General features: G+C 72.6%; 52 protein-coding genes and 1 pseudogene (1 of these 53 cut by a window edge). 18 read left to right on the top strand and 35 right to left on the bottom strand.

Translation table 11 applies throughout. The features are described 5' to 3' along the window. Window positions 1-21: 21 nt before the first annotated feature. Window positions 22-1,257, top strand: coding sequence for a MoxR family ATPase (locus tag KBY32_RS26690; RefSeq protein ID WP_210981922.1), 1,236 nt, complete (start codon window positions 22-24; stop codon window positions 1,255-1,257). Window positions 1,258-1,517: 260 nt separating this feature from the next. Then, window positions 1,518-2,723 carry a VWA-like domain-containing protein gene (locus KBY32_RS26685; RefSeq protein ID WP_055622175.1) on the top strand — a complete coding sequence of 402 codons (1,206 nt, stop codon included), beginning with the start codon at window positions 1,518-1,520 and terminating at the stop codon, window positions 2,721-2,723. Between the two features lie 97 nt (window positions 2,724-2,820). Here the strand turns inward: KBY32_RS26685 and acnA are convergent, their stop codons facing one another. Further along, window positions 2,821-5,538, bottom strand: coding sequence for an aconitate hydratase AcnA (gene acnA / locus KBY32_RS26680; protein ID WP_308293800.1), 2,718 nt, complete (start codon window positions 5,536-5,538; stop codon window positions 2,821-2,823). A gap of 270 nt (window positions 5,539-5,808) precedes the next feature. Between acnA and argG the strand changes: the two genes are divergently transcribed. The 3 genes and pseudogenes from argG to KBY32_RS26665 all read left to right on the top strand — a co-directional run bounded on the left by argG (window position 5,809) and on the right by KBY32_RS26665 (window position 9,227). Further along, window positions 5,809-7,263 (top strand): argininosuccinate synthase, encoded by a 1,455-nt coding sequence (argG, locus tag KBY32_RS26675; RefSeq protein ID WP_210981920.1) that lies wholly within the window; start codon window positions 5,809-5,811, stop codon window positions 7,261-7,263. A gap of 173 nt (window positions 7,264-7,436) precedes the next feature. After that, on the top strand, window positions 7,437-7,634 hold the full coding sequence (locus KBY32_RS26670) for a DUF4236 domain-containing protein (RefSeq protein WP_079033636.1): 198 nt from the start codon (window positions 7,437-7,439) through the stop codon (window positions 7,632-7,634). Between the two features lie 65 nt (window positions 7,635-7,699). Further along, a pseudogene (locus KBY32_RS26665) lies at window positions 7,700-9,227 on the top strand (helix-turn-helix domain-containing protein). A 4-nt stretch (window positions 9,228-9,231) separates the two neighbouring features. Here the strand turns inward: KBY32_RS26665 and KBY32_RS26660 are convergent. Both KBY32_RS26660 and KBY32_RS26655 read right to left on the bottom strand, forming a co-directional pair. Then, window positions 9,232-9,426, bottom strand: a complete 195-nt coding sequence (locus KBY32_RS26660) for a hypothetical protein (protein WP_210981919.1) — start codon at window positions 9,424-9,426, stop codon at window positions 9,232-9,234. 5 nt (window positions 9,427-9,431) lie between these two features. Then, entirely contained in the window at window positions 9,432-10,034 is a 603-nt protein-coding gene (locus tag KBY32_RS26655; protein WP_210981918.1) for a DUF4383 domain-containing protein, read from the bottom strand. Window positions 10,035-10,208: 174 nt separating this feature from the next. On the opposite strand from KBY32_RS26655, the gene KBY32_RS26650 reads away from it, so the two are divergent. Together KBY32_RS26650 and KBY32_RS26645 are read left to right on the top strand one after the other, a co-directional pair. Continuing rightward, window positions 10,209-11,048 (top strand): DUF4397 domain-containing protein, encoded by an 840-nt coding sequence (locus KBY32_RS26650; protein WP_210981917.1) that lies wholly within the window; start codon window positions 10,209-10,211, stop codon window positions 11,046-11,048. A 145-nt stretch (window positions 11,049-11,193) separates the two neighbouring features. After that, window positions 11,194-11,682 (top strand): class F sortase, encoded by a 489-nt coding sequence (locus tag KBY32_RS26645; protein WP_210981916.1) that lies wholly within the window; start codon window positions 11,194-11,196, stop codon window positions 11,680-11,682. 209 nt (window positions 11,683-11,891) lie between these two features. Here KBY32_RS26645 and KBY32_RS26640 read toward each other — a convergent pair whose 3' ends face one another. Together KBY32_RS26640 and KBY32_RS26635 are read right to left on the bottom strand one after the other, a co-directional pair. Then, on the bottom strand, window positions 11,892-14,021 hold the full coding sequence (locus KBY32_RS26640; protein WP_210981915.1) for a SpoIIE family protein phosphatase: 2,130 nt from the start codon (window positions 14,019-14,021) through the stop codon (window positions 11,892-11,894). A 259-nt stretch (window positions 14,022-14,280) separates the two neighbouring features. Further along, window positions 14,281-14,736 carry a DUF6299 family protein gene (locus KBY32_RS26635; RefSeq protein WP_055622011.1) on the bottom strand — a complete coding sequence of 152 codons (456 nt, stop codon included), beginning with the start codon at window positions 14,734-14,736 and terminating at the stop codon, window positions 14,281-14,283. A 237-nt stretch (window positions 14,737-14,973) separates the two neighbouring features. Between KBY32_RS26635 and KBY32_RS26630 the strand changes: the two genes are divergently transcribed. After that, on the top strand, window positions 14,974-15,198 hold the full coding sequence (locus KBY32_RS26630; RefSeq protein WP_210981914.1) for a DUF5999 family protein: 225 nt from the start codon (window positions 14,974-14,976) through the stop codon (window positions 15,196-15,198). A 220-nt stretch (window positions 15,199-15,418) separates the two neighbouring features. On the opposite strand, the gene KBY32_RS26625 is transcribed toward KBY32_RS26630, so the two are convergent. Next, window positions 15,419-15,817: a RidA family protein gene (locus KBY32_RS26625; RefSeq protein ID WP_210981913.1), complete on the bottom strand. Its 399-nt coding sequence runs from the start codon at window positions 15,815-15,817 to the stop codon at window positions 15,419-15,421. Further along, entirely contained in the window at window positions 15,814-17,100 is a 1,287-nt protein-coding gene (locus tag KBY32_RS26620) for an acyl-CoA dehydrogenase family protein (protein WP_210981912.1), read from the bottom strand. Before KBY32_RS26620 ends, KBY32_RS26625 begins: the two co-directional genes overlap by 4 nt. A gap of 167 nt (window positions 17,101-17,267) precedes the next feature. On the opposite strand from KBY32_RS26620, the gene KBY32_RS26615 reads away from it, so the two are divergent. Continuing rightward, window positions 17,268-18,881 (top strand): AMP-binding protein, encoded by a 1,614-nt coding sequence (locus KBY32_RS26615; protein WP_210981911.1) that lies wholly within the window; start codon window positions 17,268-17,270, stop codon window positions 18,879-18,881. Window positions 18,882-18,896: 15 nt separating this feature from the next. Further along, window positions 18,897-19,709 carry a PaaX family transcriptional regulator C-terminal domain-containing protein gene (locus KBY32_RS26610; protein ID WP_115504783.1) on the top strand — a complete coding sequence of 271 codons (813 nt, stop codon included), beginning with the start codon at window positions 18,897-18,899 and terminating at the stop codon, window positions 19,707-19,709. 13 nt (window positions 19,710-19,722) lie between these two features. Here KBY32_RS26610 and KBY32_RS26605 read toward each other — a convergent pair whose 3' ends face one another. Then, the gene (locus tag KBY32_RS26605; RefSeq protein ID WP_210981910.1) at window positions 19,723-22,077 is read right to left on the bottom strand and encodes a bifunctional salicylyl-CoA 5-hydroxylase/oxidoreductase; all 2,355 of its coding nucleotides are present in this window, start codon (window positions 22,075-22,077) and stop codon (window positions 19,723-19,725) included. Continuing rightward, window positions 22,062-22,889 carry an enoyl-CoA hydratase family protein gene (locus tag KBY32_RS26600; protein ID WP_210981909.1) on the bottom strand — a complete coding sequence of 276 codons (828 nt, stop codon included), beginning with the start codon at window positions 22,887-22,889 and terminating at the stop codon, window positions 22,062-22,064. Before KBY32_RS26600 ends, KBY32_RS26605 begins: the two co-directional genes overlap by 16 nt. A 336-nt stretch (window positions 22,890-23,225) precedes the next feature. On the opposite strand from KBY32_RS26600, the gene KBY32_RS26595 reads away from it, so the two are divergent. Further along, window positions 23,226-23,678 carry an ATP-binding protein gene (locus KBY32_RS26595; protein ID WP_210981908.1) on the top strand — a complete coding sequence of 151 codons (453 nt, stop codon included), beginning with the start codon at window positions 23,226-23,228 and terminating at the stop codon, window positions 23,676-23,678. 28 nt (window positions 23,679-23,706) lie between these two features. Here KBY32_RS26595 and argF read toward each other — a convergent pair whose 3' ends face one another. Further along, the gene (gene argF, locus KBY32_RS26590; protein ID WP_210981907.1) at window positions 23,707-24,714 is read right to left on the bottom strand and encodes an ornithine carbamoyltransferase; all 1,008 of its coding nucleotides are present in this window, start codon (window positions 24,712-24,714) and stop codon (window positions 23,707-23,709) included. 109 nt (window positions 24,715-24,823) lie between these two features. Continuing rightward, window positions 24,824-26,047, bottom strand: a complete 1,224-nt coding sequence (locus KBY32_RS26585) for an arginine deiminase (RefSeq protein ID WP_210981906.1) — start codon at window positions 26,045-26,047, stop codon at window positions 24,824-24,826. 125 nt (window positions 26,048-26,172) lie between these two features. Here KBY32_RS26585 and KBY32_RS26580 point away from each other — a divergent pair, with 125 nt between their 5' ends. Both KBY32_RS26580 and KBY32_RS26575 read left to right on the top strand, forming a co-directional pair. After that, complete coding sequence (locus tag KBY32_RS26580) at window positions 26,173-27,204, top strand: SPFH domain-containing protein (protein ID WP_210981905.1); 1,032 nt, start codon at window positions 26,173-26,175, stop codon at window positions 27,202-27,204. After that, window positions 27,201-28,097, top strand: coding sequence for an NAD(+)/NADH kinase (locus KBY32_RS26575; RefSeq protein ID WP_210981904.1), 897 nt, complete (start codon window positions 27,201-27,203; stop codon window positions 28,095-28,097). Before KBY32_RS26580 ends, KBY32_RS26575 begins: the two co-directional genes overlap by 4 nt. A gap of 3 nt (window positions 28,098-28,100) precedes the next feature. Here KBY32_RS26575 and KBY32_RS26570 read toward each other — a convergent pair whose 3' ends face one another. The 3 genes from KBY32_RS26570 to KBY32_RS26560 all read right to left on the bottom strand — a co-directional run bounded on the left by KBY32_RS26570 (window position 28,101) and on the right by KBY32_RS26560 (window position 33,175). After that, on the bottom strand, window positions 28,101-30,641 hold the full coding sequence (locus tag KBY32_RS26570; RefSeq protein ID WP_210981903.1) for a polynucleotide kinase-phosphatase: 2,541 nt from the start codon (window positions 30,639-30,641) through the stop codon (window positions 28,101-28,103). After that, on the bottom strand, window positions 30,638-32,107 hold the full coding sequence (locus KBY32_RS26565; protein WP_210981902.1) for a 3' terminal RNA ribose 2'-O-methyltransferase Hen1: 1,470 nt from the start codon (window positions 32,105-32,107) through the stop codon (window positions 30,638-30,640). The genes KBY32_RS26570 and KBY32_RS26565 overlap by 4 nt, the downstream gene beginning before the upstream one ends. A 144-nt stretch (window positions 32,108-32,251) precedes the next feature. Further along, a complete protein-coding gene (locus KBY32_RS26560; RefSeq protein ID WP_210981901.1) occupies window positions 32,252-33,175 on the bottom strand; it encodes an LLM class F420-dependent oxidoreductase in 924 nt (307 codons plus the stop codon). A 242-nt stretch (window positions 33,176-33,417) separates the two neighbouring features. On the opposite strand from KBY32_RS26560, the gene KBY32_RS26555 reads away from it, so the two are divergent. Beyond that, complete coding sequence (locus tag KBY32_RS26555; RefSeq protein WP_210981900.1) at window positions 33,418-33,600, top strand: hypothetical protein; 183 nt, start codon at window positions 33,418-33,420, stop codon at window positions 33,598-33,600. A gap of 25 nt (window positions 33,601-33,625) precedes the next feature. On the opposite strand, the gene KBY32_RS26550 is transcribed toward KBY32_RS26555, so the two are convergent. The 4 genes from KBY32_RS26550 to KBY32_RS26535 all read right to left on the bottom strand — a co-directional run bounded on the left by KBY32_RS26550 (window position 33,626) and on the right by KBY32_RS26535 (window position 36,453). Further along, complete coding sequence (locus KBY32_RS26550) at window positions 33,626-34,096, bottom strand: DUF6099 family protein (protein ID WP_055622026.1); 471 nt, start codon at window positions 34,094-34,096, stop codon at window positions 33,626-33,628. Between the two features lie 216 nt (window positions 34,097-34,312). Then, window positions 34,313-34,642, bottom strand: a complete 330-nt coding sequence (locus KBY32_RS26545) for a nucleotide pyrophosphohydrolase (protein ID WP_210981899.1) — start codon at window positions 34,640-34,642, stop codon at window positions 34,313-34,315. Next, entirely contained in the window at window positions 34,639-35,925 is a 1,287-nt protein-coding gene (locus KBY32_RS26540) for an ATP-binding protein (RefSeq protein WP_247690022.1), read from the bottom strand. The genes KBY32_RS26545 and KBY32_RS26540 overlap by 4 nt, the downstream gene beginning before the upstream one ends. A gap of 138 nt (window positions 35,926-36,063) precedes the next feature. Next, entirely contained in the window at window positions 36,064-36,453 is a 390-nt protein-coding gene (locus KBY32_RS26535; RefSeq protein ID WP_181890209.1) for a cell division protein SepF, read from the bottom strand. A 389-nt stretch (window positions 36,454-36,842) separates the two neighbouring features. On the opposite strand from KBY32_RS26535, the gene KBY32_RS26530 reads away from it, so the two are divergent. Continuing rightward, a complete protein-coding gene (locus KBY32_RS26530; protein WP_374224994.1) occupies window positions 36,843-37,535 on the top strand; it encodes an SDR family oxidoreductase in 693 nt (230 codons plus the stop codon). 67 nt (window positions 37,536-37,602) lie between these two features. Then, the gene (locus KBY32_RS26525; RefSeq protein WP_210981898.1) at window positions 37,603-38,220 is read left to right on the top strand and encodes a VOC family protein; all 618 of its coding nucleotides are present in this window, start codon (window positions 37,603-37,605) and stop codon (window positions 38,218-38,220) included. Between the two features lie 10 nt (window positions 38,221-38,230). Here KBY32_RS26525 and KBY32_RS26520 read toward each other — a convergent pair whose 3' ends face one another. Both KBY32_RS26520 and KBY32_RS26515 read right to left on the bottom strand, forming a co-directional pair. Continuing rightward, window positions 38,231-39,253, bottom strand: coding sequence for a HEAT repeat domain-containing protein (locus KBY32_RS26520; RefSeq protein ID WP_210981897.1), 1,023 nt, complete (start codon window positions 39,251-39,253; stop codon window positions 38,231-38,233). Continuing rightward, window positions 39,247-39,966 carry a HEAT repeat domain-containing protein gene (locus KBY32_RS26515; protein WP_210981896.1) on the bottom strand — a complete coding sequence of 240 codons (720 nt, stop codon included), beginning with the start codon at window positions 39,964-39,966 and terminating at the stop codon, window positions 39,247-39,249. The genes KBY32_RS26520 and KBY32_RS26515 overlap by 7 nt, the downstream gene beginning before the upstream one ends. Before the next feature lie 260 nt (window positions 39,967-40,226). Between KBY32_RS26515 and KBY32_RS26510 the strand changes: the two genes are divergently transcribed. After that, window positions 40,227-40,502 carry a DUF3253 domain-containing protein gene (locus KBY32_RS26510; protein ID WP_210981895.1) on the top strand — a complete coding sequence of 92 codons (276 nt, stop codon included), beginning with the start codon at window positions 40,227-40,229 and terminating at the stop codon, window positions 40,500-40,502. A gap of 206 nt (window positions 40,503-40,708) precedes the next feature. Next, complete coding sequence (locus KBY32_RS26505; protein ID WP_247690020.1) at window positions 40,709-41,839, top strand: DUF3103 family protein; 1,131 nt, start codon at window positions 40,709-40,711, stop codon at window positions 41,837-41,839. A 116-nt stretch (window positions 41,840-41,955) separates the two neighbouring features. On the opposite strand, the gene KBY32_RS26500 is transcribed toward KBY32_RS26505, so the two are convergent. The 15 genes in view from KBY32_RS26500 to KBY32_RS26430 are tightly spaced (at most 46 nt apart) and all read right to left on the bottom strand, a layout consistent with a single transcriptional unit that may run on beyond the window. Continuing rightward, window positions 41,956-42,705 carry a sulfite exporter TauE/SafE family protein gene (locus tag KBY32_RS26500; protein WP_055622037.1) on the bottom strand — a complete coding sequence of 250 codons (750 nt, stop codon included), beginning with the start codon at window positions 42,703-42,705 and terminating at the stop codon, window positions 41,956-41,958. A 16-nt stretch (window positions 42,706-42,721) separates the two neighbouring features. Beyond that, window positions 42,722-43,261 carry a flavin reductase family protein gene (locus KBY32_RS26495; protein WP_210981893.1) on the bottom strand — a complete coding sequence of 180 codons (540 nt, stop codon included), beginning with the start codon at window positions 43,259-43,261 and terminating at the stop codon, window positions 42,722-42,724. After that, the gene (locus KBY32_RS26490) at window positions 43,258-44,319 is read right to left on the bottom strand and encodes a MupA/Atu3671 family FMN-dependent luciferase-like monooxygenase (protein ID WP_115504801.1); all 1,062 of its coding nucleotides are present in this window, start codon (window positions 44,317-44,319) and stop codon (window positions 43,258-43,260) included. The genes KBY32_RS26495 and KBY32_RS26490 overlap by 4 nt, the downstream gene beginning before the upstream one ends. A 17-nt stretch (window positions 44,320-44,336) precedes the next feature. Next, window positions 44,337-46,190: an asparagine synthase (glutamine-hydrolyzing) gene (gene asnB, locus KBY32_RS26485; RefSeq protein ID WP_055622040.1), complete on the bottom strand. Its 1,854-nt coding sequence runs from the start codon at window positions 46,188-46,190 to the stop codon at window positions 44,337-44,339. Between the two features lie 30 nt (window positions 46,191-46,220). After that, window positions 46,221-46,469, bottom strand: coding sequence for an acyl carrier protein (locus KBY32_RS26480; RefSeq protein WP_115504803.1), 249 nt, complete (start codon window positions 46,467-46,469; stop codon window positions 46,221-46,223). Between the two features lie 25 nt (window positions 46,470-46,494). Beyond that, a complete protein-coding gene (locus KBY32_RS26475) occupies window positions 46,495-47,550 on the bottom strand; it encodes a S9 family peptidase (protein ID WP_210981892.1) in 1,056 nt (351 codons plus the stop codon). Between the two features lie 19 nt (window positions 47,551-47,569). After that, window positions 47,570-48,583, bottom strand: a complete 1,014-nt coding sequence (locus KBY32_RS26470) for a 3-oxoacyl-ACP synthase III family protein (protein WP_055622043.1) — start codon at window positions 48,581-48,583, stop codon at window positions 47,570-47,572. Further along, entirely contained in the window at window positions 48,580-49,974 is a 1,395-nt protein-coding gene (locus KBY32_RS26465) for an MATE family efflux transporter (RefSeq protein ID WP_210981891.1), read from the bottom strand. Before KBY32_RS26465 ends, KBY32_RS26470 begins: the two co-directional genes overlap by 4 nt. Continuing rightward, the gene (gene thiO, locus KBY32_RS26460; protein WP_210981890.1) at window positions 49,971-51,062 is read right to left on the bottom strand and encodes a glycine oxidase ThiO; all 1,092 of its coding nucleotides are present in this window, start codon (window positions 51,060-51,062) and stop codon (window positions 49,971-49,973) included. The genes KBY32_RS26465 and thiO overlap by 4 nt, the downstream gene beginning before the upstream one ends. Beyond that, window positions 51,059-52,105, bottom strand: coding sequence for a 3-deoxy-7-phosphoheptulonate synthase (aroF, locus tag KBY32_RS26455; RefSeq protein ID WP_308293798.1), 1,047 nt, complete (start codon window positions 52,103-52,105; stop codon window positions 51,059-51,061). The genes thiO and aroF overlap by 4 nt, the downstream gene beginning before the upstream one ends. Window positions 52,106-52,151: 46 nt before the next feature. Next, entirely contained in the window at window positions 52,152-52,844 is a 693-nt protein-coding gene (locus KBY32_RS26450) for an SDR family NAD(P)-dependent oxidoreductase (RefSeq protein WP_210981889.1), read from the bottom strand. Further along, on the bottom strand, window positions 52,841-54,175 hold the full coding sequence (locus KBY32_RS26445) for an aldehyde dehydrogenase family protein (protein ID WP_210981888.1): 1,335 nt from the start codon (window positions 54,173-54,175) through the stop codon (window positions 52,841-52,843). The genes KBY32_RS26450 and KBY32_RS26445 overlap by 4 nt, the downstream gene beginning before the upstream one ends. Then, the gene (locus KBY32_RS26440) at window positions 54,176-55,231 is read right to left on the bottom strand and encodes a phenazine biosynthesis protein (RefSeq protein ID WP_055622049.1); all 1,056 of its coding nucleotides are present in this window, start codon (window positions 55,229-55,231) and stop codon (window positions 54,176-54,178) included. Continuing rightward, window positions 55,228-55,809, bottom strand: coding sequence for an aminodeoxychorismate/anthranilate synthase component II (locus tag KBY32_RS26435; protein ID WP_055622050.1), 582 nt, complete (start codon window positions 55,807-55,809; stop codon window positions 55,228-55,230). The genes KBY32_RS26440 and KBY32_RS26435 overlap by 4 nt, the downstream gene beginning before the upstream one ends. Continuing rightward, a protein-coding gene (locus tag KBY32_RS26430; RefSeq protein ID WP_210981887.1) for an anthranilate synthase component I family protein crosses the window boundary here: on the bottom strand, window positions 55,806-56,475 show its 3' end. The gene runs 722 nt beyond the window's last position; the window shows 670 of its 1,392 coding nt (coding positions 723-1,392); its start codon lies off the right edge, out of view; its stop codon occupies window positions 55,806-55,808. The genes KBY32_RS26435 and KBY32_RS26430 overlap by 4 nt, the downstream gene beginning before the upstream one ends.

The following is a 56,475-nucleotide window of genomic DNA, read 5'->3' as shown; positions in this document are numbered from 1 at the left end:
TCGACACCCCTGGTGATGCCCATGACTTCCGCTGCCCTCCTGCCCACCGTCGACTCCCAACTCACCCTCGCCGACGACCTGCTGACGCTCCTCCGCACGACCACCACCGAGCCACGCCCCGACGAGCAGCTCGAAGCGCTCACCCTCGCCGTCGCGGCCGATCTGCCGGTCCTGCTCTGGGGCGAACCCGGCATCGGCAAGACCGCGGCCCTGACCCAGCTCGCCGCCTCCCTCGACCTTCCGCTGACCACCGTGATCGCCAGCGTCCACGAGCCCACCGACTTCTCCGGGCTGCCCATCGTGGGTGACGACCCGGCGGTGCGCGGAGTGCCGATGGCGCCGCCGCAGTGGGCCGTGGAGCTGGTGCGGGCCGGGCGGGGCCTGCTCTTCCTGGACGAGCTGTCCACCGCGACCCCTGCTGTGCAGGCCGCGCTGCTGCGGGTCGTCCTGGAGCGCAAGGTCGGCGCCCTCCAACTGCCGCCCGGCGTACGGATCGTGGCCGCCGCCAACCCGCGCGCCTCGGCGGCCGACGGCTGGGAGCTGAGCCCGCCGCTGGCCAACCGGTTCGTGCATCTGTACTGGGTGCACGACAAGGACGTGGTGGTGCGGGGTCTCGGCGGGGTGTGGCCCCGTGCCGAGCTGCCCCACCTGGACCCCGGGCGGCTGGCGGAGGCGGTGGCCCTCGCCCGGCGTGCGGTCTGCGGTTTCCTGGAGGCCCGGCCGACGCTGATCCACCGGCTGCCGAACAGCGAGACCCGGCGCGGTGGCGCCTGGCCCTCGCCCCGCAGCTGGGAGGCCGCGCTGACCCTGCTGGCCTTCGGCACGGCGGCCGGGGTGTCCCGGGACGTGCTGGCGCTGCTGGTGCGGGGCGCGGTGGGCGACGGTGCGGGGCTCGAACTCCTCGCCCACCTCGACCGCATGGACCTGCCCGACCCGGAGCTGCTGCTCGCCGACCCGGCCAACGCCGAGCTGCCCGAGCGCGGTGACCTCCGTCAGGCCGCGCTGGAGGCGGTGGTGGCCGCCGTCGGGGCCCGTCCGGAGCGCCGGCGCTGGGAGGCGGGCTGGGCGGTGCTGGTCCGCGCCCTGGAGACCGGGGCGCCGGACCTCCTGGTGGCCCCGGCGAAGGCCCTGGCCGCGGTACGACGGGACGGCTGGGAGGTCCCGGAGGCGGTGGAGCGACTGGCGACGATCGTCGGCCTGAACGAGCGGGCGGAACGGTCGGTGGCGGGGGCGCGGGCGCCGCGGGTGGGCCGGTGACGGGGCTTGTGGGCGTCGTAGGGGCGCCGGGGGCGGGGGTTGTGGGCGCCGCAGGCCCGCCGACGACCGGGACCGCCGGCACCGCAAGCATGCCGGGGACGAGGATCGCGGGCGTCGGGCGGGCGCCGAAGGCCGTCGCCCCGGCGCCTGTCCCCCGGCCGATGGCGCCGCCTCCGCCGCCACGCCCCGTACGGGTCACCGTGCCCGCGGTGCCGGCGGGGCGGCGTGCGCCCGACAATCCGCCCGGGCTGCCGCTCGACATGGAGAAGTTGCTGGCCGCGCGGCTGCACGCCGTGGAGGTGCGGCCGTATCTCGCCGTCGCGCTCTTCGCGCTGCACATCGTCGAGGACTCCTCCGTGCCGACGATGGCCGTCGACGCGCACTGGCGCTGCTACGTCTCCCCCGGCTTCGTGGCCCGTACGCCGGTGGAGGAGCTGGCCGGCGTCTGGGTGCACGAGGTCTCGCATCTGCTCCGGGACCACCATGACCGCGGCCTGCGCTACGCGCGCGAGAACGAGGAGTTCGGGCCCGGCGAGCGCCTGCGCCGGAACATCGCCGCCGACTTCGAGATCAACGACGACATCTACGGCGACGGCCTGCCCCAGCCGGCCGGGGTGGTGCTGCCGTCGCTGCTGGGGCTGCCCGACGGGCTGCTGATGGAGGAGTATCTGCGGACGTCCTCGATGACCGGACTCGCCGCGGACCTGGCCTGGCTGGACTGCGGGGGCGGTGCCGGCGGGGAGCGGCGGCCGTGGGAGCTGGGGCCCGAGGGGGCGGACGGGCTGACCCGGCAGCAGCGGGACGCGGTGCGTTTCCGGGTCGCCGAGGGCATCAAGGGCCGGCCCGGCGACGCCCCGGAGGGCTGGCGGCGCTGGGCGGACGAGGCTTTCCATCCGCCGCAGCCGTGGCGGCAGTTGCTGGGCGCCGCCGTGCGGTCGGCGGCCGGGGCGCCGGGGGCGGGCGAGAACCACAGCTACCGGCGGCCGTCGCGGCGCTCGACCGCCGTCCCCGGGGTGGTGTTGCCGAGCCTGCGCCGCACTCCCCCACGGGTGTGCGTGGTGATCGACACCTCGGGTTCGGTGAGCGACGCCGAACTGGGCGGCGCGCTGCTGGAGGTGGCGGCGATCGCGCGGGCCGTGGGCGGGCGGCGCGATCTGGTCTCGGTGATCTCCTGCGACGCGGCGGCCGGGATCGCGGTGCCGATCTGCCGTGCCGAGGCGATGGAGCTGATCGGCGGCGGGGGCACGGATCTGCGCTCCGGTTTCGAGCGGGCGCTGCGCTCCCGGCCCCGGCCGGACGTGATCGTCGCGCTGACCGACGGCCAGACGCCCTGGCCGTCCGCTCAGCCGCCGTGCCGTACGGTCGTCGGGCTGTTCCCACGGCCGGTCCGCGCCGTGGACGAGGACGACCCGCACTATGTGCCGGACGCCCCGCCGTCCTGGGCCCGGGTCGTCACCATCGGCTGACAGCACGTGCGCGGTACGGCGGAGGGCCGCGCCCCCGTCTCCGGGAACGCGGCCCTCGAACTGCCGTGCCGTACCGCTGACTTGCGGAGCTGACCGCTTACTTGCGGATCAGGTTGCGCAGCACGTACTGCATGATGCCGCCGTTGCGGTAGTAGTCCGCCTCACCGGGGGTGTCGATGCGGACGACCGCGTCGAACTCGACACCGGTGTCGGTGGTGACCTTGACCGTGCGCGGCGTGGTGCCGTTGTTCAGCTCCTCGACGCCGGTGAAGGAGAAGGTCTCCTCGCCGGTCAGGCCCAGGGTCGAGGCGGTGTGGCCCTCGGGGAACTGGAGCGGTAGGACGCCCATGCCGATGAGGTTCGAGCGGTGGATGCGCTCGTAGGACTCGGCGATGACGGCCTTGACGCCGAGGAGCGCGGTGCCCTTGGCGGCCCAGTCGCGGGACGAGCCGGAGCCGTACTCCTTGCCGGCCAGGACGACCAGCGGGATGCCCTGCTCGATGTAGTTGCGCGAGGCGTCGTAGATGAACGACACCGGCGCGTCGGGCTGGGTGAAGTCGCGGGTGTAGCCGCCCTCGGTGCCCGGCGCGATCTGGTTGCGCAGGCGGATGTTGGCGAACGTACCGCGGATCATGACCTCGTGGTTGCCGCGGCGGGAGCCGTAGCTGTTGAAGTCGCGGCGCTCGACGCCGTGCTCCGTGAGGTACTTGCCGGCCGGGGTGTCGGCCTTGATGGCGCCGGCCGGGGAGATGTGGTCGGTGGTGACCGAGTCGCCCAGCTTGGCGAGCACGCGGGCACCGGTGATGTCGGTGACCGGGGCGGGCTCCATCTGCATGCCCTCGAAGTAGGGGGGCTTGCGGACGTAGGTGGACTCCGGGTCCCACTCGAAGGTGTCGCCGGTCGGGATCGACAGGGCCTGCCACTGGGCGTCGCCCGCGAAGACGTCGCTGTAGGACTTGGAGAACATGTCCTCGCCGATGGCGTTGGCGACGACGTCGTTGACCTCGGCCTCGGAGGGCCAGATGTCCTTCAGGTAGACCGGGTTGCCGTCCTGGTCGACGCCCAGGGCCTCCTTGGTGATGTCCACCTTCATGGAGCCCGCGAGGGCGTACGCGACGACCAGCGGCGGGGACGCCAGGTAGTTCATCTTGACGTCGGGGTTGATCCGGCCCTCGAAGTTGCGGTTGCCGGAGAGCACCGAGGTCACGGCCAGGTCGTGCTCGTTGACGGCCTTGGAGACCTCCTCCGGCAGCGGGCCGGAGTTGCCGATGCAGGTGGTGCAGCCGTAGCCGACGAGGTTGAAGCCGACCTTGTCGAGGTACGGGGTCAGGCCCGCCTTGTCGAAGTAGTCGGTGACGACCTTCGAGCCCGGGGCGAGGGTGGTCTTGACCCACGGCTTGCGGGTCAGGCCCTTCTCCACGGCCTTCTTCGCGACGAGCGCGGCGGCGACCATGACGTACGGGTTGGAGGTGTTGGTGCAGGAGGTGATGGCCGCGACCGTCACCGCGCCGTGGTCCAGCTCGTAGGTGGTGCCGTCGGGGGCGGTCACCGGGACCGGGTTGGACGGGGCGCCGTTCGGGGTGACGGCCGGGGCGTCGGAGGCCGGGAAGGACTCCTTGCCCGCCTCGTCCACGACGTCGACGTAGTTGAGGACGTCCTGCTTGAACTGCTCGGCGGCGTTCGCGAGGACGATGCGGTCCTGCGGGCGCTTCGGGCCGGCGATGGAGGGGACGACCGTGGAGAGGTCGAGCTCCAGCTTCTCGGAGAAGTCCGGCTCGGCCTTCGGGTCCAGCCAGAGGCCCTGCTCCTTGGCGTAGGCCTCGACGAGCGCGAGCTGCTGCTCGGAGCGGCCGGTCAGCTTCAGGTAGTTGATGGTCTCGGCGTCGATCGGGAAGATCGCGGCGGTGGAGCCGAACTCCGGCGACATGTTGCCGATGGTGGCGCGGTTCGCCAGGGAGGTGGCGGCGACGCCCTCGCCGTAGAACTCGACGAACTTGCCGACCACACCGTGCTTGCGGAGCATCTCGGTGATGGTCAGCACGAGGTCGGTGGCGGTGGTGCCGGGCTGCAGCTCACCGGTCAGCTTGAAGCCGACGACGCGCGGGATCAGCATGGAGACCGGCTGGCCGAGCATGGCGGCCTCGGCCTCGATGCCGCCGACGCCCCAGCCGAGCACACCGAGGCCGTTGACCATGGTGGTGTGCGAGTCGGTGCCGACGAGGGTGTCGGGGTACGCCTGGCCGTTACGGACCATGACCGTACGGGCCAGGTGCTCGATGTTCACCTGGTGGACGATGCCGGTGCCCGGCGGGACGACCTTGAAGTCGTCGAACGCGGTCTGGCCCCAGCGCAGGAACTGGTAGCGCTCCTTGTTGCGGCCGTACTCCAGCTCGACGTTCTGCTTGAAGGCGTCCGACGTGCCGAACTTGTCGGCGATGACGGAGTGGTCGATGACCATCTCGGCCGGCGAGAGCGGGTTGACCTTCGACGGGTCGCCACCGAGGGCCTTGACGGCCTCACGCATGGTCGCGAGGTCCACGACACAGGGCACGCCGGTGAAGTCCTGCATGATCACGCGGGCCGGCGTGAACTGGATCTCCTGCGACGGCTGGGCCTGGGAGTCCCAGCCGCCCAGGGCGCGGATGTGGTCGGCGGTGATGTTCGCGCCGTCCTCGGTGCGGAGGAGGTTCTCCAGCAGCACCTTCAGGCTGTAAGGGAGGCGCGCGGAGCCCTCGACCTTGTCCAGCCGGAAGATCTCGTACGACTCGTCGCCCACCTGCAGCGTGCTGCGGGCGTCGAAGCTGTTCGCCGACACGACAGTCTCCTTCATTGATGTGCGCGTACCACCACGATCCTGCCGCGACGGCCTACCGGCCGATCCGCTAAGGTAAGGCTAAGTTAGGTAACCCTTACCGTGGATCGGTCGCGCCGTACGGCTGCGGTGCACCTCGGCAGATATCTCGATGTCGAGATAACTCTAGTACATGAGGCCGGGATGGTCATGCCCGGGGCGTGGCGAGCCCCCGCGCTCCGGGTCACGCAGGCCCACATTGCATGACCATGCGAGATGATGCATACTCTTCCTATGTCCAAGGTCCTCACCTCCCTGCCCACCGGCGAGCGGGTCGGCATCGCCTTCTCCGGCGGTCTCGACACCTCGGTCGCGGTCGCGTGGATGCGCGACAAGGGCGCCGTCCCGTGCACCTACACCGCCGACATCGGCCAGTACGACGAGCCCGACATCGCGTCGGTGCCCGGCCGCGCCAAGACCTACGGCGCCGAGGTCGCGCGCCTGGTCGACTGCCGCGCCGCCCTCGTCGAGGAGGGGCTGGCCGCGCTCACCTGCGGCGCGTTCCACATCCGCTCCGGCGGGCGCGCGTACTTCAACACGACGCCGCTGGGCCGTGCCGTCACCGGCACCCTGCTGGTCCGGGCGATGCTGGAGGACGACGTCCAGATCTGGGGCGACGGCTCGACCTACAAGGGCAACGACATCGAGCGGTTCTACCGCTACGGCCTGCTGGCCAACCCGCATCTGCGGATCTACAAGCCCTGGCTGGACGCGGACTTCGTGACGGAGCTCGGCGGCCGCAAGGAGATGTCGGAGTGGCTGGTCACCCACGGCCTGCCGTACCGGGACGCCACCGAGAAGGCGTACTCCACCGACGCCAACATCTGGGGCGCCACCCACGAGGCCAAGACCCTGGAGCACCTGGACACCGGCATCGAGACGGTCGAGCCCATCATGGGCGTCCGCTTCTGGGACCCGTCGGTCGAGATCGCCACCGAGGACGTGACGATCGGCTTCGAGCAGGGCCGCCCGGTCACCATCAACGGCAAGGAGTTCGCCTCCGCCGTCGACCTGGTGATGGAGGCCAACGCCATCGGCGGCCGGCACGGCCTGGGCATGTCCGACCAGATCGAGAACCGGATCATCGAGGCCAAGAGCCGCGGCATCTACGAGGCGCCGGGCATGGCCCTGCTGCACGGCGCGTACGAGCGTCTGGTCAACGCGATCCACAACGAGGACACCCTCGCCCAGTACCACACCGAGGGCCGGCGCCTCGGCCGGCTGATGTACGAGGGCCGCTGGCTGGACCCGCAGGCGCTGATGATCCGCGAGTCGCTCCAGCGCTGGGTCGGCGCCGCGATCACCGGCGAGGTGACGCTGCGGCTGCGGCGCGGCGAGGACTACTCGATCCTCGACACCACCGGCCCGGCGTTCTCGTACCACCCGGACAAGCTCTCCATGGAGCGCACCGAGGACTCGGCGTTCGGCCCGGTCGACCGGATCGGCCAGCTCACCATGCGCAACCTCGACATCGCCGACTCCCGCGCCAAGCTGGAGCAGTACGTCGGTCTGGGCCTGATCGGCACCGGCAGCCCCACCCTGGGCGCCTCCCAGGCCGCCGCGACGGGCCTCATCGGCACCATGCCGGAGCTGCCGCAGGGCGGCGCCGAGGCGATCGCCTCGCGCGGCGAGGTGTCCGAGGAGGACGCGCTGCTGGACCGCGCCGCGATGGAGTCCGGCACGGACTGACGGCGGCACCACCGGAGGACGGACCTCGAAGGGGCCCGGTACGACGCAGGACGCGTCGTACCGGGCCCCTTCGCGTGCGCGCCCCGCGGCACTTGGCATGCCTCAGCGCGCGAAGCCGGGGTAAGCGGGTGAACACCTGACCGACTGGAGACCGACTGGAAAGGGAGGCGCGCATGCCCCTCACGTTCCGCAAGAGCTTCCGGATCCTTCCCGGCGTGACGCTCAACATCAACCGCCGCTCCTGGTCCATCACCACGGGTGGCAAGAACGGCCCGCGTCACACCCGCAGCAGCACCGGACGTCGTACGACATCGATGGATTTGCCCGGACCTTTCGGGTGGCGGCGCACCCGTACCACCAGGGGGCGTTGACAGCCCGTCACCCGAATGGACCCCTCTGGGATGTGCCATCTCATATGTGAGATAGCCTCAGCCTCATGGCAGACGACTACCTCGTACGCATCGGCAGGCTCATCCGTGACGCCCGGCAACACCGTGGCTGGACACAGACGCAGCTCGCCGAGGCGCTCGGCACCTCCCAGAGCGCCGTCAATCGCATCGAGCGCGGCAACCAGAACATCAGCCTTGAGATGATCGCCCGTATCGGCGAGGCCCTGGACAGCGAGATCGTGTCTCTGGGATACGCCGGGCCGATGCATCTCCGGGTCGTCGGCGGACGCCGGCTGTCGGGCGCCATCGACGTCAAGACGAGCAAGAACGCGTGTGTGGCGCTGCTGTGCGCCTCTCTGCTCAACAAGGGGCGCACAGTTCTGCGCCGGGTCGCCCGGATCGAGGAGGTCTACCGCCTCCTCGAGGTGCTCAACTCCATCGGCGTGCGCACCCGTTGGATCAACGGCGGGGTCGACCTGGAGATCGTGCCGCCCGCCGAGCTGGACATGGGCGCCATCGACGCCGAGGCCGCGGTGCGCACCCGGTCGATCATCATGTTCCTCGGCCCGCTGCTGCACCGGATGAACCACTTCAAGCTGCCCTACGCGGGCGGCTGCGACCTCGGCACGCGCACCATCGAGCCGCACATGATCGCGCTGCGCCGCTTCGGCCTGGACGTGGCGGCGACCGAGGGCCAGTACCACGCCATGGTCGACCGGTCCGTACGGCCCGACCGCCCGATCGTGCTGACCGAGCGCGGCGACACCGTGACGGAGAACGCGCTGCTGGCCGGCACGGCACGACGGCGTCACCGTCATCCGCAACGCCTCCTCCAACTACATGGTCCAGGACCTCTGTTTCTTCCTGGAGGCGCTCGGGGTCCGGGTCGAGGGCATCGGCACCACGACCCTGACCGTGCACGGCGTCCCCACGATCGACGTCGACGTCGACTACTCCCCCTCCGAGGACCCGGTGGAGGCGATGAGCCTGCTGGCCGCCGCCGTGGTCACCGAGTCCGAACTGACGGTGCGCCGGGTGCCGATCGAGTTCCTGGAGATCGAGCTGGCGGTCCTGGAGGAGATGGGCCTCGACCACGACCGCACCCCCGAGTACTTCGCCGACAACGGCCGTACCCGGCTGATCGACCTGACGGTCCGTCCCTCCAAGCTGGAGGCGCCGATCGACAAGATCCACCCGATGCCGTTCCCCGGCCTGAACATCGACAACGTGCCGTTCTTCGCGGCCATCGCGGCGGTCGCCTCCGGCAAAACCCTGATCCACGACTGGGTCTACGACAACCGCGCCATCTACCTGACCGACCTCAACCGCCTCGGCGGCCGCCTCCAGCTCCTGGACCCGCACCGCGTCCTGGTGGAGGGCCCGACCCGCTGGCGCGCCGCCGAGATGATGTGCCCGCCGGCGCTGCGCCCCGCCGTGGTGGTCCTCCTGGCGATGATGGCGGCGGACGGCACGTCGGTGCTGCGCAACGTGTATGTCATCAACCGCGGTTACGAGGACCTGGCAGAACGGCTGAACTCGATCGGGGCACAGATCGAGATCTTCCGGGACATCTGAGTCCTCAGAACACCGGTACCACCAGATCGAGGAAGCGCAGCAGGAAGAGGCCGGCGATGAGCACGGATCCCGTCACGACGAGGAGCAGCCAGAAGTAGGGATGCTCCCAGACGCCGCCGTCGGGACGCTCTTCGTGCGCTTCGGCGATCGAGCCCTCCACGGGAGGTGTCTCGGTCGGCCTGCTGAGTGGTTCGGTCACGTTGCTCACCGCTTTCCTCTCGTGGGCGGGCGCCATTCGGGCGCCCGCCCATCGCCAGTGCCCTCGGGACTCTGCGTGGCGGGCAGCAGGTGCCGCTGCCGTCCTGTGTCCGGGAGGGCGGCGGCCGCCTCACGTTCGCGTGCCGCCTGCTTCGGGTGCCGGCGCTGCCAGTACGGGTTGTCGTGGGACAGCTTGCTGGACACCCGGCCGTACATCCCGAACGTGGCGATGATCAACCCCATGACGAAGCTGAAGATCACGTTCGTCATGCCGAAGTCGAGGATGTTGGCGGGACGGTCCAGTACGAAGATGTGCGCGAAGCCGCTCAGCACGAAGAGCGCGCCGACCGTCATGTTGAGGGTCGAGGCGAAGTTGCCGCCGATCGCCGCGCCGGCGAGCAGCGCGAGACCGACGACGGCGGAGATGGTGCTGAGGGCGACGTTGGTGGTCATGCCGGCGATCGTGTCGCCGGCCGTGTCGAACGGACTCAGCGCGTCGGCGTAGCCGAGTCCCGCGAAGACCAGCAGGACGAGGCCGCAGAAGCCTGCGCCGTAGCGGTAGACGGTGGCCAGATGGTGATCGACGGGCAGTTCATCCTTGAGCTTCATGCCCGCATTTCGGCTTATATGTCGGCTTTGGATGCGGTGCGGGCGCTGTCCCGATCACCGCGTGCTGAACGCGAGGAGAAAGTGGTCACTCCGGCGCATCCACGGCACCGCCCGGCGGCGAAGCCCTTGTGAGACTCCCCCCGCACACATGAGCCCCACGAAGGGATGATCCTCATGACCTCCCGGACCACCATCGCCGTCGCCGCTTCGGCCGGGGCCTGCGCTCTGGCCTTCGGCGTGACCGCACCCGCCGCCATGGCTGCTCCGCAACAGGGGCAGGACACGGGCATGGTGTCCGTCTTCCACGGCATCCCCGGCATGACGGTCGACGTCTACGCCAACGGCGACAAGCTGCTCAGCGACTTCAAGCCCGGCACGGTGACCGATCCGCGGTCCCTCGAGGCGGGGACCTACGACATCGAGATCTTCGAAGCCGGTCAGGGCCCCGACGGCACCCCCGCACTGGCGGAGCAGGTGAAGGTGTCCGAAGGCGGCAATGCCACGGTCGCGGCACACCTCTCCTCCGACGGCAAGCCACAGTTGACGGCGTTCGCCAACGACGCCTCGAAGGTGGACGCGGGCAAGGCACGCCTGACCGTTCGCCATGTCGCGGCCGCGCCCGCCGTCGACGTACGAGCCGGAGGACAGCCCGTCTTCACCGACCTGACCAACCCGAACCAGGACAGCGCGGCGGTCGACGCGGGCACCGTGAACGCCGACGTCGTTCTGGCCGGCACCGACACGGTGGCCATCGGTCCGGCCGACCTCGACCTCAAGGAGGGAACGAGCAACATCGTCTACGCCTGGGGCAGCGCCGAGGACAAGAACCTGGCGCTGGCCACCCAGACGTTCAGCGGCATGGAGACGATGCCCAACGCGGCGCATGCCGGCGTCAGCGGTGCCGCCGTCACGCCGAACTCCTCCGACCAGTGGCTCGCCTGGGCCGCGGCGGCCGGAGCGATCAGCCTGACGGGCGTCATGGTGGCCCGTCGGGTCGCCGGCCGGCGTGGCTGACACGTCGCGACGGCTGACCGGACTGGCGACGGCGGCTGCCGCTGTGGCAGCCGTCCTCGCCGTTTCGGGCGGGCCGTCGGAGCCCGCACCCGCACCGCCCGACTTCGGCCCCGCGCTCGCGCGGCAGCGAGCGGTGACGGCCCCGATGCCCAGCGGTACCGAGTCACTGCCCGGCACCGCCGCAGCCGAGCCGCCCGAGCGCGTCCGACTTCGCGACGTGGGCCTCGACGCCCGTGTACAGCCGGTCGGCGTGACCGAGCGGGGAGACATGACCGTCCCCGACGACCCCTCCGTGGCCGGGTGGTACCGCTTCGGCCCGGCGCCCGGCAGCCCCGAGGGGTCGGCCGTGCTCGTCGGGCACGTGGACGGCGAGACGGGCGCCCTCGGCGAGTTCGCCGCGCTCTACGACGTACGGCGCGGCGATCGCGTCGAAGTCCGGCGGGCGAAGGCCGCGCCGGTCGTCTACCGCGTCGTCTCGCGCGCCACCGTGCCCAAGGACGAGTTGCCGCCCTCGGCGTTCCGCCGAACGGGCGATCCCGTCCTGACGCTGATCACTTGTGCACCACCCTTCGAGCCCGAGCGCGGAGGCTACCTGGCCAACCTCGTCGTCACGGCGGAGCCGGTGCGCGAGTGACAGCATCGCCTCACGTGCGACAGGCTCGTGCACACAGGGGCGAAGGGGTCCGAGCCGGTGGTAGCCGCCGCGCGGGTGCGCAGGCGTCGGGCCTGGCGGCGCAGATCTCGGTCGCAGGCATCGCCTCGCGGTGGTCGCGGATGACCGTGTCGACCTGGGGTTCGAGCATCCCGAGCCTGATCTGAGCCCGACGGGCGCTGCCGCTCCGACTACAGGACCGGCAGCGGCAGTTCCGCTGTTTCGCTCAGTTGGGCCCAGACCGTCTTGCCGCGGCGGGCGTGGCGGGTGCCCCATTGTTCGGCCAGTTGGGCGACCAGGAGGAGGCCGCGGCCGCCCTCGTCGAAGACACGGGCGCGGCGCAGGTGCGGGGTGGTGCTGCTGGCGTCGGAGACCTCGATGAGCAGGGCGCGGTCGTGGATGAGGCGCAGGCTGATCGGGGGGCGGCCGTACCGGATGGCGTTGGTGACCAGCTCGCTGACGACCAGTTCGGCGATGAAGTCCATGTCGCCGAGGCCCCAGGCGGCGAGTTGGCGTGAGACCTCTCCGCGTACGCGGCCGACCTCCGCGGGGTCGGGCTCCAGGTCCCAGGTGGCGACGCGGTCGGCGCCGAGGGCGCGGGTGCGGGCGAGGAGCAGGGCGATGTCGTCGTCCGGCTTCGTGGAGGGGAGGAGGGCCTCGAGGACCGTGTCGCAGGCGGCGTCAAGGCTGGGGGCCGGGCGGGCCAGGACTTCACGCAGGGCGGCGAGACCGCCCTCCACGTCGTGGGCGCGGGCCTCGATCAGGCCGTCCGTGTAGAGGGCGATGAGGCTGCCCTCCGGCAGGTCGACCTCGACGGTCTCGAACGGCAGGCCGCCGAGGCCCAGCGGTGGGCCGGGCGGCAGGTCGAGCAGGTCGGCTCTGCCCTCGCGCACCACCACCGCCGGGGGCACATGGCCGGCCCGGGCCAGGGTGCAGCGGCACGCGATCGGATCGTAGACCGCGTACAGGCAGGTGGCGCCGATGTCACCGTCGCCCGGGCCGTCCTGGTCGCCGGACTCCTCGGCGGACAGCCGCAGCACGACGTCGTCCAGATGGGTGAGGAGTTCGTCGGGCGGCAGGTCGATGTCGGCCAGAGTGCGTACGGCGGTCCGCAGCCGGCCCATGGTGGCGGCGGCCCGGATCCCGTGGCCGACCACGTCCCCGACCACGAGCGCCACCCGGGCGCCGGACAGCGGGATGACGTCGTACCAGTCGCCGCCCACCCCGGCGTCCGAGCCGGCCGGCAGGTAGCGGTAGGCGACGTCCACCGCCGACTGCAGGGGCGCGTTGCGCGGGAGGAGGCTGCGCTGGAGGGTGAGCGCGGTGGCCCGGGCGTGGGTGTAGCGGCGGGCGTTGTCCACGGCGACGGCGGCCCGGGCGGCGATCTCCGCGGCGAGGAGGAGGTCCTCGTCGTCGTAGCGGGCGGGTGTCTCGCAGCGGTGGAACTCGGCGAGACCCAGCGTGGTGCCCCGGGCGCGCAGCGGCACCACCAGGGTCGAGTGGATGGTGCTCGGGTCCTCGGAGCGGTCGTTCTGGTGCCGGGAGGGCTGCCCGGTGGTCAGGGCCCGCTCGCTGGGCGACCCGTCGTGGCAGTGGTGGATCTCCTGCGGGCGCACGGCCGGCTCCGGTCCGGAGGCGTCCGCCGGGCCCTGGGCCATGCGGCGCAGTACGTACGGCGTCTCGACGGCGACGTCCTCCCCGCGCAGCAGCGGGTCGAGGAGGTCGACGGTGACGAAGTCGGCGAAGCGTTCGGCGGCGAGGTCGGCCAGTTCCTGCGCGGTACGGTCGATGTCGAGGGTGGTGCCGATGCGCATGCTCGCCTCGTTCACCATCCTCGCCCGCCAGCGCAGCCTGCGGTCCCGCTCCTCCTGGAACGCCTCCACACCCTGTTCGCTGACCCGGTCCACATAGATGGTCGACATCGCGGTCAGCGCACGGGCCGCCGCGCTGACCTGCTCGGCGTCGCCGCCCAGCCGGGGCAGCTCTTCCAGCAGGCGGTCGTTGACGATGGCCTGGGCCAGGCGGAACGCGCGCAGGACGGTGCTCAGGGGGGTACCGTGCCGGGCCAGCCCCAGGGAGCGGGCGGTGTCGGCGGCGGGCAGCTCGATCCGGCCCGGTTCGATCTCGGCCTCGAGGCCGTTGAGGGCGGCGGCGATGTGGTCGGTGACGTTCTGGGAGACGACGCGGGCGATGTCGGGGGCGTCGTAGAGGGCCGGCAGTTCGCGCCGCAGGCACTCCTCCACCTCGGCGGAGAGCTCGTCGGCTCGCCGCCTGAGCTCCTGTGCCGCTCGCGCGAGAAGATGGCCGGCCGAGGAATCCACACTGACGACGGTACGCCGCTCGGGCCGCCGTCTCAGACCGGGGGTGGCGCCCGGGTGGTCCGGTCGCCGGACCGGGCGCCGCCCGGTCGGACCCTACGGGCCCCTGAGGAGGGCTGGGCTCCCCCGCGTCCTCGCCCCGCGCCGCCCGCGCCGCGCCCCCCGGGGTCGGCGGGGCGCAGCGCGGTGGGCCCCGGGGGCGTGGGGCGGGGGGCGGGCGTGGCGGGCGGCCGTCGGGCCTCGCTGGAGTCGCGGGCGCCCGTCAGTCCTTCACGAGGGTCGCGTTCTTCTTCAGCTTCGCGTGGAAGTACGGCAGAGGCAGCCCGCCCAGCACGTCCACGGGGCGCAGCTCGACGAGGGTGGCCTCGACGTCCGCCTTGCCGGCTTCGAGCGTGGACGGGGTGGGGGTGCCCTCGTTCACCCAGCGGTGCTTCTTGCCGTCGCACTCGGCAAGGGTGCCGCCGATGGCGTGGCGGGTGTCGGACTTCCGCCGGGCCACGGAGGCGCTGACGAAGACGGGACCCTCGGCGTCGGCGCAGCGGTAGGTGCCGGACACGGTGACGGTGCCGTCGGAGGCCAGGCGGATCTTCTTGTCGACGGTCACGGACTCCTTGACCTCGGTGGTGGAATCGGTGTCGGCGGCGGGGGCCGAGGGCGCGGCGGCCAGCAGGAGCAGGACGGCGCCGACGGTGGCGGCGAGCGCGGGGCGCAGGGGCATGGGATGACCTCCCGGTGGGTGGAGTGGGGCGCTCCACTCGTACCCGGCGGGTGGGTCCGGGGACGTGATCGTCACCCCTTCGGTGGCGAGTCCGCCCGGACCGTCGCGGGGCGGTCAGGGGGTTGTCCGCGGGCTGTCACGGTTCGCGACAGGCCGTTCCGGCGCGGGCGCGACGGGAGCATGGTCGAACCACACGGACGGCCCCCACGGTTCGTCCGGTCCATGTGGAGGTGCGCCATGTGTTCTCACCGGTCCTCGTGCCCGTCCGTCCAAGCCGACACCGCACATGTGGTCGTGGCACACGTGCCTGCCGCACGTGTGGTCGCGGCACACCCCGAGCAGGGCTGGAGCCTGCTGTGCGACGGCTCGATCGTGTTCGACGACAGCGGTGTGCTGCTGCCCGACGGCAGTGTGGTGGCGCCCCGCCGGGTGCCGGCCGGCCGCCTGGAGCAGGCGGCGTGAGCCGACGGAACGGCGCGGTCCGGGGCAACGGCGGTGACGGCGCCTAGGTCGCGTCCGCAAAGTCGCGTCGTCCGCCCGTAGGGCGGGCCGAGCGGCGTCCGGTGCGTGCTCTCGGCGCGCCGGACGGGCTTCCGCGTACTGGTTGTACGCGGGTGGCCGGCCGGTGCGGCGAGAGTGCGTGCCGGGCGTCGAACGGCAGGCGGGACTTTGCGGACACGACCTAGGGCAGTACCGCGAACCCGTCCAGTTCCACCAGCGCCCGCTCGTCCCACAGCCGGACGACCTCGACGACCGCCATGGCCGGGTAGTCGCGTCCGGCCAGGCGCCGCCAGACGCGGCCCAGTTCGGAGGCCCGGTCACGGTAGTCCGCCACGTCGGTCGCGTAGACGGTGACGCGGGCGAGGTCGGTCGGGGTGCCGCCGGCCGCCGCGAGCGCCGTCAGCAGGTTGCCGAGCGCCCGCTCGAACTGCTCGGGCAGGGTCTCCCCGGTCACCTTCCCGTCGGTGTCCAGCGCGGTCTGGCCGGCCAGGAAGACGACCCGTGACCCGGTGGCGACGACCGCGTGCGAGAAGCCCGTGGGCGGGGACAGGTCGGGCGGGTTGACGCGTTCGGCGGTCACTGGGCGGCCTCCCTGGTCGCGTAGAGCTCCTTGGCGATGATGCCGCGCTGCACCTCGCTGGCGCCCTCGTAGATACGCGGGGCGCGCACCTCGCGGTAGAGGTGTTCGAGTAGATGGCCGCGGCGCAGGGCGCGGGCGCCGTGCAGTTGGACGGCCTGGTCGACGACATACTGCGCGGTCTCGGTGGCGAGGAGTTTCGCCATCGCCGCGCGCTTGGGGACGTCCGCGGCGCCCTCGTCGTACGCCGTCGCCGCCGCGTACACCATGAGGCGGGCCGCCTCGGTGCGCAGGGCCATCTCGGCGACCTGGTGGGCGACGCTCTGGAGGTCCTTCAACTTGCCGCCGAACGCGTCCCGTTGAGCGGTGTGGGCGAGCGTGGTGTCGAGGGCGGCCTGGGCCATGCCGACGGCGAAGGCGCCGACGCTGGGCCGGAACAGGTTGAGGGTGCCCATGGCGACCCGGAAGCCGCGGTCGACCTCGCCGAGCACGTCGTCGGCGGTGACGGGCACGGCGTCGAAGCTCAGGGCGCCGATGGGGTGCGGGGACAGCATGTCGAGGCCGGTGCCGGTGAGGCCGGGGCGGTCGGCGGGCACCAGGAAGGCGGTCACGCCGCGCGCGCCCGCGCCGGGGGTGGTGCGGGCGAAGACGGTGTAGAAGTCGGCCTCGGGTGCGTTGGAGATCCAGCACTTCTCACCGGTGAGCCGCCAGCGGGCCCCGCCGTCGGACTCGGCGACCAGAGCGGACTCAGCGGCCGAAGCGGGCTCACCGGCCGAAGCGGGCTCACCGGGCTCAGCGGCCGAAGCGGGCTCAGCTGCCATGGCGGACGCCGCCGACACCGGCAGGCCGCCCTCGGGCTCGGCGACCGGCTCCGACGCCCCCGCGTCCGCCCGGAGTTCCAGTGCCGCAGCGTCGGACCCGGCCGCCGGCTCGCTCAGCGCGAAGGCCGCGATCGCCGTGCCGTCCGCCACCCGGGGCAGCCAGCGATCCCGCTGGGCCGGGGTGCCGTGGGCGTGCACGGGGTGGGCGCCCAGGCCCTGGAGGGCGAGCGCGGTCTCGGCCTCGGTGCAGGCGTAGGCCAGGGACTCCCGCATCAGGCACAGGTCGACGGCTCCCGAGGTGAACAGCCGCTCCAGCAGCCCGAGTTGTCCGAGTTCGGCGACGAGTGCGCGGTTGACGTGCCCGGGTTCGCCCTTCTCCGCGAGGGGGCGCAGTCGTTCGGCGGCGAGGGCGCGCAGCTCGGCGCACCAGGCGGATTGCGGTGGATCGAGTGAGAATGCGGGCATTGCCGACCTCCTGCGGGCCGCCCCGGCGGGCCCTTCTCGACGGGCCCCGGCGATCCCTCTCGACGGGCTCCTCGACGATATCGCGCCCCATTGACTGCCGTCACCAACACGATACGCTCCCAGTGCGAGCCCACACGAAGCCCACGAGGCAAGGGGGCGAAACCGCCATGGCCGGTCTGCACCGCTCCGCGCACGTCGACACCTTCGCGCGGGACCATCTGCCGCCGCCCGACCAGTGGCCGGAGCTGCTGTTCGAGCTGCCGGGCCTGCACTACCCCGAGCGGCTCAACGCCGCCGCCGAACTGCTCGACGGCCCCGACGGCGACCGGCCCGTGTTCCACACCCCGGGCGGCGCGTCCTGGACGTACGACGCGCTGCGGGATCGTGTCGACCGGCTCGCGCATGTGCTCACCGGTGAGCTCGGGGTCGTCCCCGGCAACCGGGTGCTGCTGCGCGGCCCCACCACGCCCTGGCTCGCCGCGTGCTGGCTGGCGGTGCTGAAGGCGGGCGCGGTCGCCGTCACCGTGCTGGCCCAGCAGCGGCCGCACGAGCTGCGGACCATGTGCGAGATCGCCGAGGTCCGGCACGCGCTGTGCGACGTCCGGGCGGTCGACGACCTCGCCAAGGCCGAGGTGCCGGGGCTGCGCATCACGACGTACGGCGGTGACGGCCCGGACGACCTGCTGCACCGGCCGGCGCCGGACACGCCGTACGCGGCCGCCGACACCGCCGCCGACGACGTCGCGCTCATCGCCTTCACCTCGGGGACCACCGGACGGCCCAAGGGCTGTCTGCACTTCCACCGGGATGTGCTGGCGATCGCCGACACCTTCTCGGGGCATGTGCTGCGGCCCCATGAGGACGACGTGTTCGCGGGCAGTCCCCCGCTCGGGTTCACCTTCGGCCTCGGCGGTCTCGTCGTCTTCCCGATGCGGGCCGGCGCCAGCGCCCTGCTGCTGGAACAGGCCGGGCCCAAGCAGCTGTTGCCGGCGATAGCCGAGCACCGGGTGTCGGTGCTGTTCACCGCGCCGACCGCGTACCGGGCGATGCTCGACGCGCTCGACGGGCACGACGTCTCCTCGCTGCGGCGCTGTGTCTCCGCGGGCGAGAACCTGCCCGCCGCCACCTGGCGGGCCTGGCACGAGCGGACCGGGCTGCGCGTCATCAACGGCATCGGCGCCACCGAGCTGCTGCACATCTTCATCTCGGCGGCCGACGAGGCGATCCGGCCCGGGACGACCGGGGTCGCCGTGCCCGGCTGGCGGGCGCGGGTCGTGGACACCGAGGGCCGGGAGGTGCCGGACGGGGAGCCGGGGCTGCTGGCCGTGCGCGGGCCGGTGGGCTGCCGCTATCTCGGCGACCCCCGTCAGCGCGAGTACGTGCGGCACGGCTGGAACATCACGGGCGACACGTATGTCCGCGACGCCGACGGCTACTTCCGGTACGTCGCGCGCGCCGACGACATGATCATCTCGGCCGGTTACAACATCGCGGGGCCCGAGGTCGAGGAGGCCCTGCTGCGCCACCCGGACGTGCTGGAGACGGCCGTCGTGGGGCGCGCCGACGAGGCACGCGGCCAGATCGTGGTGGCGTACGCCGTGCTCCGGGACGGGGCGCGCCGGGACGCGGAGGCGCTGCGCGCGTTCGTCAAGGCCGAGCTGGCGCCGTACAAGTGCCCGCGGGAGATCGTCTTCCTGGACGCGCTGCCGCGCACCGCGACCGGCAAGCTCCAGCGGTTCCGGCTGCGCGATACGGACGACCCGCCCGGCGACCCGCAGTGATCCGCACGACCTAAGATGATCAACGTGTCCGACCAGCATGCACCACGGTCTCTCATCGTCACGCTCTACGGCGCCTACGGCCGCCATATGCCCGGCCCGGTACCGGTGGCCGAGCTGATCAGACTGCTGGCGGCGGTGGGCGTGGACGCCCCCTCGGTCCGCTCGTCGGTGTCCCGGCTGAAGCGGCGCGGCCTGCTGCTCCCGGCCCGTACGGACCGGGGGGCGGCGGGGTACGAACTGTCGCCCGAGGCCCGTCAGTTGCTCGACGACGGCGACCGCCGGATCTACGCCACGGCGCCGCCCGAGGACGAGGGCTGGGTGCTCGCGGTGTTCTCGGTACCGGAGTCGGAGCGGCAGAAGCGGCATGTGCTGCGCTCCCGGCTGGCCGGGCTGGGCTTCGGCACGGCGGCGCCGGGCGTGTGGATCGCGCCGGCCCGGCTGCACGAGGAGGCCCGGCACAGCCTTCAGCGGTTGCGGCTGGACGCGTACGTGGACTTCTTCCGCGGTGAGCACCTCGGTTTCACCCCGACCGCCGAGGCCGTCGGGCGCTGGTGGGACCTGGCCGCGATCGCCAAGGAGCACGAGGCGTTCCTCGACCGGCACGCGCGCGTGCTGCGCGCCTGGGAGCAGCGGGCGGACACCGACCCGGAGGAGGCGTACCGCGACTATCTGCTCGCCCTGGACTCCTGGCGGCATCTGCCGTACACCGATCCGGGGCTGCCCGCGCGGCTGCTGCCGCCGGACTGGCCGGGCGCGCGCTCGGCCGCCGTCTTCCGCGGGCTGCACGAGCGGCTGCGGGACGCCGGGGCCGTGTTCGCCGGTCTGTGAATTCGCCGGGGTATCAACCACCCAGTGTGAGACGGGGCTTCGGGGCGTCGGTGCGGCCGGTCTGGGGGCGGCGGCTGCCCGCGCGGTAGGGAGCCGGCCAGACGGCGCCGGGGCCGTCGTAGCCCTGTTCGGCCGCCGCGTGCAGGGTCCAGTGCGGGTCGTAGAGATGGGGCCGGGCGAGGGCGCACAGGTCGGTGCGGCCCGCGAGGATCAGCGAGTTGACGTCGTCCCAGGAGGAGATGGCGCCGACGGCGATCACCGGGCGGCCGGTGGCGTGCCGGATCCGGTCGGCGTACGGCGTCTGGTACGACCGTCCGAACTCGGGGCGTTCGTCGGCGACGACCTGCCCGGTGGAGACGTCGATGGCGTCGGCGCCGTGCTCGGCGAAGGCGCGGGCGATGTCCACGGCGTCCTCGGCGCTGGTGCCGCCCTCGGCCCAGTCGGTGGCGGAGATCCGGACGGTCATGGGCCGCTCCGCGGGCCAGACGGCGCGTACCGCGTCGAAGACCTCCAGCGGGAAGCGCAGCCGCCGCTCCAGGGAGCCGCCGTAGGCGTCGGTGCGCTGGTTGGTGAGCGGGGAGAGGAAGCCGGAGAGCAGATAGCCGTGCGCGCAGTGCAGTTCGAGCAGGTCGAAGCCGGCGCGGGCGGCCCGCCAGGCGGCGGACGTGAACTGCTCGCGGATGTCGGTGAGCTGGGAGCGGGTGAGCTCGCGCGGGGTCTGGGAGTCCGGGCGGTACGGGATCGGGGAGGCGGCGACGAGCGGCCAGTTCCCCTCCTCCAGCGGCTCGTCCATGCCCTCCCACATCAGCCTGGTCGAGCCCTTGCGGCCGCTGTGGCCGAGCTGGACGCCGATGGCGGTGCCGGGCGCCCGGGTGTGCACGAACCGCACGACGCGCTTCCAGGCCTCGGCCTGTTGCCCGGTGTAGAGGCCCGCGCAGCCGGGGGTGATACGGCCCTCGGGGCTGACGCACACCATCTCGGTCATCACCAGTCCGGCGCCGCCGAGGGCGCGGGCGCCGAGGTGGACGAGGTGGAAGTCGCCGGGGACGCCGTCGGTGGCGGAGTACACGTCCATCGGGGAGACCACGACCCGGTTGCGCAGGGTCAGTCCGCGCAGCCGGAACGGCGTGAACATGGGGGGTGTGCCGGGCGGGCAGCCGAAGTCGCGTTCCACGGCCTCGGTGAAGGAGGCGTCGCGCAGCCGCAGATTGTCGTGGGTGACGCGGCGGCTGCGGGTGAGCAGGTTGAACGCGAACTGGCGGGGCGGCTGGTCGAGATAGAGGCCGATGTTCTCGAACCATTCGAGGCTGGCCCGGGCGGCGCGCTGTGTGGAGGCGACGACGGGCTTGCGCTCGGCCTCGTAGGCGGCGAGCGCGCTCGCCACGTCGGGCTGTTCGGTGAGGCAGGCGGCGAGCGCGAGGGCGTCCTCGACGGCGAGCTTGGTGCCGGAGCCGATGGAGAAGTGGGCGGTGTGGGCGGCGTCCCCGAGGAGGACGACGTTGCCGTGCGACCAGTGCTCGTTGACGACCGTGCGGAAGGTGGTCCAGGCCGACTTGTTGGACCGCAGCGGGCGTCCGCCGAGCGCGTCGGCGAAGATCTTGGCGCAGCGCGCGACGGACTCCTGCTCGTCGAGTTCGTCGAACCCGGCGGCCCGCCACACCTCTTCACGCATCTCGACGATGACGGTGGAGGCGCCGGATTGGTTCTGGGGCCCGGAGGGCCTCGTTGAGTCGTGGTGGTCGGGGGACGGGCGGGAGTACGGGTAGCCGTGCAGCTGCATCACACCGTGTTCGGTCTCGGCGATCTCGAAGCGGAAGGCGTCGAAGGCGAAGTCGGCGGCGAGCCAGATGTAGCGGCAGCGGTGCGTGGCCACATGGGGGCGGAACACATGGCTGTAGGTGTCGCGGGTGGTGCTGTGCACACCGTCGGCGGCGACGACGAGGTCGTGTTCGGCGGCCAGCCGGTCCACGTCCGGGGCCTCGGAGCGGAAGCGGAGGTCCACTCCGAGCTCGCGGCACCGGTCGTGCAGGATCTGCAGCAGCCGCTTCCTGCCGAGCGCGGCGAAGCCGTGCCCGCCGGAGGTCTGCCGGGTGCCGGCGTGCACGATGTCGATGTCGTCCCACCGGACGAAGTGCCGCTGCAGCGCGGCGTACACGACGGGGTCGGCGTGCTCGATGCCGCCGAGGGTCTCGTCGGAGAGGACGACGCCGAAGCCGAAGGTGTCGTCGGGGGCGTTGTGCTCCCAGACGGTCACCGAGCGGGCCGGGTCGAGGCGCTTGAGGAGCGCGGCGGCGTAGAGGCCGCCGGGGCCGCCGCCGACGACGGCGACACGCTGGGCGCTGTCCGGCACGGTCACCGCCCCCGCCACTTGGGGGGCCGCTTCTCGGTGAAGGCGGCGTGGAACTCGGCGTAGTCCTCGCCGTTCATGAGGAGGGCCTGGGTGGAGGCGTCCATCTCGACGGCGGCCGCGAGCGGCATGTCCAGTTCGGCCGTCAGCAGCGCCTTGGTCTGGGCGTACGCCAGGGCGGGGCCGTCGGCCAGGCGGCGGGCCAGGGCCTGGGCGGCCTCGTCTGCGCGCCCCTCCTCGGTCAGCTCGCTGATCAGGCCGATCCGCTCGGCCTCGGGGGCGCGCACGGTGTCGCCGAGCATCAGCAGCCGGGTGGCGTGGCCGAGGCCGACGACGCGGGGCAGCAGATAGGCGGCGCCCATGTCGCCGCCGGAGAGGCCGACCCGGGTGAAGAGGAAGGCGAAGCGGGCGGTGGGGTCGGCGACCCGGAAGTCGGCGGCCAGCGCGAGGACGGCGCCGGCGCCGGCGGCCACCCCGTGCAGGGCCGCGATCACCGGGAACGGGCACTCCCGTACGGCCCGCACGACCTGGCCGGTCATCCGGTTGAAGTCGAGGAGCTGGGCGGTGTCCATGGACAGGGTCGCGCCGATGATGTCGTCGACGTCGCCGCCGGAGCAGAAGCCGCGGCCCTCGCCGGCCAGCACCAGGGCGCGCACGGCCCGCTCCCGGGACAGTTCGGCGAGCAGGTCGCGCAGGTCGGCGTAGGCGCCGAAGGTGAGCGCGTTGAGTTTGTCGGGGCGGGCCAGGGTGACGGTGGCGACTCCGTCGGTGTGCTCGACCCGCAGATGCTCCCAGTCGGGGGTGCGGGCGGCGGAGCCGGTGAAGGGACTCATGACGTGCGGCCTCCCCAGGGGCGGACGGCGGGCACTGCCTCGGTGAGCTCACCCCTTCGAGCTCTCCCCCGAAGTTATCACCCGTCTCTGACCGTCGTCACGACCACGCGATAAGCCGATATGCGCGAGATCGCGAACCGGGCCGTGACCTGCGGCTGTCACATCCGTCACGACTCGTCGACGCGCGTGTAACGAGGGGATGTGCCGGGCGAGGGCGGGCGCCGGGCTGGGTATGCCGCTCCTCAGCCGGGGCCGACCGCCCCGGGCGGTGCCCGCCGGACGCTCGCCGGGGCGGCCCCGTACCATTCATACGGTTGAAAGCAGGACAGCCTGCTCATGAACGGACTCGCCTTGCACGATCGCCCCTCGTCCGCCGCCTCCTGGCGCGTCGCACTGCCGCACACCGCCGCGGCCGTGCCGGTCGCGCGCGCCCTGGTCCGTACGGCGCTGGCCGAGCGGGAGCACACCGCTGACTGCGACACCGCGGAGCTGCTGACGGCGGAGCTGGTCGCGAACGCCATCGAGCACACGGCCGGGGACAGTCCGATAGAGCTGGTGGTGGACCTGCTGCCGTCGGGCTGTCAGGTCGAGGTGCACGACCCGAGCCCGGAGCCGCCCGGCCATCTGACCCGGCCCGTCGTGGAGGCCCCCGACCCGTGGCAGGAGCACGGCCGCGGCCTGCTGCTGATCCGGGCGCTCAGCTCGTCCTGCGGCCACCGCCCGACGGCGTCCGGCAAGGCGGTCTGGTTCCGCCTCCCGGTCGTCCCCGCCCAGCGCCGCCCCCACTAGGGGGTGTCAGACACTCCCTAGGGGGCGCTCAGCCCAGCGTCGCCACCAGGACCGCCTTGATCGTGTGCAGACGGTTCTCCGCCTCGTCGAAGACCACCGAGTGCTCCGACTCGAAGACCTCGTCGGTGACCTCCAGGGACGTGAGGCCGTGCGTCTCGAAGATCTCCTGGCCGACCTTGGTGCCGAGGTCGTGGAAGGCCGGCAGGCAGTGCAGGAACTTCACGTCCGGGTTGCCGGTGGCCCGCAGCACGTCCATGGTCACCGCGTACGGCCCCAGGGCGGCGATGCGCTCGCTCCAGACCTCCTTCGGCTCGCCCATCGACACCCAGACGTCGGTGGCGACGAAGTCGGCGCCGAGGACGCCCTCCTCGATCTTCTCGGTGAGGGTGACGCGGGCGCCGCTGACGGCGGCCAGCTCCTGGGCCTTCTCGACGACGGACGCGGCGGGCCAGTACGCCTGCGGGGCGACGATCCGGACGTCCATGCCCAGCAGGGCGCCGGTGATCAGATAGGAGTTGCCCATGTTGAAGCGGGCGTCGCCCAGGTAGGCGAAGGCGATGCCGGTGACCGGCTTGGCGGAGTGCTCCGTCATGGTGAGCACGTCGGCCAGCATCTGGGTGGGGTGCCAGTCGTCGGTGAGGCCGTTGAAGACGGGCACGCCCGCGAAGGCGGCCAGCTCCTCGACCTTGGCCTGACTGTCCCCCCGGTACTCGATCCCGTCGTACATCCGCCCGAGGACCCGCGCGGTGTCCTTCACGGACTCCTTGTGGCCGATCTGGGAGCCGGTCGGGTCCAGATAGGTCGTGGAGGCGCCCTGGTCGGCGGCCGCGACCTCGAAGGCGCAGCGGGTGCGCGTCGACGTCTTCTCGAAGATCAGCGCGATGTTCCGGCCACGCAGGTGCTGCGTCTCGCCCCCGGCCTTCTTGGCCGCCTTCAGCTCGGCGGCCAGCTCGACGAGCCCGAGGAACTCCGGGCCGGTGAAGTCGAGCTCCTTGAGGAAGTGGCGGCCGGCGAGGGCGGTCGGGACAGTCGCCATGGGGGCGCTCCAGAGATGCGGGAAACAAAGACGGTGGAAGTCTATACGACCTTCAGAATTAATATACAGCCACCCGTGCCGCCCGCCCCGAGGCCACCCGCCGACCGGCTTAGACTGCGTCCCGCTCGATCGGGCAGCTCATACAGCGTGGCCCGCCCCTCCCCCGCCCCAGCTCGCTGCCCGGGATCTCTATGACCTCGACGCCCTGCTTGCGCAGATGGGTGTTGGTGGTCGCGTTGCGTTCGTAGGCGACGACGACGCCCGGCTCGACGGCCAGCACGTTGCAGCCGTCGTCCCACTGCTCCCGCTCGGCCGAGTGGACGTCCTGGGTGGCGGTCAGCACCCGGATCTCGCTGAGGCCGAGGGCGGCGGCGATCGCACGGTGCATGTGCTCGGGCGGATGGTCGGTGACCTTCAGCTCCTTGTCGCCGGCGCCCGGTTCGATCGTGTAGGAGCGCAGCATGCCGAGCCCCGCGTACTGGGTGAAGACGTCGCCGTCGACCATGGTCATCACGGTGTCGAGGTGCATCAGGGCGCGCCGCTTCGGCATGTCGAGGGCGACGATCGTCTGCGCCGACCCGGCGGCGAACAGCTTGTGCGCGAGCATCTCGACGGCCTGCGGGGTGGTGCGCTCGCTCATCCCGATGAGGACCGCGCCGCTGCCGATGACGAGGACGTCCCCGCCCTCGATGGTGGACGGGTAGTCGGCCTGCCCCTCGGACCAGAAGGGGAAGTCCTCGTCGCGGAAGAGCGGGTGGTGCCGGTAGATCGCCTCGAAGTGCACGGTCTCGCGCTGCCGGGCGGGCCAGCGCATCGCGTTGACCGAGACGCCGTCGTAGATCCAGGCGGAGGTGTCACGGGTGAAGAGGTGGTTGGGCAGCGGGGCGAGGAGGAAGTCGTCGAGCTCCATGACGTGGAAGCGCACGGAGATCGGTTCGGAGTGCGCGTCCAGGAACTCGCGCTTGGTCATGCCGCCGACCAGCGCCTCGGCCAGTTCGGGGGCGGGCAGCCCCTCGAAGGCCGCGCGGAGGTGGTCGGTGGCGAGGACCCCGTACTCCTTCTCGTCGAAGACCCGGTCCAGGACGAGCCGCCGGGCCTCCGGGATCTCCAGGGCCTCGGTGAGCAGGTCGCCGAAGAGGTGGACCTCGACCCCGCGGTCGCGCAGCACGTCCGCGAACCCGTCGTGCTCGGCGCGCGCCCGGCGCACCCACAGCACGTCGTCGAAGAGCAGGGCGTCCTTGTTGCTGGGGGTGAGCCTTTTGAGCTCGAGATCAGGCCGGTGGAGGATGACGCGGCGCAGCCGCCCGGCCTCGGAGTCGACATGCAGTCCCATGCCTTCATCCTGACCAAAGGGACCCGCGTTCACCCCCTCCTTGTCGACTACTTCTTTTCGTCCTCTTGACGACAAGTGGCCTCGCTCGTTATCGTCTCTATGACGAGAAAGAGGGGGCAGGCTCCATGGCCGACATCACCCGGCGCCTCGGCTGGCGCCATCTGCGCGGTGCGCCCACCGCGCACATCCGCCACCACCGCGGCGGAAAGCTGCTGCACGACGGCCCGGGCCTGAGCTTCTGGTACCGGGCGCTGACCGCCGCGCTCTCCGAGGTCCCGGTCGACGACCGGGAGCTGGCGATGACGTTCCACGCCCGCACCGCGGACTTCCAGGACGTGGCCGTGCAGGCGACCGTCACCTACCGGATCAGCGACCCGGCGACGGCCGCGGCCCGCCTGGACTTCTCCATCGACCCGGACACGGGCGTCTGGCGGGGCGCCCCGCTGGAGCAGCTCGGCACCCTGCTGACCGAGACGGCCCAGCAGCACGCCCTGGACGTCCTGGCCCGTACGCCGCTGGCGGCGGCCCTCGCCGACGGCGTCACCGCCGTACGGGAGCGGATCGCGGCCGGGCTGGCCGGCGAGCCCCGCCTGCCGGGGACCGGCATCGAGGTGGTCGCCGTACGGGTGGTGGCCCTGCGTCCCGAACCGGAGGTGGAGCGGGCGCTGCGCACCCCGGCGCGTGAGCAGATCCAGCAGGAGGCCGACCGGGCGACGTACGAGCGGCGGGCGGTGGCCGTCGAGCGGGAGCGCGCGATCGCCGAGAACGAACTGGCCAGCCAGATCGAACTCGCCCGCCGCGAGGAGCAGTTGGTCGACCAGCGCGGCACCAACGCGCGCCGTGAGGCCGAGGAGGGCGCCGCCGCGGACGCCGTGCGCGCCGAGGCGGAGGCGGCCCGGACGGTACGGCTCGCGGAGGCGGAGGCCACCCGGTCCGTGCGGCTGGCGCGGGCCGAGGCCGAGGGGGCGCGCGAGATCGGCGAGGCGCGGGCGCAGGCCCAGGCGGCCTGGCTGCGGGTGCACGCCGACGTCGACGTGGCGACGCTGCACGCGCTGACCGGGACCCGGCTGGCGGAGAACCTGCCGCGGATCGACAGCGTGACCGTGACGCCGGATCTGCTGACCGGGCTGCTCAGCCGGCTGGGAGCGCGGGAGTGAGCCTCGCGCCCCGGGTGGTCCTCGTCCACCGCACCACCGAGTACGAGGAGCTGGTGGCCCGGCACGGCACGCACGGCCAGGCCGCCTTCTTCCTCTCCTCGCGCGGCCGGGACATCGAGGAGATCGCGGACCGGCACCACCGCACCCGCCGGGCGCTGGCCGAGGTGGCGGCGGCGATCCCGCTGACCTGGCGGCAGGCCCGGGTGGAACGCGCCGACCTGGACCGCTTCCTGTTCGCGCCGGAGGACGTGGTGGTCGTCGTCGGGCAGGACGGCCTGGTCGCGAACGTCGCCAAGTACCTCGCCGGGCAGCCGGTGGTGGGCATCGACACCGACCCGGGCCGCAACCCCGGTGTGCTGGTGCGGCACCGCCCGAGCGACGCGGCGGCCCTGCTGGCGGCCACGCAGGCCCGCACGGCCCGCTGCGACGAGCTGACCATGGTCGAGGCCGTCACCGACGACACCCAGCGTCTGGTGGCGCTGAACGAGATCTACCTGGGCGCCGCCGGACACCAGACGGCCCGCTACCGCCTGGACCTGGAGGGCGACGGGGGTGTCGTCGAGGCCCAGGCCTCGTCCGGGGTGATCGTCGGGACCGGCACCGGGGCGACCGGCTGGCTGCGGTCGGTGTGGCAGGAGCGGGGAGGGCGGCCGGTGCTGCCCTCCCCCACGGAGGAGCGCCTGCTGTGGTTCGTCCGGGAGGCCTGGCCGTCCCCCGCCACCGGGACGTCCCTGGTGGCGGGGGAACTGGCGGCGGGGCGGCTCTCCCTCACCGTCGAGTCCGAGCGGCTGGTCGCGTTCGGGGACGGCATGGAGTCGGACGCCCTGGAGCTGACGTGGGGCCAGACGGTCCGGGTCGGGGTGTGCCCGGACCGTCTGCGCCTCGCCGGCTGAGGCTCACAGCCTCGGGTCGACCGGCTCCGACTCCAGCGCCAGCACGCCGAACACGGCCTCGTGGACCCGCCACAGCGGCTCGCCCCCGGCCAGCCGGTCCAGGGCCTCCACGCCGAGCGCGAACTCGCGCAGGGCGAGGGAGCGCTTGTGGTTCAGGAACCGCTTGCGCAGCCGCTCCAGGTTCTCCGGGCGCGTGTACTCCGGGCCGTAGATGATCCGCAGGTACTCGCGTCCCCGGCACTTGATGCCGGGCTGCACCAACCGGCCCCGCTCGTCGCGCACGACCGCGCCGAGCGGCTTGACGACCATGCCCTCGCCGCCGCGGCCGGTCATCTCCAGCCACCAGTCGACACCCGCCCGGACCGACTCCGGGTCACCGGTGTCGACGTACAGGCGCCGGGTGGTCCGCAGCAGGCCGCTGCCGTCGTGCTCCACGAGCCGGTCCAGGAGCGCGAGCTGCTCGTCGTGCGGGAGCGCGGCGAGGCTGCGGCCCTGGACCGCGAGGAGCTGGAACGGCGCGAGCCGTACGCCGTCCAGGCCGTCCGTCGTCCAGCAGTAGCGGCGGTACGCCTCGGTGAACGCGGCCGCGTCCGAGGCCCGCTCCCGCTGGCGCGCCAGCAGTCCGGAGACGTCGACGCCCCGCCCGGCGGCGCTCTCCAGTGCCGCGAGGGCACCGGGGAACACCGCGCCGGCCGCGGCGCCGACCGCCGCGTACTGCGAGCGCAGCAGCCCGGCGGCCTTCAGCGACCACGGCATCAGCTCGGCGTCGAGCAGCAGCCAGTCGGTGTCCAGCTCGCTCCACAGGCCCGCCTCGCCGGCGGCCGTGCGGATCCGCTCGAGGATCGTCTCCGTCACCGCCGGGTCGTCGAAGAACGGGCGGCCCGTACGGGTGTAGAGCGAGCCGGTCGGGCCGTCGACACCGAAGTGCCGGCGTGCCGCCTCCACGTCCCGGCAGACCAGGGCCACCGCGCGCGAGCCCATGTGCTTCTCCTCGCACACGACCCGCTCGACGCCGTCCGCCGCGTACTGGGCGAACGCCTCCGCCGGGTGCTCGAGGTAGCCGTCGACCGCAGAGGTCGCCGTGGGCGCCATCGTCGGCGGCAGGTAGGGCAGCAGCCGGGGGTCGACGGCGAAGCGGCTCATGACCTCCAGGGCCGCCGCCGCGTTCTCCTCGCGGATCGCGACCCGCCCGTGGTGACGGGTCTCCACGACCCGGCGCCCGTGCACGTCCGCCAGGTCCAGCGGCCGGCCGTCCTGGCCGCCGGGGGCCTCCGTGCGCAGCGGCCGGGCCGGCTCGTACCAGACCTGCTCGGCGGGTACGTCGACCAGTTCCCGCTCGGGCCAGCGCAGCGCGGTCAGCTTGCCGCCGAAGACGGCACCGGTGTCGAGGCAGATGGTGTTGTTCAGCCAGGTGGCCTCGGGGACCGGGGTGTGGCCGTACACGACGGCCGCGCGGCCCCGGTAGTCCTCCGCCCACGGGTAGCGCACCGGCAGCCCGAACTCGTCCGTCTCGCCGGTGGTGTCGCCGTACAGCGCGTGCGAGCGGACCCGGCCCGACGTACGGCCGTGGTACTTCTCCGGCAGGCCGGCGTGGCAGACGACCAGCCGGCCGCCGTCGAGGACGTAGTGGCTGACGAGTCCGTCGATGAACTCCCGCACCTCGGCGCGGAACTCCTCGCTCTCGCCCTCCATCTGCTCGATGGTCTCGGCGAGTCCGTGCGTGTGCTGGACCTTGCGGCCCTTGAGGTGGCGCCCGTACTTGTTCTCGTGGTTGCCGGGCACACAGAGCGCGTCGCCCGACTTGACCATGGCCATCACGCGCCGCAGCACACCCGGGCTGTCCGGGCCGCGGTCGACGAGGTCGCCGACGAAGACGGCGGTACGGCCCTCGGGGTGCACGCCGTCGACGTAGCCCAGCTTGCCGAGCAGCGCCTCCAGTTCGGACGCGCAGCCGTGGACGTCGCCGATGATGTCGAACGGGCCGGTGAGATGCGTGAGGTCGTTGAAGCGCTTCTCGGTGACGACGGTGGCGCGCTCGACCGCGTCGGCGCCGCGCAGGACGTGCACCTTGCGGAAGCCCTCGCGCTCCAGGTGCCGCAGCGAGCGGCGCAGTTCGCGGATGTGCCGCTGGATGACGCGGCGCGGCATGTCGGCGCGGTCCGTGCGGGCCGCGTTGCGCTCGGCGCACACCTCCTCGGGCACGTCGAGCACGATGGCTATGGGCAGCACGTCGTACCGCTTGGCCAGCTCGACGAGCTGCCGCCGGGCGTCCTGCTGCACGCTGGTGGCGTCGACGACCGTACGGCGGCCGGCCGCCAGGCGCTTGCCCGCGATGTAGTGCAGGACGTCGAAGGCGTCCCGGCTGACGCTCTGGTCGTTCTCGTCGTCGGCGACGAGGCCCCGGCAGAAGTCGGAGGAGATCACCTCGGTCGGCTTGAAGTGCCTGCGGGCGAACGTCGACTTGCCGGAGCCGGACGCCCCGACGAGGACGACGAGGGAGAGGTCGGTGACGGGCAGGACCCGCCCCTGCGTGGTCTCGGTCATGCGGCCTTCGCCTCCTTCTCCCCGGTCACGTCGCGTGCGAACACGGCCATCTGCGTCGGCGGCCCCACCTCGGGGTCGTCGGGTCCCACCGGTACGAACTCCACGCCGTAGCCGTGCCGTTCGGCGACGGCTGTGGCCCAGGCGCGGATCTCCTCGCGCGTCCACTCGAACCGGTGGTCGCCGTGCCGGACGTGCCCGGCGGGCAGGCTCTCCCAGCGGACGTTGTACTCGACGTTCGGGGTGGTCACGAGGACGGTGCGGGGGCGGGCCGACCCGAACACCGCGTACTCCAGGGCGGGCAGCCGGGGCGGGTCGACATGCTCGACGACCTCGCTGAGCACGGCGGCGTCGTACCCCTTGAGCCGGCTGTCGGTGTAGGCGAGCGAGCCCTGCAGCAGCTTCACGCGTGCGGCCTGCCGCTCCCCCATCCGGTCCAGCTTCAGCCGCCGCCCCGCGATGGTGAGCGCCCGCACGGACACGTCCAGGCCGACGATCTCGGTGAACGCCGGGTCCTTGAGCAGCGCCTGCACCAGCTGGCCCTGCCCGCAGCCCAGGTCGAGCACGCGCGCGGCACCGGCCGCCCGCAGCGCGGTCAGGATCGCGTCGCGGCGCTGCACGGCGAGCGGGGCCGGCTTCTCCTCGGTCTCGGTCTCGTCGGCGACCGCGTTGTCGATGTCCTCGACCTCGCTGTCGTCGCTCTCGGCGAGCCGCACCAGCTCCAGCCGCTCCAGCGCCTCCCGGGTCAGCGACCAGCGGCGGGACAGATAACGGCTGGTGATCAGCTTCTGCTCGGGGTGGTCCGGCAGCCAGCCCTCGCCGGCGCGCAGCAGCTTGTCGACCTCGTCGGGGGCGACCCAGTAGTGCTTGGCGTCGTCGAGGACCGGGAGCAGCACGTACAGGTGGCGCAGGGCCTGGGCGAGGGTCAGCGTGTCCGCCTCCAGGACGAGCCGGACGTACCGCGAGTCGCCCCACTCGGGGAACCGCTCGTCGAGCGGTACGGGCTCGGCGGTGACGTCCCAGCCGAGCGGCTCGAACAGCCGCCCGACGAGCGCGGCGCCGCCCCGGGCGGGCAGCGACGGCACCTCGACGCGCAGCGGCAGCGGCCGGCCGGGCAGCTCCGGGCGGGCGTGGCACACCCCGCGCATCGCACTGGAGAACACCGAGCTCAGCGCCACGGCGAGCAGCGAGGAGGCCGCGTACGGGCGGTCGTTGACGTACTGGGCGAGCGCCGCGTCGGGGGCGCCGCCCCGTCCCTTGCCCTTGCCGCGCCGGACCAGCGCCACCGCGTCGACCTCCAGCAGCAGCGCCACGGTGCAGCGCCCGGCGTCCGCCTCGGGGTAGAGGACGTGGGCCGTGCCGAAGGAGGTGGAGAACGCCTGCGATTTCCCGGGATGCTTGTGCAGCAGATAGCCGAGATCGGTGGCCGGGCGCTCCGGGGTGCCGGTGGTGGTGAGGGTCAGGAACACGGTGGATGACCTTGACGTAGTGGTCTGAACTGCGGTTCCGCACACCGTATCGAGCGCACGCCGGCGGCACCCGGGAATTTCGGGCGCACGACGACGCCCCGGGGACGGGTCCCCGGGGCGTGCGGACGCGACGGTCCGTGGCCGCTACGACAGCTGCGACTGGACCTCGGCGGAGATCAGCTCCAGGTGGTCCAGGTCGTGCAGGTCGAGCACCTGGAGGTAGATCCGCTGCGAGCCCGCCTCCTGGTAGCGGCCGATCTTCTCGACGACCTCGGCGGGCGAACCGGCCAGCCCGTTCTCCTTCAGCTCGTCGACCTCGCGGCCGATGGCGGCGGCGCGGCGGGCGACCTCCTGGTCGTCCTTGCCGACGCAGACGACGAGGGCGTTGGAGTAGACGAGGTCCTCGGGGCGGCGGCCGGCCTCCCGGACGGCGTCCCGGACCCGGCCGAACTGCCGCTGGGAGTCCTCCACCGAGGCGAACGGCATGTTGAACTCGTCGGCGTAACGGCCTGCCAAGCGCGGCGTGCGGGTGGCGCCGTGGCCTCCGATGAGCACCGGGATGCGGTCCTGGGCCGGCTTGGGCAGGGCGGGCGAGTCGCTGAGCGTGTAGTACTTCCCCTGGAAGTCGAAGGTCTCGCCGACCTTGGTCTCCCACAGCCCCGTGACGATGGCGAGCTGCTCCTCCAGGCGCCCGAACTTCTCCTTCGGGAACGGGATGCCGTACGCCTTGTGCTCGTCCTCGAACCAGCCCGCGCCCAGACCGAGTTCGACGCGGCCGCCGGACATCTGGTCGACCTGGGCGACCTGGATGGCGAGCACGCCGGGCAGCCGGAAGGTGGCGGCGGTCATCAGGGTGCCGAGGCGGATGCGCCGGGTCTCACGGGCGAGACCGGCCAGGGTGATCCAGGCGTCGGTAGGGCCGGGCAGCCCGTCCACGTCGCCCATCTTCAGATAGTGGTCGGAGCGGAAGAAGGCGTCGAAGCCGAGGTCCTCGGTGGCCTTCGCCACGGTCAGCAGCGTCTCGTAGGTGGCCCCCTGCTGGGGCTCGGTGAAGATGCGAAGATCCATGCCTCCATCCTGCACGCCCAGGCGCGCATCGGCCGCCCGGGGCCTGGCTCCGTTGTGGGCCACGGGCGGGTGAATCCGGCCGCCGCCCTTGACTGCCGCCGCCCGGCCGGTGACCGGCGCGGACGATGATCGTTTGCTCGGTCGGAGCCGGGCCGCCCGGCTCCCGCACCGGCCTGTCACCGCCGGGGTGTCACCAGGTCGGCCCACTGCCGTTGGGGCGCCGCGGGCCGGAGGAGGCCGTCATGTCCGAGGAGTTCGACCCACCGATGGGTGGCGGGGGGACCGGCCGGCCGAAGGGCCTGCTGGAGCAGATGGAGGAACTGATGGCGGCCCTGAACGCCGATCTGTCGGCCCTGGACGCCGGCCTCCAGTCGACCGGGGGCGTACGGGGCACGCCACCGGCGGCGGAGGGCGGAACCGTCTGACGGGCCTTCCCTCACGTGGGGGAGGTCAGCCCGCCTCCCGTTCCGCCAGGACCTCGTCGCGGTCCGCGAGTCTGCGGAGCATCTCCAGGACCCGGTCGCGGGACTCGTCCGCGGCGTCGATCGCCTCCATGCAGCGCCAGTACGTCGTCTCGTCGTCGGCCGAACTGGCCACGCCGACCAGCGCGATACCGGCCTCGCCGAGCAGGCTCCCCAGGTTCATCAGGGCCTGCCGCGCGTCGCCCAGCTCGGTGAGCTGGGCGGCGCGTAACGCGCCCTCCGCGAGCTCCGGGGCCTCCAGGACCCCGCAGCCACGGCCCGCGAGCTCGGTCAACCCGATGGCCTCCCCGCGCAGTTCGGGTGGTCCGTAGACGGCGAGGCGGCTGCCGATCGCCTGGGCGAGCGCCTGCGCCTGCCACACCTCGGTCATGATGTCCGGCGCGCCGCCGCTTCCCGCCAGCGCTCGCCTGCTGTTCATGATCAGCCGCACCGCGTCCATCCGCAGTCCCCGTCCGTCTGGACGCGCTGCCCACACGTCCACCTGAACTCCGAACTCCCTTATCCACTACCCAGAGTGAAGGGCGTTGAGACGAAAAGCCAGAGGAAGGCGGAAATCTGCGGACAACTTTTCGGATACGGACCGCCGAATCGCCACGGAGAGTGAAAGTGGAACTAATCCCTCACGGGGCGGCCACTGAGGCGTTCACTCAGGCGCTCACTCGGGCGCGGGGAACCTGCGCTCGTTGCGGTCGATCTTCGCGTCCAGCGCGGCGAGCGGGTCGATGCCGAGCACCTCGCAGAACTGGAGCAGATACGCCAGGACGTCCGCGACCTCGTCCCGCACGCGGGCGGCCGTACCGTCGTCGTCCATGACCCGGGCGGACTCCTCCGGGGTCAACCACTGGAAGATCTCCAGCAGTTCGGAGGCCTCCACGCTGAGCGCGGAGGCGAGGTTCTTCGGCGTGTGGTACGGCTGCCAGGCGCGCGCGGCGGCGAACTCGGTCAGTCGGCGCTGGAGGCCGGCCACATCGAGGGGTTCGGTCACGGCTCCAGGTGTACCACCGTCACACCGGGCGTCTCCGCCGGCCCCGAGGGGTCGCTGACCGACCCGACCAGCCGGATGTGGCCCCGCTCGCCCATACGGGCCGCCAGCGCGGTCAACTCGGCGCGTTGCACCGGGTCCAGGCCCCGGTCGAGGCCGTCCGCGAGGACGCTCAGGGTCTGCAGGGCGGCCGGCACCTCGCGCACCGGGTCGACCTCCAGGACCCCGGGCCCGGTCAGCAGTACCAGGGACAGCGCGAGATAGCGCAGTTCCCCGTGGCCGAGCCGGCCGAGCGTGGTGCGGACGCCGTCGCCGCGGTCGAGGAGGCCGCGGACCGTGCCGTCCGCCTGCAGTTCGGCGACGACGTCCGTGACCGGTCCGGCGCATCCGGCACGGGCGGCGGCGACGAGTCGGGCGTGCCGCCGTACGCACTCGGAGCGGGTGCGCCACAGCACGTCGGCGAGGTTGTCGCAGCTCCCGAGCAGCCGGCCGGAGCCGACCGGGACCGGGGCCCGCATCCGCCCGGGCCAGGGGTCGCAGGCGAACACCGACCGCAGGGCCACCACCATCTGCTCGGCGGCGGCGAGGACCCGCCGCTGGCCGTCCGTCCGCCCGGACACCCGCAGCGGCAGCAGCGCCGTGCCGAGCCGGTCGTCGGGGAGCGGCGCCCGGGTCACCGGGGTCTGGCCCGCCGTGTGCCAGGCGGCCTGCACATGGCGGCGGCCGGGGTCGCGCAGGGCCGTCTCCAGCAGTACGACGCCGTCCGCGCTCAACCGCTCCCCCACGATCCGCAGTTCGGGTTCCGCCTGCACGGCCACGTCGAGCCGTACCGGGCCCTCCGGGCCGTCGGCGGTGCAGCCGATACGGAAGCCGCGCCGCCGCTGGGCGTCCGGGCGGGCCCGCTCCGGAACGCAGGTCGCGGGGTCGGGGAACGCCTCGCCGACGGTGCGGCCCCCGGCGAGCCGGGCCAGTGCCTCGTACGCCCGCAGCGCGGTCGTCTTCCCGGAGCCGCTGGGGCCCACGAGGAACGTGCACGGGCCGAGCGGGAACACGGCCCGGCGGTGCCCGGCGAACGCGGACAGCCGCAGCTCGACGACGTGGGGGCGGGGTGCGTCCGGCTGACCGCCGCCGGGGCGCTCCCCGGCGGCCTCCGCCGCGATCGGTCCGGACGGGCGTGCGGGGACCTCCCTCGCCACCGGTCCGGAGGGGCGTACGGAGGCCGGGACCCCCGTGCGCCGGCCCTGGGGCGGTACGGACACGGCACCGGAGACAGAGGAAAGGCCCATGTCGGGGACGGTAGGGCCGGTTCCCTCAGGCGAACCGTTCCACCCTCGCGGGCTTCCTACGAACGGGCTACGGCGGCGGAGTGCGCTCCCCGGCGCCCGGGCGCGCGGAAGAGGTGACGCCCACGCCACCCCCCGCTCTCACGCGCCGGGGACGCCGGCCGTCTGCATCAGTCCGCTCACCTCGGTGCCCGGCGGGGTCAGCAGGAACACGTTCCGGTCGACGCGGTGCATCCCGCTGCCCAGCCCGAAGACCACGCCCGTGCTGAAGTCGAGCACCCGCTTGGCGACCTCGTTCTCGGCGCCCGTGAGATCCAGCAGCACCGGGATGCCCGCCATCAGCGTCTCCGCGACCTCGCGGGCGTCCCCGAAGACGTTGACCCGAAGGACGACGAAACGCCGGCGCGGTTCGGTCTCCGCCTCCGGCATCGCACGGTGGTCCACCGCCGACGGCCAGGCGTCGCGCCCCCGCAGCGGCACGACCTGGGCGAGCCCCTCCCACTGTTCATCGGTGACGTCGTAGCTGTTCACCGGCTCACCCCGACCTGAATCGCCCTCAATGCCTGCACCAGCCAATTCTTACGCCAAGTCACCCGTTCGGCCCAACACCGACACGGCCGGCGACCGTAACGACCGGGCCTCACGGAGCGGTACCCGGGTTGTCCGGGCCCTTGCCCGGTCCGGGTGCGACTCGGCCGGACGGGTGACAGACTGATGTCTCGAGCCGGGCAGTCCGTGGCGGAGCGCCCGGGAACGGGCGGGAAAGTCCGGCAGGCACACGACTGACCCAGGTATGCCCCCTGCCACAGGCTCGTGCGTGTCGGACGTGCGGACGGCGGTGGGCTCCTGTGCGAGCGAGCGACGAGACGGACGTGGTTCCCCCGGCATCGGGAGGCCCCGCCGGGCAGACGGTCGTGGTCGTGGGCGGCAGTTCGGGCATCGGCCTGGAGACCGCCCGGCAGGTCAGGGCGGCCGGTGGTGACGTGATCCTGACGGCCCGCGATCCCGCGCGTCTGGAGCGGGCGGCCGAGGAGCTGGACCCGCTGAGCACGGCCGCGTTCGACGCCATGGACGCCGACCGTCTGGAGGGGTTCCTGCGGGACCTCCCCGGACAGGTCGACCACGTCCTGGTGACGGCGGGCAGTCCGTCGTACACACCGCTCGCCGAGCTCGATCTGAGCGCGGGCGGACGGGACTTCGGCGGGCGGCTGGCGATGCTGCTCGCGGCCGGGCGGGCCTGCCGGGACAAGGTCAGGCCCGGCGGCTCGCTGCTGTTCATCGGCGGCACCGGGGCCCGGCGCCCCGCCCCCGGCATGGCCGTGATCGGCGCGCTCACCGCGGCCCTGCCCGCGCTGGCGGCGAACCTCGCCGTGGAACTCGCCCCGGTACGGGTGAACCTCCTCGCCGCGGGCTTCGTGGACACGCCCCTGTCCGCCTCCCTCCTGGGCGACCGACTGGAGGAACGCCGCGAGGAGTTGCGCCGAACCCTGCCGATCGGCCGGGTCGTCGGCCCGGCGGACGTCGCCGCCCTCGCGCTGCACATCATGGCCAACGGCGCCCTCACCGGCGCCACCTACGACATCGACGGCGGCCAGCAACTCGTCGCGCGCTGAGCGCCCGGCGTACGGCCGGACGCCTGCCCCCCCGCCGCCCCCACTCCGAGACGGGAGCCTCACAACCATGGACATGAAACTGGAGATCGTCGTGGTGCCGGTGTCCGACGTCGACCGGGCGAAGGACTTCTACACGGGACTGGGCTGGAGGCTCGACGCGGACGTCGCCACGGACGACTCGTTCCGGGTGGTGCAGGTGACCCCTCCGGGCTCACCGGCGTCGGTCATCTTCGGCACGTCCGTGACCGAACAGGCTCCCGGCACGGCACGCGGCCTGCACCTCGTGGTCGACGACATCGAGGCGGCCCACTCCGAGCTGAAGCGGAACGGCGCCGATCCGAGCGAGGTCTTCCACGACGCCGGCGGTGTCTTCCATCACGGCGGCACCGACGCGCGGGTGCCGGGACCCGACCCGAAGCGGACCAGCTACGGCTCCTTCCTGTCGTTCAGCGACCCGGACGGGAACGGGTACGTGCTCCAGGAGATCACCACCCGGCTCCCGGGCCGCCTCGACCCCGCGACCACGACGTACTCCTCGGCCGGGGACCTGGCGAGCGCCCTGCGCCGGGCCGCCGCCGCGCACGGCGAGCACGAGGCGCGCACCGGCGCGGAGGACCCCGACTGGCCGGACCGGTACGCCCGGTACATGGTCGCCGAGCAGGCGGGCACGGAGCTGCCGGAGTAGAGGCGCGCCTCTACTGACGTTCGTCGAGCAGTTTGACGAAAGCCGCGGCGACGCGGGCGACGGCGTGGTCGTCGTCGTGGGCCAGCCGGCGCAGCACCTCGAGCCCGGTGGTCCCCGGCAGTTCGACCAGCGCCTGGGTGAGCCGGATCCGGGTCGCCGAGTCGGCGCCGGGGGCGTCGAGTTCACCGGTCAGGGCGGTCAGGACGCGGTCGGCGGTCGCCGGCTCCTCCGACAGCGCGCCGAGTGCCTCCGCGGCGTCGACGTCGTTGACGCCCTCGGCCACCAGGGCGACGAGCACCGGCACGGCCTCGGTCACACCCCGCCGGCCCAGCGCGAGAGCGGCGGGCCCGCGGACGGTCGGGTCCGGGTCCGTGAGCGCCTCCTCCAGCGCGGCGGTCGCGGCGGGAACCCCGGCCAGTTCGGCGAGCGCGAGCGTCGCACGTCGCCGGACGGCGGCGTCCTCGTCGCGGATGCCGGCGGCCAGGGCCGTCACCCCGGCCGTCGATCCCTGGTCGCCGGCCCGGGCGAGCCCCCAGCGCAGGGCGCCGGACACGACCGGGTCGGACTCGGTCAGAACGGCCTTGGCGAGCAGGTCGGCCGGGACCGGTTCGTCGTTCCGCCGGGTCAGCACGGTCTGCTGGCGGCGCGCGGCACTGGGTGAGTCGAGGCCCTGCATGAGTGCGACGACGCGCAGGACGTCCTGCCAGTCGGTGGGCGCGGACGCGTCGATCGCGCGGAGCCGTTCGAGCAGTTCCCGTTCGCGTTCCAGCCGCTCCTGGGTCCATCGGATGAGGTCGCCGACCAGGGCGGCCGGGGTGAAGTCCGGGTCCTGCAGGGCCTGCCCGATCTGGTGCAGGGAGAGGCCGAGGGAGCGCAGGCTCTCCACGTGGAAGATCCGGCGGATGTCCTCGGCGGAGTACTCGCGGTAGCCGCCGACGGTCCGGCCGGTCGGCCGCACCAGGCCGAGGGCGTCGTAGTGGCGAAGCATCCGGGCGCTCACCCCGGAGCGCCGGGCCACCTCGCCGATCAGCACGGTCCGGCCCCCTGGGCGGCGGGCGGGACTTCGGGTGCACGGCTCAGGGCGACGATCCGCCGGGCCTCGTCCACCGCCGCGTCGAAGCCGGCCTCCGGCCGCTCCCTGAGCACCTCGGTGGCGGCGGCGTGCGTGGCCACCGCGGGGTCGGGGTCGGCGGCGGCCCGCTCCAGGGCGGTCCGGGTCGCCTCCCCGAGGTCGACGAGCGCCCTGCTCAGACTGAGCCGTACGGCACGGTCGCCGCGTCCGAGCTGCCGGACGAGTTCCCCGGCCAGGTCGGCCCGGGTGGCCTCGTCCTCGGGCGCGAGGGCGACCATGACGCGCCAGGCGGTCCGGGCCACCTCGTCGTCGGCGTCGTGCAGCAGCGCACGCGGGATCGACGCCCATACGCTCCTGTCGCCGATCTTGGAGAGGGTGTGCAGGGCCTGACTCCGGGCCTGGGCGCGGGCAGCGCCGAGCTCGCGCCGGACGCGGGCCAGGGTCGGCTCGGACGGGAGGCGGGTCAGGGCCCAGGACAGCATGTCCCGTACGAAGAAGTCCGGTTCGACCGCGCAGCGTTCCACGAGGGTGTCCAGCAGTCCGGGGTCGGCGGACGTGCCGGCCGCCAGGGCCGCCTTGAGCCGGATCGAGGGTTCCTCGGCGCTCAGGGCACCGGTCAGGCGGGCGTTGTGCGGGGTCGTGTCTGTCGGGTCGATCGGGACCACCTCCTGCACCCAGGGGACACCTTGTCACCGTGTCAAGGTCAAGGCACCCGGTCCGGGCCGGGTCGGAGGGGTGCGGGATTCCGCGCGCGGGCGACGCCGTCCCCTGTGTCCGGTCCCCCGGCCCGTCCGGCCGGGCACCTCGGCATCGTCGCGCTCGCCTGCGCGGGTGTCTCCGTCGCCGGTGCGCTGCTGTCGCTGTGCGCCTCGTACGTGCGGCTTCCGTGGTGCACGACGTCTGGGGCAGGTGGGGCGGTGCCACACTGGGAGGCGTGACGGAGACGGACCGGCAGCTCGACCGGTGCCTGGAGCAGGCCATCATCGGCCTGCTGGAGCGCCGCGCGGCCACGTCCTCGATCTGCCCGTCCGACGCGGCGCGCGAGGTCCACGACGGGGACGACGAGGGCTGGCGCGCGCTGATGGAACCGGCCCGCCGGGCGGCCTGGCGTCTGGTGGCGGCGGGCAAGGTCGAGGTGACGCAGGGCGGCCGGCCGGTGAAGGAGAGCGAGGCGCGGGGCCCGCTCCGCATCCGCCGCGCGGGTTGGTGAACCCCACCCCCCTCTTCCCGAAGCGCTTCTGAATTTTTCCGGCAGTCGGCCACCTATGGCCATGAATCGCCACCCGGCCATCTATCCGCGTAGACGAACACCCTCCACACTGAATCCGCACTCGCACGAGCACGGCCGTCGTGCGCCGCACGGCGGTACTTCCGGCATGCCCCCCACTCGGGCAACGCCCATGCATGGAGGACGAGTTGTTCGCTGAGAGACGGCTCCGCGCGGCACTGACCGCGCTCGCGCTGAGCGGCCTGGCCCTGACCACCCTTCAGGGAACCGCGGGGGCGGCCGACGCCCCCACCGCACCGGCCCCCGCCAAGAGTTCACCCGTCGCCGGGATCGAGGACACGACGGCGCGCGCGTTCGCCCGTACGCTCGCCGAGCCCGCCTGGCGCAAGCAGGTCGCGGCGGCGACGCTGGCCGGCGAGGACGTGGACCTGCTGGCCCTGACGGCGACGTCCCGGACGTCGTCCGTGAGGGGCTTCCGCGGCACCCTCGCCGGCGCCGAGACGGATGTCGCCCGCGCGAAGGGGCTCGGCAGGGAGGCGCCACCCCTGCTGCGGGTGAGCCTCGCCGGCCCGTCGGCGAGCGCGGCCGACCTCGCCCGGACCGCCCCGCTGGTCGCGTCGGCGCCGTCCGAGGACGCCGAGGTCGTCGTGGCCTACGACAGCGCGGGCAGGGCGCACGAACTGGACGCGGCCAAGGCACCGGACCGGCCCGTCTACGTCGTCGGCGTCGACGGGCAGACGGCGCTGGAGGCCGGCCTGAAGGTCATCGACAAGGAGCTGGCCGCCCGGGGCCTGACCAGCCCGGGCATCAACACATCCGCGTCCGCCTCCGGCTTCTGGACGACCCGGATCAAGTCGATCAGCGTGGCGGACGTCAAGGAGCCGTGGTTCAAGGGCGACGCCGAGATGTTCGGCCTGGTCACCGGCTTCGGCACGGACGGGAAGGTCCGCGTCGACACGGTCACGATGCCGTACATCGACGACGAGGGCACGACGTACTCCCCGGGCCAGATCCTGGTCAACTGGTCGAACTACAAGTACAACCTGGCCGATGTCGTCCTGATGGAGGACGACGGGGACACCAACTACTCGTCACTGGCCAAGGCACTCGCCGCGGTCCTGCTGACGATCGCCGACCAGGGCGCGTACATCCCGCTGGTCGACGCGGTCATCGACGCGATGCCCACGTCCTGGTGGACCGACGACCCGGACTACGTCGACGCGTTCTACACCCTGGCCCGCGAGACCACCGGCACCCGCACGGGCGCCTCGGCGAACGCGCGGATGACGGTGGAGCGTTACTTCGTGTCCGAGCTCTGACCCCGAAGCGGCACGTCCGCGCCCCGCTCCCGCCGGACAGGCCTCGCGGTCGCTCCGGCGGGGGTACCGGGCCAGGCCGGTACCCCCGGGCGGAACCGGCCCAGGACGACTCCTGCTCACCACGATCTGGCGATCAGATCAGCCATGGCGAGCAGTCCCACGGCGACGATCGCGCCGCGCAGGGCCGTCGGCGACAGCGACCGGCCGTACCGTGAGCCGAGCAGGCCCCCGAGGGTCGACCCCGCCGCGACGATCCCGGCGACGTACCAGTCGACGGTGGTGACGCTGACGAAGACGATCGCCGCCACCAGGTTCACCGTCAGCGCGAGGGCGTTCTTGATGGCGTTCAGGGGCTGGAGTTCCTTGGTCGTCAGGGCTCCCAGCAGTCCGATGAGGACGACACCCTGCGCGGCCCCGAAGTAGCCGCCGTAGATGCCGGTCCCGAACACCCCGAGCCGGAGCCCCGCTCCGCCCTGCCGTCGCCCGGAGGCCATTCTGCGGGCCAGGACGGGCTGGAGGATCACCAGGGCGCAGGCGGTGCCGATGAGGACCGGCACGATCTTCTGGAACCAGGCGGAGGGCAGCCGGAGCAGCAGGAAGCTGCCGATCAGCGCACCGCCCCCGGCGGCCACCGCGAGCCGCAGGAGGAGCCCGCCCTGTCCGGTGAGTTCCCGGCGGTAGCCGTACACCGCGCCGCCCATACCGGGCACGAGCCCGACGTTGTTGGACACGGTGGCCAGGATCGGCGGGTAGCCCATCGCCACCAGAGCGGGGAACGTGATCAGCGAGCCCGAGCCGACCACGGCGTTGACGGCGCCCGCTCCGGTGGCGGCGACCGTCAGCAGTCCGAAATCCCATCCGTTCAACGCTGTCCCGGACCTCTCATGGCGACCGCGGGTCCGGCTCGGCACCGAGACGGCTTCGGCTGAACAGCAGTGCGGGCTCCTCCGACAGCGTGCCGAACGCCTGCACGGCGCCGACGAGGATGGTGTGGTCGCCCGCCGGGTGGACGGATTCCACCCGGCAGTCGAAGTAGGCGATCCCCCCGAGCAGCACCGGCGCACCGGTGCGGGGCGCGGGCGCATGGGCGACGGCGGAGAACGCGGCGCTCCCCCGGGCCCGGACCGGGTCCGCGAACGACCTGGCGGCCGGCTCCTGGAGGGAGCTCAGCACGGTCACCGCGAACCCGTCGCCCGACAGCACCTGCCGGGTGGTCCGGGAGCCGGTCTTGAGCACCGCCAGAACGAGCAGCGGGTCGAGCGACACGGTGGTGAACGCGTTCACCGTCATGCCGTGCGGCTCCTCGTCCCGGACACAGGTCAGCACGGTCACGCCGGTGGGGAACCGGCCGGCCGACCGCCGGAACTCACTGGGCGGATGTTCCGGCAGCCGCACCCGGTCGGCGCTCTCGGTACGGGTCATCGGTGACGGTCCGAGGTGGCCGCCCGCAGTCGGCCGAGCAGGTCGAACCCGGCCACGACCTTCTCGCGGTCCACGCCGAAGTCGATCAGGCAGGCGATCTCGTCGACATCGGCCTTGCGTACCCGCTCGACGACGTCGACGGCCTTGTCGAGCGTGCCGAGCAGACCGCCCTCGTCGAAGTACCGCTCGAAGGAACGCGCGACCAGGGCGTCGAAGTGCCGGGGGCTGAGCGCCTCCGGGTCGATCCGCCGGCCCTTCGGACCGGAGCTCATGGTCAGTCCGGCGAAGCTGCGGAGATAGGCGGTCAGCGGTTCGCGGACCGTCTCCTTGGCGACGTCCCCGTCCTCGTGCAGATAGGTGTGGAGCATGAGGACGACGTTCCCGCGGTCCTCGTCGGAACCGGACCGGGCGGCGTACTCCTCCCGGTAGAGCGCGACCTTGTCGGACAGGTCCTCCAGGCTCTGCCCGACGAGGTGGGTGAGCAGTCCGGCCCGCGCCCGGCCCGCCGCCCGGAAGGTCTCGGGACCGCCCGAACTGGTGATCCAGACGGGGAGTTCGGCCTGTACGGGCCGGGGGTAGGACCGGACGGACCGGGTCTCGCCCGCCCCGTCGGTGCAGGACACGGAGCCGCCGCGCCAGAGTTCGCGCACGTCCTCCACGATCGTCTCGAGCTTCGCCTTGCGGTCCGCGAAGTTCTCCGGACGCAGGACGAAGTCGTGCGGGTGCCATCCGGAGGCGAACGACACGCCGGCCCGGCCGCCGGAGAGGTTGTCGACGACCGACCACTCCTCGGCGATGCGGACCGGGTGGTGCAGCGGTGCCACCACGCTTCCGGCCCTGATGCCGACGCGCTCGGTGACGGCCGCGACGGCCGCCCCCAGCACGGACGGGTTCGGGTAGATGCCGCCGAACTCGTGGAAGTGCCGCTCAGGGGTCCACACCGCGGTGAAACCATGGGTGTCGGCGAACTTCGCCCCTTCGAGCAGCAGACCGTAGCGGTCCGTCGAGTCGGCCTCCGCCTCCTGCTCGTTGGCGAAGTAGAACAGACTGAAATCCATAGGGTTGACGTCCTCCGTCAGATGTCGAGGGTCACGTCGTAGGCCGTCAGCCACCGGTTGAGCCAGAGCGCCATCTCGAGCCCGCCCCGGCTGTAGGGGAGGCTCGTCGCGCTCAGCGAACGGTCCATGACCCGGTCGACCTTGGTCCGGTCCAGGAGCGGGTGCACCGGCGCGTTGCGGTCGGAGAGCACCTCGGCCATCTCGGCCCGCAGCGCGGCCTCGTATCCGGGGTCCTGGGTCGCCGGGTAGGGCGTCTTCTTCCGCTCCAGGATCGACGCCGGCAGCAGGTCCCGGGCCGCCGCGCGCAGCAGGCTCTTCTCCTGTCCGTCGAAGGTCTTCATCTCCCACGGCGTGTTGAAGACGTACTCGACCAGGCGGTGGTCGCAGAACGGCACCCGGACCTCCAGGCCGACCGCCATGCTCATGCGGTCCTTGCGGTCGAGGAGGGTCTGCACGAACCGCGTCAGATTGAGGTACGACACCTTGCGCATCCGGCGGTCGACATCGCTCTCCCCGGGCAGCACGGGCACCTCGGCGAGCGCGTCGGCGTACCGGTCGGCGCGGTATCCGGGTATGTCGAGCTTCTCCCGCAGGCCGCCGTCGAGCAGCGAGGTGCCGCCGAAGTAGCGCGCGGATCCGGAGGTGAGCCAGGGGAACGTCGTCGCGTCGACGGCCTCCGGGCGGTGGAACCAGAGGTAGCCGCCGAACAGTTCGTCGGCGGACTCGCCGGACAGCGCGACCGTCGAGTGCCGGCGGACCGCGCGGAACAGCAGGTAGAGCGACGGCCACATGTCGCCCCAGAACGCCGGCGGCACGTCGGTGGCGCGGAGGACGGCCGCCCGTACCGACGGCTCGGACAGCTCGCCGCTGTCGAGCAGGATCTCCTGGTGATCGGTGCCGACGTGCGCGGACAGGTCGCGGACGAACGGCGCGTCGGGGGCACCGCGCACCGCGTCGGGCTCGAAGCTCTCGTTCGACCCCTTGAAGTCCACGGAGAACGAGTTGACGCGGCCGCGGCCCTCGCGTTCCAGTACCTGGGCGGCGATGGCGGTGATCGTCGAGGAGTCCAGACCGCCGGAGAGCAGGGTGCACACCGGTACGTCCGAGATGAGCTGCCGGGCGACGATGTCCTCCAGCAGGTCCCGGACGTTCGCGATGGTCCGGTCGCGGGTGTCGGTGTGCTCGGCCGCCTCGAGCTTCCAGTACCGGCTCTTTCTGATGCCGGTCGCGTCGACCCGCAGCACCTCGCCCGGAAGGACCTCGTGCATGCCGCTGAACACGGCGGCGCCGGGCGTCTTCACCATGTCCAGGGCCTCGCACAGCCCGGCCCGGTCGACGGTCCGGCGGGCCTGCGGGTTCGCGAGGATCGCCTTGGGTTCCGATCCGAACAGGAGCCCACCCGGCGTCGGGTGGTAGTAGAGCGGCTTCACGCCCATCCGGTCGCGGACCAGGACGAGTTCCTGCCGCACCTCGTCCCAGATGCCGATGGCGAACATGCCGTTGAGGTGCCGTGCGAAGTCCACGCCCCACTGGAGGTAGGCGCGCAGGACGACCTCGGTGTCGCTGTTCGTCCGGAACGTGTGGCCGTGCTGGACCAACTCCGCCCGCAGCTCGCGGTAGTTGTAGACCTCGCCGCAGAAGGTGAGCGCCGCGAGCGTGCGATCCTCCTCGTGCCCGGCGACCATCGGCTGTTTGCCGCCCTCGAGGTCGATGATCGACAGCCGTCGGTGTCCCAGCGCGATCGGACCGGAGATCCAGGTCCCCTCCTCGTCCGGACCGCGGCATTCCATGGTCTGGGTCATCCTGCGGACGACGGCGTGATCGCGTTCGGGCGCGCGATCACGGTCGTACCATCCGGTGATTCCGCACACGTCGTGTGTTCTCCGCTCTTCGGGTCGGAACTAGGCCAGACGGCTGTCGACGACCGCGAGGAGCCCGCGCGGTGTCTTGGCGTCGGAGGTGACGGACTCGGGGAGCTCGATCTGGTACTGGCGTTCCAGCTTCGAGATCGCGTTGAGCAGCGTCAGCGAGTCGTATCCGAGGGCATCGAACGTGAGGTCGAGAACGTCCGGTGTCGGGTCGACCGGGTCCTCGTAGTCGTTGCACTCGTTGAGCAGTTCGATGAGGTCTTCGAGGGTGAGCTTCGCCATCGGAGGTCCTTTCGTGAAGGGTCGTTCAGTGGGATGGGCCGGGGCGGAGCACCGCGTCGACCGATGCGACGAGGGCCCGCAGGAAGTCGGGGTCGAACGGCCCGTAGGTGCGCCGGCCCTCGGCCGAGCGGGGCGACATCAGGTGTCCGAGCCGCGGGTGGACGGTCAGCTCGGACCGCAGACCGTGGGCGAGCGCCGCGCGATGCAGCAGGTGGGCCTGGCGGGGCGGGGTCGTCCAGTCCTCGGCACCCACATGGATCGTGATCCGGCCGGTGATTCCGGCCAGCCGCAGATAGGGAGCGGGCTGCGCGTACCAGTCGCTCCAGAACGAGGCGGGCGCCGAGTCGTCGCCGTGCGCCAGGGCCTGACGCTCCCAGGTGTCGTACTCCAGGGCGAGTTCGGCGCGCAGCACTTCGAGGTCGACGGCCGGGCCGTAGCGGTCGACCAGGTCGAAGTCCTCCCACCATCCGCTGCGTCCTTCGTCGTCGGCCAGCGCGGCGGCGAGGTCCACGGTGCCGTCCGCGTCGGTGAATCCGCCCGTGCTCAGCCACTCCAGACGCCGGTCCAGGCCCATCCACCGCTGGAACACGGGGCGTGCCTCGGCGCTGGGGGCGACCACGGCCAGACGGCTCTCGCCCTGGAGGCGCTCGGCCGCGGCCACGGCGACCTCCGCGCCCATCGAGACACCCAGCAGCAGGACACGGTCGCCGTCCACGGCGGGGTGGGCGCGTGCCTGTTCGGCGACCCGGACGGCGTCGTCGACCAGCCCGGTGAAGGTGAACCGGGGCGAGCCCGCGCCGTCGCGGGGGTCCTCGCTCAGGAAGCGGGTGTCGAAGGCGGCCGCGGCGATGCCTGCCCGGACCAGGGCCGCGCCCAGGTCGTCGAACAGGCGGACCGGTCCGTTCCCGGAGGCCTCGGCGGGGAGGAAGGCGTCCCGGTCCCAGGCTCCGAAGGGGTGCAGCAGCACGACCGCCGGGACACCCCGGCCGGGTGGGAGCTCGCTCGGAAGTCGCAGGTGCGCGGTGCGGCCGTCGTCCAGCGACAGGTCGTCCACGCGGTCGGGTGCGGCGTTCACCGTCATGTCGGTTCTCCTGTCACCGTCAGACGCGTACGAGGGTGCAGAACCACTGCATCCCTCCGGACAGGCCGGCGAGCGCCACGAGATCGCCGGGGGCCAGCTCGTCCCGGGAGTCGTAGACGCTCAGGCACATGAGCTGGTCGGCGCAGCCGACATGGCTCAGTTCGGCGGCGAGTTCCGCGTTCGTCCTCTCCAGCGGCACCCCGGTCGCCTTGGCGACCCCGGCCAGGGAGTGCTGGTTGTCGTTCAGGTAGATCAGGCGCCGGATCTCCGACGACGAGACACCGGCCCGCCGGCAGGCGCGCTCCACGACGGCGGCGACCTGGTGGTCGACGTCCTTGACGAACTGGGCGAGTTGCTCGGGTTCCCGGCGGAAGTGCCGGTGGACCAGGGCCATCTGGTCCACCTCGAGATTGTCGCCGGCCGGGGCGGCGCTGCCGCCGTACTCGACCCGGAAGAAGTCGACGTAGCGCGGGTCGACGATCTGGTCGGTCGCCAGCCACCGCAGCCGGCCGTGTCCGCGCTGGACGACCGCGGCGGCGGCTCCGTCGCTGCCGAGGCAGGTGTTGTTGCGCATCCGGTTGATGTGGGTCTCGCTGACCCGGTGGACCGCGACCAGCAGGACACGCTCGATGTCCTCCCTGACCGCCATGAGTCCGGCGATCTGCTGGAGCGCGGTGACCGCCGACGCGCAGCCCTGCGTGGCCAGCAGCGTCGGTGTGGTGCCCAGTTCGAGTTCCCGGGCGACGGCCGCGGAGGCGTCCCAGTTGAGGTATTCCGGGACGCCGCTGTCCGCGACGACCAGGTAGTCGATGTCCGACGGCCGCAGGCCGGCGGCGTCCAGTGCCTTGCGGGCGGCGTCCGCGGCCATACGGGTCTGGCCGACGCCCGGCGCGGCCCGGTGGAAGGTGCGGTACCCCCAGCGGATCACGCGGTCCGGGTCGTCGACGTAGGAAGGGGCGGTTTCGGCGACGTCGCAGGGTTCGCCCAGTACATGGGCGAGGGACGAGATGCCGAGTGTCACGGGCGCGTTCATGCCGTAGGTTCCTTGGTCTCGTTGTTCTGTCGGGCCGCCAGCACGAGGAGGACGGTCGTCTGCGTCCCGGCGTTGATGATCATGGCGATCCAGGCCCCCGTCAGTCCGAGGGGCGTGAGGACGAGCAGCGGGGCCAGGCAGAGCTGCAGCGCGGCGCCGACCGTGGTGGACGTGGCCAGCGCCTTGCCGTTGCCGCCGCCCAGGAAGATGCCGCTCAGGGTCACGTTGCACAGCAGCAGGGCGACGTAGACCGAGAGCCACGGGATCTGGCCGTAGGCCGCGGAGCGGATCGCCGCCTCGTCCGTGACCGCGTCGACCGCGAGGCCGCCGAGGAGCAGCACCGCCAGGCCGCCGAGCGCGGACCAGGCGATGCCGAGCCGCACCGATGACGAGCGGCTCGCCGCCAGCAGTACGTCGTCCTCGGCGCCGTTGGCCTGGGCGGCGACGATGGTGGCGGCCTGACGCATCGCGTACGCCGCCATGGTGAGGAAGAGCAGCGTCCGTGTGACGGTGCCGTACGCGGCGACCTCGTCCGTTCCGAAGCGGGCCACCACGCCGACGATCAGCATGCCCGCGGCCATCCGCACCAGGAAGTCCACTCCCAGCGGCAGGCCGGCGGCGAGGATCTCGCGGACCGGGCCGGGTCCCGAGGTCTTCGGGGCGTCGGGGGCGGCCGTCATGTCCCGCACCAGCGGCGACCGCCGGTACAGCCACCAGGTCACCGCCAGGGTGACGGCCCGCGACGCGACCAGGGCCAGCGCCGCGCCGGTGACGCCGAGCCGGGGGGCGCCCAGCCACCCGAAGATGAGGACGGGGTCGGCGACGACGAGGATCAGGTTCGACAGGATGGCCATGCGCATCGGGGTGCGCGTGTCGCCCTTGGCCTTGAAGGTGCTGTCGACCAGGTGCTGGCCGTAGAACACGGCGATGCCGGGCACCGCGATGGTGAGGTAGTCGACGGACAGCCGGACCGCGGACGCCTCGTCGGAGCCGAGGACCACCTTCGCCAACGGCTCCCGCAGCACGAAGAGGACCACGCAGATCACCGCGGTGATGACGAGGGTGACACGGAACGCGGCCCGCAGCAGCGTACGGAGCTGCCCGTACTCGCTCGCGCCGACCGCGCGGGACAGCACGATCGTCGTGCCGCCGCTGACGGCCAGGATGACGCTCATGAGGACGTTCTCGAGCGTGGCGGCCATGGTCACGGCGGCCAGCGCGGGCCCTCCGAGGCGGGCGATCCAGACGACCGTGATGATGCTGGCGATGACACCCGACATGAGTTCGATGTAGACCGGCCAGGCGACGTTGAGCAGACGTGCCGGGTCGAGCCATCCGGTCAGCGGACTGCGCTTCTCCGGCGGGGTCGATTGCGCGGTTGGTGTGGTCATCGCGACGCGCTTTCCTTAGTCGTTCGGAACCGTTGGGGTGCGAATGCCGCCGGGATGCCGTCGCCGCCGTCGAGCATCGACGCGGTCATCAGGTCCGCCGCGACGGGTGCGAGCAGGTAGCCGTGCCGGTAGTGCCCGGTGCAGACCCAGGTGCCGGGGCGGCCGGGGACGGGGCCCATCAGGGGCAGGTGGTCGGGGGTGTCCGGACGCAGGCCCACACGCGTCTCCGCGACCTCGTGTCCGGCCAGGGCCGGCACCAGCGCGACGGCTTTGCGCAGCAGCGCGTCGGTGTCCCGCGCCGACGACCGTGCGTCGAAGCCCGCGTGGTCCAGGGTGGCGGCGACGATCGTCCCGTGGCCGTGCCGGCCGGCCAGGTAGACCGGCTCGCCCCGCACCACCGCGCGGATGCCGTGCCGCAGTCCGGGGCCCTTGGCCGGGTCGCGCAGCAGAACCACCTGGCCGCGCACGGGCGTGACCGGCCAGTCGTGCAGGTCGGGTGACCAGGCGCCGGTGGCGACGAGGACCGACTCCGCGGAGACCTCGTCGAGCGACCGGACCCGCTGTTCGACGTAGCGGACGCCTAGGGCCTCTCCGGCGGCGCGCAACGCGGCCCTGACGCGCTGCGCGTCGACGTGATGGTCCTCGGTGGCGAACCCGCCGCCCTCACACGCGGCCGAGAGCAGCGGCTCCCGCGCCCGCAGCTCGTCGGCGTCCAGGCTCTTCGGCGGCACGTCGTAGCCCTCGCGGAAGCCGTACATCGCGGCCACCCGCTCGCGGTCCTCGACGCCGTGGGCGACGAGGAGCAGTCCGTCGGTCGCGTACCCGAGGTCCATCCCGCTCGCGGCGGCGAGTTCGGCGGCGAACGCCGGCCATGCGCGACGCGCCTCGTGGGCGAAGGTCAGCAGGGCCGGGTCGGGGAAGTCCGCCTCGCTCACCGGTGCCAGCATGCCGGGCGCGACCGCGGAGGCCGTACCGGGGATCTCGTCGTGGAAGACGTGGACGTCGAGCCCGCGCTGGGCGCAGCGCCAGGCGACCGCGAGGCCGATGACTCCGCCGCCGATCACGGCGACGTCGGGGCGCCGGCTCATGCGACACGTCCCGCCGGCTCCGGCTCACGGAGCGTCAGGCCCCGTCCCAGGCTGGTGAGGACGTCGCGCAGCGCGTCGGCGAGGTCGAACCAGCGGTCCCGGTCGAGCGCCTGAGCTCCGTCGCAGAGGGCGGAGGCCGGGTCCGGGTGGATGTCGAGGAGCAGCCCGTCGGCGCCGACCGCCGCGGCCGCGAGCGCGAGCGGCTTGACCAGGTGGCGGTGTCCCACTCCATGGCTGGGGTCGACGATGACGGGGAGGTGGCTCATGTGCTTGACCACGGCCACCGCGCTCAGGTCCAGGGTGAACCGGGTCGACGGCTCGAAGCTCCGGATGCCCCGCTCGCACAGCACGACGTCGGGGTTTCCGGCGGCGAGCACGTACTCGGCCGCCTGCAGCCACTCGCTCACGGTGCACCCGAACCCGCGCTTGAGCAGGACCGGCTTTCCGGCCTGGCCGACGGCCCTGAGCAGGGTGAAGTTCTGGGCGTTGCGTGTGCCGATCTGCAGCACGTCGGCGTGCTCGGCGACGAGGTCGACCGTCTCGGCGTCGACGACCTCGGTGACGACGGGCAGGCCGGACTCCGCCCTGATCTGGGCCATGATCCGCAGGCCCTCGTCCTTCAGCCCCTGGAAGCTGTAGGGGGAGCTCCGCGGCTTGTAGGCGCCGCCGCGCAGCGCGACGGCGCCGCCCGCCTTCGCCATCGCCACCGAGGCGGACATCTGCTCGTAGCTCTCGACCGCGCAGGGCCCGGCGATCATCGCGAAGTCGACACCGCCGACGGTCGCCGTCCCGCCGAGGCGGACGATGGACCCGAGGGGCACGGCGGCCCGGTCGGTCAGTGGCGCGTCGGAGTGGTCGGTCACCACCCGCTGCACCAGACCGGACTCGTGCAGCGCGTCGGCCGGGGCGAGTTCGTCGCCCGGCACGTACACCAGCATCTGATCCCCGATGCGGCACATGGCCGTGCCGTGCGGGGTCGGGACGCGGGCGTGTATTCGCTCGCGTACGGCTTCCTCGTCGGCAGCCCTGCAGACAAGCAGCACTGAGACTCCTTCCAAAGGGGGGACACCTGATGCGTGTTCGGACAACTCAGTGCAGGAACCGGCCGCCGTCGACGACGAGCGTCTGTCCGGTGACACCGGTGGTGGTGGCGATCCCGAGCACCGTGTCGGCCACTTCCTCCGGCGTCACCACGCGCCGGAGCGCGGTGGCGGCCAGGAGACCGGCGAGGACGTCGTCGGGGAGCGAGTCGGTCATCGACGACGCGACCGGCCCGGGCGCGACGCAGTTGACGCGGATGCCCCGGTCGCCGAGCTCGCGGGCGGCCGACCTGGTCAGCCCCACCACGGCGGCCTTGGCGGCGGCGTAGTGGGGACCGAAGGCCCCACCGGTGAACGCCGCGACGCTGGACAGGTTCACGACCGCGCCGGCCGCGGCGGACAGCGGGCCCAGCAGCTCCCGCGTCACCGCGAACGGCACCTCGACGTTCAGTCGCATGCAGTGCCGCCACGCCTCGGTGCTCAGGTCGGCGTACGCGGTCGGCCGCGCCCCGCCGATGCAGTTGACCAGCAGGTCCACGTCCGTCCACGGCAGCGCCGCGACGAGTCCGGCGGGACCGTCGTCCCGGGTCAGATCCGCCTGGACCGACGACAGCGAAGGGTGCGAGAGGGCCGGGGGCCGCGTGTGGAACTGGGCGAGGACCTCCGCCCCCGCGGCCAGGGCCCGGGCCACGACGGCCGTACCGATGTCCCCGGACGCTCCGGTGACCACCACGTGCTTCATCCGGTCGGCTCCTTGTCCGAGAGCAACACCTTGGGCTCCAGCAGAAAGCCGGTCAGGCTGCCGTCGTGCGGCAGTTCCGGCCCGGTCGTCCAGGGGTCCGCCCCGCCGACGACGACGCGCCGGATCCGCGGCTCGGCCAGAGCGGCGGACGGCAGGCCGGGGTCGTCGCTGAGGACCGACAGCGCGAGCGTGGGACCGAACGGCTCCAGACCGTCGGCGGCCGACCACGACGTGACGACGGCGAAGGGGAACGGCAGCTCGGTGCCGAGGGCCGGGTGCCGGGGGTCGGACGTGCTGAGCACGACCGGACGCGCCGCGTACGAGCCGTCGGGCAACGGGACCGGGCCGGCGTCGGCCGAGTGGCGTCGCAGGCCCGCCCGTTCGAGGTCCTCGACCGTACGGCGCAGATGCGTGGCCTGTTCCGCGGAGACCGTCGGCAGCATCGCGTCGGGGTGGTCCGCCGGAAGACTCCGCGCGGTGTCCAGACGGGCCGCCAGGGCGTCGGCCACCTCCGACGGGTCCCCGCTGGTGCGGATCACGGACGTGTTGGTGCAGCGCACGCCCGCGTCCGCGGCGACGGAGCGTGCCAGTGCGTCGAGGACGTCCGGCGACATGGGCCGGTCCAGCAGCACGGCGCTGCGGCCGGGGCCCCGGGTCAGCACGCGGGGGTCGTCGGCCCATCGGCTCACGGCGGTCGGCCCGCCGTACACGATGCCGAGTTCGGTCGCGGTCAACAGCCGCTCCCCCAGCTCATGGGCACCGGGCAGCACGGCGAGGCAGTGCGGCGGCAGCCCCGCCGCCAGGAGGGCGGCCGCGAGCCGGAACGGTGTGAACGGGTCGCGTGTCCCCGGGCGCACGATCACGCCGAGTCCGAGCGACAGCGCCCGGGCCCAGGTCAGATGGGGGTCGACATGGTTCGACGGGGTCACGATCCCGAGGGTCCGGCCGCGGGGCACCCACCGGACCCGGTCCGCGGGCGCCGGCAGCTGCCGCGCGTTGCTCTCCTCCAACGCGGCCAGCCCGTCGCGGACACTGCGCAGACCGTCCCGTACGACGCGGTACGGCAGCCCCGTTGAGGCCGTCACGCGGCGGCTGTACTCGTCGGCCGACTCACCGGCCGGCTCTGCCTCGGCGAAGAGCTCGCCGGCCTGCCGGAACACGTCCGCCGGGACAGCGGCGCCCCGCAGCCGGCGCAGGGCCAGTTGCAGCAGGAGCGGCGGGGAGACCCCGACACGGGCCACCGGCACACCGTGGACGCCGAGCAGGTCGGTGGTCTCGTCGCAGGCGAACGTCTCGCCGTGGACCAGTGGTTGCAGGGTCGAAGCGCTCATCTAGTACACGCCCTCGATCACCTTCGCACCGGACGCCGGACGGAAGGGCTGCACATCGGCGAGGTCGTCGCCGTCGCCCGATCCGCGCGGGACGACCCGGATCGCGGTGTCGCGCTCCATCACGTTGGGCAGGAAGAGGTCCTTCGTCAGCAGGTGCACGAGGACCCGGCCGCGTTCGCCCGGGGCCACGCGCTCACCCGTGTCCGGGTCCACCACCTCGACGACCGACCGGGGCCGGAAGGTCTGGAAGACGCACGGATGGGTGTCGCCGGGTTCCGGGGAACGCTGGGGCGCGATTCCCATGAGGCTGTTGCCGTAGATTCCGCGCACCTCGGCCTGCGGGAAGAACTCGGTCCGGAGCAGCCTGAGGGACGTTCCGCTGATGCTGGTGCCGCTCCAGATGATGCCGGTGACGCGGTCGGCCAGCATCCCGTAAAGCCTGGGGCGGGCGCACAGCGCCTCCAGCACGGGCGGTGTGATGAACAGGACGCGGATGTCCTGCGACGCGGCGATGGTCTCGACCTGGTCGAGGACGTGCTGGATGTACTCGTCGGCCAGGGGCCGCCGATCGGTCCGGATCAGCAGCTTCACCCAGCGCGGATCGAAGTCCACGGTGAAGAACATGGAGCGGCGCAGCTGCGCCAGCCTGCGCACCGATCGGCCGACTATGTGGGGCCCGGTCGGCCCGATGTGCAGCCAGTGTCCGGAGCCGCCGAACGACGGCAGCACGGTCTCGACCCAGTCCACTCCCTCCAGCCGGGACCGGTGCTCGACGACACGCTTCGGCACGCCGAGGGTGCCGCCCGACTCGTACACCTCGAAGGGGCTGTCGCCCGCTCCGGCCGGCTTCAGGTCGTCGACGGGGACCGTGCGCAGTTCGTCACTGAGATCTGGGAACTTGCGCAGGTCGGCGAACCCGTCGATGTCACGCAGGGGATCGAAGCCGAGGCTGTCCTTGCGCTTCAGCCAGAACGGCGATCCGGTCCCGGGGCCGAAGTGCCACTGGAGGATGTCCTGAAGATGCGTGGCCATGTCCTTGTCTCCGTAGCCGGTCATGCCGTCACCCGCTCGGCTGCCGTCAGCGCGTTCGCGACCATGTCGAGGCCCTTCTCGGTGAACAGGGATTCCGGGTGGAACTGCACGCCCTCGATCGGCAGTTCGCGGTGGCGCAGGCCCATGACCTCGCCGTTGTCCGTCCAGGCGGTCACGACGAGTTCGTCCGGCAGGGACGCGGGGTCGACGGTCAGCGAGTGGTACCGCGTCACGGTCAGCGGGCTCGGCAGTCCGGCGAAGGCCCCGGTCCCGTCGTGGCGGACGGGGCTGAGCTTGCCGTGCATCGGCAGCGCCGCCCGGATCACGCGCGCGCCGAACGCCTCCGCGATGCACTGGTGGCCGAGGCACACCCCGAGCGTCGGCACACGCCGGCCGAGGTCCCGGATGAGGTCGAGCGAGATGCCCGCGTCCCGCGGCCCGCCCGGGCCGGGCGAGATGAGGATCAGGCTGGGGTCGAGCGAGGCGATCTCGTCCACGGTCGCCGCGTTGTTCCGCACGACGCGGCACTCGTGCCCGAGCTGGCCGGCGTACTGGGCGAGGTTGTAGACGAAGCTGTCGTAGTTGTCGATGATGACGATCACGCGTGCACCCCTGCTCCGAGACGGACGTCGGCGGCGCGGGCGGCGGCCTGGAGCTTGGCCACGCACTCCTCCCGCTCGGCGAGGGGGTCGGAGTCGTGGACGATCCCGCCACCGGCCTGCAGATGGATCCCTCCGTCGTGCACGACGAGTGCGCGAATGGTCAGGAACAGGTCGGCGTGGCTCTCACCGAAGGAGCCGACGGCTCCCGAGTACAGTCCGCGACCGACGGGTTCGAGCTCGTCGATGATCTCGATGGCACGGACCTTGGGGGCTCCGGTCATGGTGCCCGCGGGGAAGCTCGCACGCACGAGATCGTCGGTTCGGCAGCCGGGGCGGAGCCGCCCGCGCACATCCGATGTCATATGCATGACATGGGAGTAGCGCTCGACCTCCATCAGGCGCGGCACCCGGACGGTGCTCGGCGCACAGACCCGCCCGAGGTCGTTGCGGGCCAGGTCGACGAGCATCCGGTGCTCGGCGAGTTCCTTCTCCGACGAGACGAGGTCCCGCTCGGCCATGAGGTCCGCGGCACGGTCGGCTCCGCGCGGGCGGGTGCCGGCCAGCGGCCGGATCAGCACGTCCCGATCGGCGAGCGTGACGCACGGTTCCGGCGACGCGCCGACGACCTCGAAGTCCGTGCCCCGGTAGTAGAAGTGGTACGGCGAG

This window comes from Streptomyces sp. RK62 (assembly GCF_018070255.1).
Classification (GTDB): Bacteria; Actinomycetota; Actinomycetes; order Streptomycetales; family Streptomycetaceae; genus Streptomyces; species Streptomyces nigra.
This window is presented reverse-complemented; position numbering and strand designations above follow the sequence as displayed.

Coding starts and splice junctions, on each gene's coding strand:
- KBY32_RS26600 (WP_210981909.1), bottom strand. CDS start 22,889: ATGAGTCCCTTCACCGGCTCCGCCGCCCGCACCCCCGACTGGGAGCAT.
- KBY32_RS26670 (WP_079033636.1), top strand. CDS start 7,437: ATGCCCCTCACGTTCCGCAAGAGCTTCCGGATCCTTCCCGGCGTGACG.
- argG (WP_210981920.1), top strand. CDS start 5,809: ATGTCCAAGGTCCTCACCTCCCTGCCCACCGGCGAGCGGGTCGGCATC.
- KBY32_RS26620 (WP_210981912.1), bottom strand. CDS start 17,100: ATGCCCGCATTCTCACTCGATCCACCGCAATCCGCCTGGTGCGCCGAG.
- KBY32_RS26685 (WP_055622175.1), top strand. CDS start 1,518: ATGGAGAAGTTGCTGGCCGCGCGGCTGCACGCCGTGGAGGTGCGGCCG.
- KBY32_RS26610 (WP_115504783.1), top strand. CDS start 18,897: ATGATCAACGTGTCCGACCAGCATGCACCACGGTCTCTCATCGTCACG.
- KBY32_RS26560 (WP_210981901.1), bottom strand. CDS start 33,175: ATGGATCTTCGCATCTTCACCGAGCCCCAGCAGGGGGCCACCTACGAG.
- KBY32_RS26595 (WP_210981908.1), top strand. CDS start 23,226: ATGAACGGACTCGCCTTGCACGATCGCCCCTCGTCCGCCGCCTCCTGG.
- KBY32_RS26550 (WP_055622026.1), bottom strand. CDS start 34,096: ATGGACGCGGTGCGGCTGATCATGAACAGCAGGCGAGCGCTGGCGGGA.
- KBY32_RS26470 (WP_055622043.1), bottom strand. CDS start 48,583: ATGAACGCGCCCGTGACACTCGGCATCTCGTCCCTCGCCCATGTACTG.
- thiO (WP_210981890.1), bottom strand. CDS start 51,062: ATGAGCCGGCGCCCCGACGTCGCCGTGATCGGCGGCGGAGTCATCGGC.
- KBY32_RS26465 (WP_210981891.1), bottom strand. CDS start 49,974: ATGACCACACCAACCGCGCAATCGACCCCGCCGGAGAAGCGCAGTCCG.
- KBY32_RS26495 (WP_210981893.1), bottom strand. CDS start 43,261: ATGACCCGTACCGAGAGCGCCGACCGGGTGCGGCTGCCGGAACATCCG.
- KBY32_RS26445 (WP_210981888.1), bottom strand. CDS start 54,175: ATGAGCGCTTCGACCCTGCAACCACTGGTCCACGGCGAGACGTTCGCC.
- KBY32_RS26645 (WP_210981916.1), top strand. CDS start 11,194: ATGCCCAGCGGTACCGAGTCACTGCCCGGCACCGCCGCAGCCGAGCCG.
- KBY32_RS26690 (WP_210981922.1), top strand. CDS start 22: ATGACTTCCGCTGCCCTCCTGCCCACCGTCGACTCCCAACTCACCCTC.
- KBY32_RS26580 (WP_210981905.1), top strand. CDS start 26,173: ATGGCCGACATCACCCGGCGCCTCGGCTGGCGCCATCTGCGCGGTGCG.
- KBY32_RS26440 (WP_055622049.1), bottom strand. CDS start 55,231: ATGACCGGCTACGGAGACAAGGACATGGCCACGCATCTTCAGGACATC.
- KBY32_RS26630 (WP_210981914.1), top strand. CDS start 14,974: ATGTGTTCTCACCGGTCCTCGTGCCCGTCCGTCCAAGCCGACACCGCA.
- KBY32_RS26635 (WP_055622011.1), bottom strand. CDS start 14,736: ATGCCCCTGCGCCCCGCGCTCGCCGCCACCGTCGGCGCCGTCCTGCTC.
- argF (WP_210981907.1), bottom strand. CDS start 24,714: ATGGCGACTGTCCCGACCGCCCTCGCCGGCCGCCACTTCCTCAAGGAG.
- KBY32_RS26540 (WP_247690022.1), bottom strand. CDS start 35,925: ATGGGCCTTTCCTCTGTCTCCGGTGCCGTGTCCGTACCGCCCCAGGGC.
- KBY32_RS26475 (WP_210981892.1), bottom strand. CDS start 47,550: ATGACGGTGAACGCCGCACCCGACCGCGTGGACGACCTGTCGCTGGAC.
- KBY32_RS26480 (WP_115504803.1), bottom strand. CDS start 46,469: ATGGCGAAGCTCACCCTCGAAGACCTCATCGAACTGCTCAACGAGTGC.
- KBY32_RS26615 (WP_210981911.1), top strand. CDS start 17,268: ATGGCCGGTCTGCACCGCTCCGCGCACGTCGACACCTTCGCGCGGGAC.
- KBY32_RS26450 (WP_210981889.1), bottom strand. CDS start 52,844: ATGAAGCACGTGGTGGTCACCGGAGCGTCCGGGGACATCGGTACGGCC.
- KBY32_RS26525 (WP_210981898.1), top strand. CDS start 37,603: ATGGACATGAAACTGGAGATCGTCGTGGTGCCGGTGTCCGACGTCGAC.
- KBY32_RS26570 (WP_210981903.1), bottom strand. CDS start 30,641: ATGACCGAGACCACGCAGGGGCGGGTCCTGCCCGTCACCGACCTCTCC.
- KBY32_RS26585 (WP_210981906.1), bottom strand. CDS start 26,047: ATGGGACTGCATGTCGACTCCGAGGCCGGGCGGCTGCGCCGCGTCATC.
- KBY32_RS26650 (WP_210981917.1), top strand. CDS start 10,209: ATGACCTCCCGGACCACCATCGCCGTCGCCGCTTCGGCCGGGGCCTGC.
- KBY32_RS26490 (WP_115504801.1), bottom strand. CDS start 44,319: ATGGATTTCAGTCTGTTCTACTTCGCCAACGAGCAGGAGGCGGAGGCC.
- KBY32_RS26555 (WP_210981900.1), top strand. CDS start 33,418: ATGTCCGAGGAGTTCGACCCACCGATGGGTGGCGGGGGGACCGGCCGG.
- KBY32_RS26655 (WP_210981918.1), bottom strand. CDS start 10,034: ATGAAGCTCAAGGATGAACTGCCCGTCGATCACCATCTGGCCACCGTC.